Annotated in this window: 64 protein-coding genes, 1 other RNA gene and 1 pseudogene (2 of these 66 running past the window's edge); 42 read left to right on the forward strand and 24 right to left on the reverse strand. The window is 33.2% G+C overall.

Translation table 11 applies throughout. The features are described from left to right. The 4 genes from creD to HNQ90_RS15875 all read left to right on the forward strand — a co-directional run. Positions 1-133, forward strand: the 3' portion of a protein-coding gene (gene creD, locus HNQ90_RS15860; protein ID WP_144116651.1) for a cell envelope integrity protein CreD. It extends 1,238 nt beyond the left edge of the window; 133 of the gene's 1,371 nt are visible here — the last part of the coding sequence; its start codon lies beyond the left edge, outside the window; it ends in the stop codon at positions 131-133. A gap of 183 nt (positions 134-316) precedes the next feature. Then, positions 317-604, forward strand: a complete 288-nt coding sequence (locus tag HNQ90_RS15865; protein ID WP_144116652.1) for a hypothetical protein — start codon at positions 317-319, stop codon at positions 602-604. After that, positions 601-978, forward strand: a complete 378-nt coding sequence (locus HNQ90_RS15870) for a ribosomal maturation YjgA family protein (RefSeq protein WP_144116653.1) — start codon at positions 601-603, stop codon at positions 976-978. Before HNQ90_RS15865 ends, HNQ90_RS15870 begins: the two co-directional genes overlap by 4 nt. 83 nt (positions 979-1,061) lie before the next feature. After that, positions 1,062-1,631 carry a DUF1361 domain-containing protein gene (locus HNQ90_RS15875; RefSeq protein WP_172625881.1) on the forward strand — a complete coding sequence of 190 codons (570 nt, stop codon included), beginning with the start codon at positions 1,062-1,064 and terminating at the stop codon, positions 1,629-1,631. Here the strand turns inward: HNQ90_RS15875 and HNQ90_RS15880 are convergent. Continuing rightward, positions 1,610-2,815, reverse strand: a complete 1,206-nt coding sequence (locus tag HNQ90_RS15880; protein WP_144116794.1) for an NAD(P)-dependent oxidoreductase — start codon at positions 2,813-2,815, stop codon at positions 1,610-1,612. The two genes, HNQ90_RS15875 and HNQ90_RS15880, sit on opposite strands and share 22 nt — an antisense overlap. 277 nt (positions 2,816-3,092) lie before the next feature. On the opposite strand from HNQ90_RS15880, the gene ssrA reads away from it, so the two are divergent. Next, positions 3,093-3,487, forward strand: a transfer-messenger RNA (tmRNA) gene (gene ssrA / locus HNQ90_RS15885). A 75-nt stretch (positions 3,488-3,562) separates the two neighbouring features. On the opposite strand, the gene HNQ90_RS15890 is transcribed toward ssrA, so the two are convergent. Next, complete coding sequence (locus tag HNQ90_RS15890; RefSeq protein WP_241678369.1) at positions 3,563-3,781, reverse strand: hypothetical protein; 219 nt, start codon at positions 3,779-3,781, stop codon at positions 3,563-3,565. Between the two features lie 241 nt (positions 3,782-4,022). On the opposite strand from HNQ90_RS15890, the gene HNQ90_RS15895 reads away from it, so the two are divergent. Genes HNQ90_RS15895 through HNQ90_RS15910 form a run of 4 tightly spaced genes read left to right on the forward strand, consistent with a single transcriptional unit; the run spans position 4,023 to position 7,213 of the window. Then, positions 4,023-4,385 carry a fructose 1,6-bisphosphatase gene (locus HNQ90_RS15895; RefSeq protein WP_144116655.1) on the forward strand — a complete coding sequence of 121 codons (363 nt, stop codon included), beginning with the start codon at positions 4,023-4,025 and terminating at the stop codon, positions 4,383-4,385. A 14-nt stretch (positions 4,386-4,399) separates the two neighbouring features. Next, complete coding sequence (locus HNQ90_RS15900) at positions 4,400-5,218, forward strand: cell envelope biogenesis protein OmpA (RefSeq protein ID WP_144116656.1); 819 nt, start codon at positions 4,400-4,402, stop codon at positions 5,216-5,218. Beyond that, complete coding sequence (locus HNQ90_RS15905; RefSeq protein WP_144116657.1) at positions 5,205-5,693, forward strand: Rab family GTPase; 489 nt, start codon at positions 5,205-5,207, stop codon at positions 5,691-5,693. The genes HNQ90_RS15900 and HNQ90_RS15905 overlap by 14 nt, the downstream gene beginning before the upstream one ends. 5 nt (positions 5,694-5,698) lie before the next feature. Continuing rightward, entirely contained in the window at positions 5,699-7,213 is a 1,515-nt protein-coding gene (locus tag HNQ90_RS15910) for an ATP-binding response regulator (protein ID WP_144116658.1), read from the forward strand. A 20-nt stretch (positions 7,214-7,233) separates the two neighbouring features. On the opposite strand, the gene HNQ90_RS15915 is transcribed toward HNQ90_RS15910, so the two are convergent. From HNQ90_RS15915 to HNQ90_RS15945, 7 genes are all read right to left on the reverse strand, one after another. Further along, positions 7,234-7,824: a nucleotidyltransferase family protein gene (locus HNQ90_RS15915; protein WP_144116659.1), complete on the reverse strand. Its 591-nt coding sequence runs from the start codon at positions 7,822-7,824 to the stop codon at positions 7,234-7,236. Continuing rightward, positions 7,824-8,852 carry an XdhC family protein gene (locus HNQ90_RS15920; RefSeq protein ID WP_144116660.1) on the reverse strand — a complete coding sequence of 343 codons (1,029 nt, stop codon included), beginning with the start codon at positions 8,850-8,852 and terminating at the stop codon, positions 7,824-7,826. The genes HNQ90_RS15915 and HNQ90_RS15920 overlap by 1 nt, the downstream gene beginning before the upstream one ends. 124 nt (positions 8,853-8,976) lie before the next feature. After that, positions 8,977-9,246: a hypothetical protein gene (locus HNQ90_RS15925; protein WP_144116661.1), complete on the reverse strand. Its 270-nt coding sequence runs from the start codon at positions 9,244-9,246 to the stop codon at positions 8,977-8,979. A gap of 169 nt (positions 9,247-9,415) precedes the next feature. Next, on the reverse strand, positions 9,416-9,808 hold the full coding sequence (locus HNQ90_RS15930; RefSeq protein ID WP_144116662.1) for a rhodanese-like domain-containing protein: 393 nt from the start codon (positions 9,806-9,808) through the stop codon (positions 9,416-9,418). A 15-nt stretch (positions 9,809-9,823) separates the two neighbouring features. Continuing rightward, entirely contained in the window at positions 9,824-10,138 is a 315-nt protein-coding gene (locus tag HNQ90_RS15935; RefSeq protein ID WP_144116663.1) for a rhodanese-like domain-containing protein, read from the reverse strand. 105 nt (positions 10,139-10,243) lie between these two features. Next, complete coding sequence (locus HNQ90_RS15940; protein WP_144116664.1) at positions 10,244-10,861, reverse strand: thioredoxin family protein; 618 nt, start codon at positions 10,859-10,861, stop codon at positions 10,244-10,246. An 8-nt stretch (positions 10,862-10,869) separates the two neighbouring features. Then, the gene (locus tag HNQ90_RS15945) at positions 10,870-11,415 is read right to left on the reverse strand and encodes a TlpA disulfide reductase family protein (RefSeq protein ID WP_144116665.1); all 546 of its coding nucleotides are present in this window, start codon (positions 11,413-11,415) and stop codon (positions 10,870-10,872) included. 264 nt (positions 11,416-11,679) lie between these two features. Between HNQ90_RS15945 and HNQ90_RS15950 the strand changes: the two genes are divergently transcribed. The 12 genes and pseudogenes from HNQ90_RS15950 to HNQ90_RS16000 all read left to right on the forward strand — a co-directional run bounded on the left by HNQ90_RS15950 (position 11,680) and on the right by HNQ90_RS16000 (position 22,169). Beyond that, complete coding sequence (locus HNQ90_RS15950) at positions 11,680-13,086, forward strand: anthranilate synthase component I family protein (protein WP_144116666.1); 1,407 nt, start codon at positions 11,680-11,682, stop codon at positions 13,084-13,086. A 427-nt stretch (positions 13,087-13,513) separates the two neighbouring features. Next, the gene (locus HNQ90_RS15955) at positions 13,514-14,080 is read left to right on the forward strand and encodes an anthranilate synthase component II (protein WP_144116667.1); all 567 of its coding nucleotides are present in this window, start codon (positions 13,514-13,516) and stop codon (positions 14,078-14,080) included. Between the two features lie 91 nt (positions 14,081-14,171). Then, positions 14,172-15,164: an anthranilate phosphoribosyltransferase gene (gene trpD / locus HNQ90_RS15960; protein WP_144116668.1), complete on the forward strand. Its 993-nt coding sequence runs from the start codon at positions 14,172-14,174 to the stop codon at positions 15,162-15,164. A gap of 274 nt (positions 15,165-15,438) precedes the next feature. Next, positions 15,439-16,224 carry an indole-3-glycerol phosphate synthase TrpC gene (trpC, locus tag HNQ90_RS15965; protein ID WP_144116669.1) on the forward strand — a complete coding sequence of 262 codons (786 nt, stop codon included), beginning with the start codon at positions 15,439-15,441 and terminating at the stop codon, positions 16,222-16,224. A gap of 17 nt (positions 16,225-16,241) precedes the next feature. After that, positions 16,242-16,817 (forward strand): annotated as a pseudogene (locus HNQ90_RS18110) (phosphoribosylanthranilate isomerase); the annotation flags it as partial. 51 nt (positions 16,818-16,868) lie between these two features. Next, positions 16,869-18,050, forward strand: coding sequence for a tryptophan synthase subunit beta (gene trpB / locus HNQ90_RS18115; protein WP_338081405.1), 1,182 nt, complete (start codon positions 16,869-16,871; stop codon positions 18,048-18,050). A 119-nt stretch (positions 18,051-18,169) separates the two neighbouring features. Further along, the gene (gene trpA / locus HNQ90_RS15975; RefSeq protein ID WP_144116670.1) at positions 18,170-18,934 is read left to right on the forward strand and encodes a tryptophan synthase subunit alpha; all 765 of its coding nucleotides are present in this window, start codon (positions 18,170-18,172) and stop codon (positions 18,932-18,934) included. A 6-nt stretch (positions 18,935-18,940) separates the two neighbouring features. Further along, the gene (locus tag HNQ90_RS15980) at positions 18,941-19,162 is read left to right on the forward strand and encodes a hypothetical protein (protein ID WP_144116671.1); all 222 of its coding nucleotides are present in this window, start codon (positions 18,941-18,943) and stop codon (positions 19,160-19,162) included. Between the two features lie 96 nt (positions 19,163-19,258). Then, a complete protein-coding gene (locus tag HNQ90_RS15985; RefSeq protein ID WP_144116672.1) occupies positions 19,259-20,545 on the forward strand; it encodes an NAD(P)/FAD-dependent oxidoreductase in 1,287 nt (428 codons plus the stop codon). Further along, the gene (locus HNQ90_RS15990) at positions 20,545-20,994 is read left to right on the forward strand and encodes a tRNA (cytidine(34)-2'-O)-methyltransferase (protein WP_144116673.1); all 450 of its coding nucleotides are present in this window, start codon (positions 20,545-20,547) and stop codon (positions 20,992-20,994) included. Before HNQ90_RS15985 ends, HNQ90_RS15990 begins: the two co-directional genes overlap by 1 nt. A 78-nt stretch (positions 20,995-21,072) precedes the next feature. Further along, positions 21,073-21,393 (forward strand): EF-hand domain-containing protein, encoded by a 321-nt coding sequence (locus HNQ90_RS15995; protein ID WP_144116674.1) that lies wholly within the window; start codon positions 21,073-21,075, stop codon positions 21,391-21,393. A gap of 113 nt (positions 21,394-21,506) precedes the next feature. Further along, the gene (locus HNQ90_RS16000) at positions 21,507-22,169 is read left to right on the forward strand and encodes a hypothetical protein (protein WP_144116675.1); all 663 of its coding nucleotides are present in this window, start codon (positions 21,507-21,509) and stop codon (positions 22,167-22,169) included. A gap of 1 nt (position 22,170) precedes the next feature. Here the strand turns inward: HNQ90_RS16000 and HNQ90_RS16005 are convergent, their stop codons facing one another. Genes HNQ90_RS16005 through HNQ90_RS16015 form a run of 3 tightly spaced genes read right to left on the reverse strand, consistent with a single transcriptional unit; the run spans position 22,171 to position 23,887 of the window. Continuing rightward, positions 22,171-22,395 (reverse strand): VF530 family protein, encoded by a 225-nt coding sequence (locus HNQ90_RS16005; protein WP_144116676.1) that lies wholly within the window; start codon positions 22,393-22,395, stop codon positions 22,171-22,173. Beyond that, a complete protein-coding gene (locus HNQ90_RS16010) occupies positions 22,395-22,610 on the reverse strand; it encodes a DUF6500 family protein (RefSeq protein ID WP_144116677.1) in 216 nt (71 codons plus the stop codon). Before HNQ90_RS16010 ends, HNQ90_RS16005 begins: the two co-directional genes overlap by 1 nt. A gap of 5 nt (positions 22,611-22,615) precedes the next feature. After that, on the reverse strand, positions 22,616-23,887 hold the full coding sequence (locus tag HNQ90_RS16015; RefSeq protein WP_144116678.1) for a DEAD/DEAH box helicase: 1,272 nt from the start codon (positions 23,885-23,887) through the stop codon (positions 22,616-22,618). A gap of 216 nt (positions 23,888-24,103) precedes the next feature. Here HNQ90_RS16015 and HNQ90_RS16020 point away from each other — a divergent pair, with 216 nt between their 5' ends. Then, complete coding sequence (locus HNQ90_RS16020) at positions 24,104-24,772, forward strand: hypothetical protein (protein ID WP_144116679.1); 669 nt, start codon at positions 24,104-24,106, stop codon at positions 24,770-24,772. Positions 24,773-24,924: 152 nt separating this feature from the next. Here the strand turns inward: HNQ90_RS16020 and HNQ90_RS16025 are convergent, their stop codons facing one another. Continuing rightward, a complete protein-coding gene (locus HNQ90_RS16025) occupies positions 24,925-25,605 on the reverse strand; it encodes a uracil-DNA glycosylase family protein (protein ID WP_144116680.1) in 681 nt (226 codons plus the stop codon). Positions 25,606-25,707: 102 nt separating this feature from the next. Here HNQ90_RS16025 and HNQ90_RS16030 point away from each other — a divergent pair, with 102 nt between their 5' ends. Together HNQ90_RS16030 and HNQ90_RS16035 are read left to right on the forward strand one after the other, a co-directional pair. Then, a complete protein-coding gene (locus HNQ90_RS16030) occupies positions 25,708-25,842 on the forward strand; it encodes a 30S ribosomal protein THX (RefSeq protein WP_144116681.1) in 135 nt (44 codons plus the stop codon). A gap of 136 nt (positions 25,843-25,978) precedes the next feature. Further along, on the forward strand, positions 25,979-28,690 hold the full coding sequence (locus tag HNQ90_RS16035; protein ID WP_144116682.1) for a chondroitinase-B domain-containing protein: 2,712 nt from the start codon (positions 25,979-25,981) through the stop codon (positions 28,688-28,690). A gap of 103 nt (positions 28,691-28,793) precedes the next feature. Here the strand turns inward: HNQ90_RS16035 and HNQ90_RS16040 are convergent, their stop codons facing one another. Both HNQ90_RS16040 and yaaA read right to left on the reverse strand, forming a co-directional pair. Further along, on the reverse strand, positions 28,794-29,519 hold the full coding sequence (locus tag HNQ90_RS16040) for a hypothetical protein (RefSeq protein WP_144116683.1): 726 nt from the start codon (positions 29,517-29,519) through the stop codon (positions 28,794-28,796). A 51-nt stretch (positions 29,520-29,570) separates the two neighbouring features. After that, positions 29,571-30,329 (reverse strand): peroxide stress protein YaaA, encoded by a 759-nt coding sequence (yaaA, locus tag HNQ90_RS16045; RefSeq protein WP_144116684.1) that lies wholly within the window; start codon positions 30,327-30,329, stop codon positions 29,571-29,573. Between the two features lie 167 nt (positions 30,330-30,496). Here yaaA and HNQ90_RS16050 point away from each other — a divergent pair, with 167 nt between their 5' ends. From HNQ90_RS16050 to HNQ90_RS16060, 3 genes are read left to right on the forward strand one after another with little or no spacing between them, the layout of a single operon-like run. After that, entirely contained in the window at positions 30,497-31,213 is a 717-nt protein-coding gene (locus HNQ90_RS16050) for a 3-ketoacyl-ACP reductase (protein WP_144116685.1), read from the forward strand. A 59-nt stretch (positions 31,214-31,272) separates the two neighbouring features. Further along, positions 31,273-31,707: an RbsD/FucU domain-containing protein gene (locus tag HNQ90_RS16055; protein WP_144116686.1), complete on the forward strand. Its 435-nt coding sequence runs from the start codon at positions 31,273-31,275 to the stop codon at positions 31,705-31,707. Between the two features lie 33 nt (positions 31,708-31,740). Then, the gene (locus tag HNQ90_RS16060; RefSeq protein ID WP_144116687.1) at positions 31,741-32,919 is read left to right on the forward strand and encodes a serine hydrolase domain-containing protein; all 1,179 of its coding nucleotides are present in this window, start codon (positions 31,741-31,743) and stop codon (positions 32,917-32,919) included. Between the two features lie 358 nt (positions 32,920-33,277). Here the strand turns inward: HNQ90_RS16060 and HNQ90_RS16065 are convergent, their stop codons facing one another. Continuing rightward, positions 33,278-34,312: an RluA family pseudouridine synthase gene (locus HNQ90_RS16065; RefSeq protein WP_144116688.1), complete on the reverse strand. Its 1,035-nt coding sequence runs from the start codon at positions 34,310-34,312 to the stop codon at positions 33,278-33,280. A gap of 2 nt (positions 34,313-34,314) precedes the next feature. Then, positions 34,315-34,872, reverse strand: coding sequence for a PASTA domain-containing protein (locus tag HNQ90_RS16070; RefSeq protein ID WP_144116689.1), 558 nt, complete (start codon positions 34,870-34,872; stop codon positions 34,315-34,317). 432 nt (positions 34,873-35,304) lie between these two features. On the opposite strand from HNQ90_RS16070, the gene HNQ90_RS16075 reads away from it, so the two are divergent. The 5 genes from HNQ90_RS16075 (at position 35,305) to HNQ90_RS16095 (ending at position 39,629) form a co-directional block, all read left to right on the forward strand. Next, positions 35,305-36,285 carry a D-alanine--D-alanine ligase gene (locus HNQ90_RS16075; RefSeq protein ID WP_144116690.1) on the forward strand — a complete coding sequence of 327 codons (981 nt, stop codon included), beginning with the start codon at positions 35,305-35,307 and terminating at the stop codon, positions 36,283-36,285. Positions 36,286-36,343: 58 nt separating this feature from the next. Beyond that, positions 36,344-36,949 carry a zinc-ribbon domain-containing protein gene (locus HNQ90_RS16080; protein ID WP_144116691.1) on the forward strand — a complete coding sequence of 202 codons (606 nt, stop codon included), beginning with the start codon at positions 36,344-36,346 and terminating at the stop codon, positions 36,947-36,949. A 40-nt stretch (positions 36,950-36,989) separates the two neighbouring features. Further along, on the forward strand, positions 36,990-37,448 hold the full coding sequence (gene coaD, locus HNQ90_RS16085; protein ID WP_144116692.1) for a pantetheine-phosphate adenylyltransferase: 459 nt from the start codon (positions 36,990-36,992) through the stop codon (positions 37,446-37,448). 8 nt (positions 37,449-37,456) lie between these two features. After that, positions 37,457-38,995, forward strand: a complete 1,539-nt coding sequence (locus HNQ90_RS16090) for a phospholipase D family protein (RefSeq protein WP_144116693.1) — start codon at positions 37,457-37,459, stop codon at positions 38,993-38,995. 187 nt (positions 38,996-39,182) lie between these two features. Then, complete coding sequence (locus HNQ90_RS16095) at positions 39,183-39,629, forward strand: HEAT repeat domain-containing protein (RefSeq protein ID WP_144116694.1); 447 nt, start codon at positions 39,183-39,185, stop codon at positions 39,627-39,629. A 79-nt stretch (positions 39,630-39,708) separates the two neighbouring features. Here the strand turns inward: HNQ90_RS16095 and HNQ90_RS16100 are convergent, their stop codons facing one another. The 4 genes from HNQ90_RS16100 to HNQ90_RS16115 form a co-directional block, all read right to left on the reverse strand. Then, entirely contained in the window at positions 39,709-40,335 is a 627-nt protein-coding gene (locus tag HNQ90_RS16100; RefSeq protein WP_144116695.1) for a LysE family translocator, read from the reverse strand. A gap of 313 nt (positions 40,336-40,648) precedes the next feature. Further along, positions 40,649-42,313: a SulP family inorganic anion transporter gene (locus HNQ90_RS16105; protein ID WP_144116696.1), complete on the reverse strand. Its 1,665-nt coding sequence runs from the start codon at positions 42,311-42,313 to the stop codon at positions 40,649-40,651. A gap of 99 nt (positions 42,314-42,412) precedes the next feature. Beyond that, complete coding sequence (locus HNQ90_RS16110; RefSeq protein ID WP_144116697.1) at positions 42,413-42,784, reverse strand: hypothetical protein; 372 nt, start codon at positions 42,782-42,784, stop codon at positions 42,413-42,415. A 124-nt stretch (positions 42,785-42,908) separates the two neighbouring features. Further along, positions 42,909-43,490: an NUDIX hydrolase gene (locus HNQ90_RS16115; protein ID WP_144116698.1), complete on the reverse strand. Its 582-nt coding sequence runs from the start codon at positions 43,488-43,490 to the stop codon at positions 42,909-42,911. 132 nt (positions 43,491-43,622) lie between these two features. Here HNQ90_RS16115 and pyrE point away from each other — a divergent pair, with 132 nt between their 5' ends. Continuing rightward, a complete protein-coding gene (gene pyrE / locus HNQ90_RS16120; protein ID WP_144116699.1) occupies positions 43,623-44,267 on the forward strand; it encodes an orotate phosphoribosyltransferase in 645 nt (214 codons plus the stop codon). An 80-nt stretch (positions 44,268-44,347) separates the two neighbouring features. Continuing rightward, the gene (locus HNQ90_RS16125) at positions 44,348-44,743 is read left to right on the forward strand and encodes an SRPBCC domain-containing protein (protein WP_144116700.1); all 396 of its coding nucleotides are present in this window, start codon (positions 44,348-44,350) and stop codon (positions 44,741-44,743) included. On the opposite strand, the gene HNQ90_RS16130 is transcribed toward HNQ90_RS16125, so the two are convergent. Then, positions 44,740-45,471 (reverse strand): biotin--[acetyl-CoA-carboxylase] ligase, encoded by a 732-nt coding sequence (locus HNQ90_RS16130; protein ID WP_144116701.1) that lies wholly within the window; start codon positions 45,469-45,471, stop codon positions 44,740-44,742. The genes HNQ90_RS16125 and HNQ90_RS16130 overlap by 4 nt on opposite strands. A 94-nt stretch (positions 45,472-45,565) precedes the next feature. On the opposite strand from HNQ90_RS16130, the gene rsfS reads away from it, so the two are divergent. From rsfS to HNQ90_RS16165, 7 genes are all read left to right on the forward strand, one after another. After that, positions 45,566-45,937 (forward strand): ribosome silencing factor, encoded by a 372-nt coding sequence (gene rsfS / locus HNQ90_RS16135; protein WP_144116702.1) that lies wholly within the window; start codon positions 45,566-45,568, stop codon positions 45,935-45,937. Between the two features lie 9 nt (positions 45,938-45,946). Then, the gene (ftsH, locus tag HNQ90_RS16140) at positions 45,947-47,911 is read left to right on the forward strand and encodes an ATP-dependent zinc metalloprotease FtsH (RefSeq protein ID WP_144116703.1); all 1,965 of its coding nucleotides are present in this window, start codon (positions 45,947-45,949) and stop codon (positions 47,909-47,911) included. Positions 47,912-48,032: 121 nt separating this feature from the next. Then, positions 48,033-48,641 carry an LUD domain-containing protein gene (locus tag HNQ90_RS16145; RefSeq protein ID WP_144116704.1) on the forward strand — a complete coding sequence of 203 codons (609 nt, stop codon included), beginning with the start codon at positions 48,033-48,035 and terminating at the stop codon, positions 48,639-48,641. Position 48,642: 1 nt separating this feature from the next. Next, positions 48,643-49,464 carry a phosphatidate cytidylyltransferase gene (locus tag HNQ90_RS16150; RefSeq protein ID WP_144116705.1) on the forward strand — a complete coding sequence of 274 codons (822 nt, stop codon included), beginning with the start codon at positions 48,643-48,645 and terminating at the stop codon, positions 49,462-49,464. Then, positions 49,454-50,110 carry a phosphatidylserine decarboxylase family protein gene (locus HNQ90_RS16155; protein WP_144116706.1) on the forward strand — a complete coding sequence of 219 codons (657 nt, stop codon included), beginning with the start codon at positions 49,454-49,456 and terminating at the stop codon, positions 50,108-50,110. Before HNQ90_RS16150 ends, HNQ90_RS16155 begins: the two co-directional genes overlap by 11 nt. Then, positions 50,103-50,369 carry an acyl-CoA-binding protein gene (locus HNQ90_RS16160; RefSeq protein ID WP_144116707.1) on the forward strand — a complete coding sequence of 89 codons (267 nt, stop codon included), beginning with the start codon at positions 50,103-50,105 and terminating at the stop codon, positions 50,367-50,369. The genes HNQ90_RS16155 and HNQ90_RS16160 overlap by 8 nt, the downstream gene beginning before the upstream one ends. Positions 50,370-50,439: 70 nt before the next feature. Next, positions 50,440-51,537, forward strand: a complete 1,098-nt coding sequence (locus tag HNQ90_RS16165; RefSeq protein ID WP_144116708.1) for a hypothetical protein — start codon at positions 50,440-50,442, stop codon at positions 51,535-51,537. A 75-nt stretch (positions 51,538-51,612) separates the two neighbouring features. Here the strand turns inward: HNQ90_RS16165 and HNQ90_RS16170 are convergent, their stop codons facing one another. Then, on the reverse strand, positions 51,613-54,246 hold the full coding sequence (locus HNQ90_RS16170) for a valine--tRNA ligase (RefSeq protein ID WP_144116709.1): 2,634 nt from the start codon (positions 54,244-54,246) through the stop codon (positions 51,613-51,615). A 305-nt stretch (positions 54,247-54,551) separates the two neighbouring features. Between HNQ90_RS16170 and HNQ90_RS16175 the strand changes: the two genes are divergently transcribed. After that, entirely contained in the window at positions 54,552-54,968 is a 417-nt protein-coding gene (locus HNQ90_RS16175; RefSeq protein ID WP_144116710.1) for a DUF1573 domain-containing protein, read from the forward strand. A 56-nt stretch (positions 54,969-55,024) separates the two neighbouring features. On the opposite strand, the gene HNQ90_RS16180 is transcribed toward HNQ90_RS16175, so the two are convergent. Further along, positions 55,025-56,277, reverse strand: partial view of an aspartyl protease family protein gene (locus HNQ90_RS16180; RefSeq protein ID WP_241678371.1) — the 3' portion only. Its footprint extends 76 nt past the window's final position; 1,253 of the gene's 1,329 nt are visible here — the last part of the coding sequence; its start codon lies beyond the right edge, outside the window; the stop codon is at positions 55,025-55,027.

Below are 56,277 nucleotides of genomic sequence, written 5' to 3' on the forward strand. Positions count from 1 at the left end.
AGGATTATACGCCTTTATTTACGTTATTATTCAGTTAGAAAACTACGCCTTATTAGTTGGCAGCATTGGCTTATTCCTAATACTTGCCATCGTTATGTTTGTATCTCGAAAAATAGATTGGCACAACGGTTAATTGATATAATTTAGTATGTGGGCGTTACCCCGATCCCGATAGCTATCGGGAGGGGTCGCGCTTTATTCGTCATTTTCTATTTTAAATTAATGAACATATGAATATAAATATTTCACTACTCGCTCCCTCCTACGTCGGGGAGCTCAGACAGACCGTTCAATCGCTAACGCAAAACCCAACAACATGAAAAACTTGATAACAACCAGTAAAACCATTGCAGTTTTAAGCTTTGCCATAGGCACGATTTTGTTTGCTTTACAACTCTACTTTTCAAATTCATACAAGCTAATTTATCCTGGTATTATATTTATTATTGTTGCTGTAATAATCAATACAATAGCTCTACTTGGCTTATTATTTGGACTAATTGACAATAAAAACAGAAGCGAGTTATTACAAGCCACAGGCCTAGTATTAACCAACATTCCAATAGCATTTTTGTATTTCTATATTTTAATTGAAACCTTATGAAACTCAACAAAACATATTTACTACTAACTATACTCCTGTTTACAATAGAAACGCTTATAGCCATTTACCTAAAAACGGGTTTTATTAGGCATACTTTTGGCGATTTTTTATGCGTCATCTTACTTTACTGTTTTTTTAAAACCTTTATAGAAGGCCATCATTTTAAAATTGCAGTAATAGTTTTAGCTATAGCATTTACCGTCGAGTTTTTGCAACTCACCAATTTTCTCGAACTATTTAATTTGCATAACAACCAACTAGCAAAACTCATTTTAGGCAGTACGTTTCAAATTTCAGATTTAGTGGCTTATTCACTTGGTATTATAAGCGTAATAATTTTAGAATATAAAGTTTACAAACTATGGATTACATAAAACAGCTCTTTTTGTCCCGATTTAAAACATTTGCTTTAGTTAGCATTTCCATACTATTTAGCATTTTTCTACTCATGATTAGAATGAAGTTAACCTACTCTTTTTTCTACTTGTTTTTAGTATGGAATTTATTTTTAGCCGTTATACCATTTGCCATAACCACATATTTAGTAAGCCTTCCCAAGCTTAATAAATATGTGTTTATACTTTGGTTTTGTATATGGCTGCTTTTTTTACCCAACGCGCCATACATAATAACAGATTTATTACATTTAAAAGTAAGTACCACCCATTTGCTATGGTTGGATATTTTGGTAATTATGGCCTTTGCATTAACCGGTATCATGCTTTTCTATTTGTCTATTAACGACATGAAAACCATGCTACTAAACCTAACAAATAAAAAGACGGCAAAATACATAAGCTCAACTACCATTTTCCTCTCAGGATTTGGTGTGTATTTAGGTCGGTTTTTACGCTATAATTCTTGGGAAATTTTAAGTAACCCTAAAGTTTTATTTATAGATATTTTAAATATTGCCATAAAACCATTTGACCACCAAGAAGCCTGGTTATTTACAATACTTTTTGGTGCTTTTTTATGGCTCGGGAATTGGGCTTTTAAAACGTTTTACTCCAACCCATCAACATAATCTTGTAAATATGAAAAACGCTCGGTTAATTTTCCATTTTCGGTAATTTTGGCACGTTTAAGAATGCCATCGGCATCGTTATTATAAAAGGCTGGAATAACGTGTTTTAAAAACATCTCGCCAAAACCTTCGCTGGCATCTTGCGGAAGTTCGCATGGTAAATTATCGACTGCCATTACGGTTATGGCGTTGTCATTTTTAAAATCTATTTCGATTTCGGTGTCTGGATCGTAGCCATAAATAGGATCTGCAATGGTTGATGCTTTTAGTGTTGTTGCTACTGGTCCATCGACATCGCAACTTATATCGGCTACTACTTTTATGTTAAAATCTGATGACTTTACATCGCTTCTAGTATACAAATATGGTGCACCGTCGCCATAAAAATGTCCGGCTATGTAATAATCGGTTACTTTAGCAAATCGCATAAAATCTGAAACGTACTCCTGTGGATTATCGAAAAAATCTTGGTTATCAATTAATTGTCCGTCTTTACGTTTATTATAGTCTAAGACATCGATTTTACAATATACTGGCTCGTTAAAGGTGTTATTTAAATAGTCTTGCACAGAAACACTTTTAATGTGCATGGCATCTAGCATTTCTTGAGCGCCGTTTGCTACTTTTCCGCTTCCAGTTAATAGTATTTTTATGTTTGGTATTTGTAAATTATTGAGCTCGTTTATTAATGCAGCTTGATTTGGTAATGGGCCTGCTTTAGGTAAATTCCAGGTATTATATTTTAAACCCCAAGCTCTAAAACCATTATAAGCACCAACAATGCCTGCATATCGCCCAAAACCTATTAAGCGAAAGCCTTTATTGCTAACTATAGTTTCGTGGTCGTAGAGTTCTATATTTTTTTCTAATACGGCTTTTAATAGCTTACGGTTATAGGGTTGCTTTTTTATGGTATGCGAGAAGAAAAAGTATTTTTTGTTTGGTATTAAGGCATCGATTGGGACTTCTTTTACGCCTAGCATGACATTGCAATCTGACACATTAGTGCTTACCTCGAACCCCGCATTTTTATATTCTTGATCTGAAAACACACGAATATCTGAGCTTTCCACCTTAAAAGTAGCATTGGGAAATTGGGTTTTAGCTTGTTCTAATTTGGTTGGTGAAAACACCACACGACGATCTGGTGGATTTTTACGCTCTTTTATAATGGCAAATGTGATACTCATATATTGATTTTTTACTGACAGGGATTGCTTTGGTATAAATTTTGAACTAAATGTACTAGTTTTGGAGTGGTATACAAAGTTTTTTGATAACTTTGCTGCCCGCGTTAGGGATGGAGGCTTTGTTGAAGCTCTTTTTGTGTTGTTGCACATATGCAACACAAAAAAGCGACTGCCGAGAGCCCGACCCTTTTGGGTAACGCCCACTTCTAGATACATCCCGAAATAAATTCGGGCCACTCGAAGTGACAACTTTTACTATTTTATTTAAATTGGGGTCGACTGGTTTTGACAGCGAGATTAATTGAACGGTAAGCACGTCGTGTAATGGCATTGAAACACGTTAAAGGCTAGACCAAATTTTAAACGGCGAGAATAACTACGCTTTAGCAGCATAATTCGAATTATAGTAGAATTGGCCTAGGTACACAAGGTGTACATGCTTTATGTCTCCGGAAAGCCTTGATTGACGGCGTTCCATTTTGAGGCATCGTAAATGTCAATATAGTTTAAGTAGTGCTTTGATACTTTTACGAAACTAAAGAAGCTAAGTTATAAGTGGGTTGTCTTTAACCAGCTTATAATCGAAAACCCAAGAAAAGAATAAACGTGTAGAAAGCTCTTTGGTTACTTGTTTGGACGAGAGTTCGATTCTCTCCGACTCCACTTAAAAAACCCCGAAAACGTAATGTTTTTTTTGGGGTTTTTATTTTAAGCCAACATTTTTAAAGGACTAACTTCAAATTACAAAATGTTAGACAAAATATCTTCTGTTTTCTTACTGGAGATTTTATAAACATACAAGCCATACCAAGCTATAAATAGAAAACATAAAAGGGGCAGTTTAAACGAGATATTAACTTCGGGCATTCCCATAATTTTAATATCTGCAACGCCATTACCGCCTTGGTCAATAACTATACCTTGTAGCTTTGGCATTAGTGCACCTCCTACAATGGCCATAATTAACCTGCAGATCCTACTTTAGAATGCTCCTCGGTTAAATCCCTAAGGCAATACCATATATGGTTGGGAACATTAAAGACATAACTATTTTAATGCTTCATTTTCTTTTTTCCTTAACTTACAATACTAAAACAATATTTAGAGTTAAAGGTTTATAGACTTAAAAAAACAAAAAACATATCAAATTTTGTGTTTTTTAGACTACTTTTGTGTATCATAGCTTAATACTACTGCGAAAATGAAAGAACAAGTAAAAGATGAGACTCCGGAAAATTTGAATGGTAAATTTAATTCTGCTAATTCAAAAATTGACGCCATTAAAGAACTTATTTTTGGTGAAAATATTCAGGCATACAATTCGGAATTTGAAGCTTTAAAAGCTGATATTATTGCTAAAAAAGAGGAACTACAAAACTTAATGAGTGCTGTAGAATCTGAAATTTTACAGAATATAGATACCTTAAGTACAGATATTAATATTAGAATTTCTGATCTAGAAAAATCTGTTGAAGATAAGCTAGATAATCTTGATGATAAAAAAGTTAACCGAAAATTACTAAGTGAGCTTTTTATTAAATTGGGAGAGAAAATTAGTGACTAAACACTACTGCACTAATGAATCAAGATGAAAAACTAAGTATCATTAAAGATATTCTGCTTACAGACGAGCGGGAGTTTACTTCATCTATTGAAAAAAAAATTAAAAGTCTTGAAAAAACTATTAATGAAAAGGAAAAACTTTCTAATAAAGTAGATCCAATCATTGATGACAAGCTAAACAATTTTATAAAGGAAATTCCTAAAACCTTAGGACCAACCATAACCAAAACTTTAAAGGAAGAAATTAAAAACTCGCAAGATGCCGTTGTAGAAGCTCTTTTCCCTATTATAGGAAAAATGATAAAGCGCTACATACAGCATGAAATGAAGTTATTATCCGATAAAATTAATACACAGGTTAATAACACATTTTCTTTTAAAGGTATTTTTAGAAAAGCGAAATCTAAAGCATCTGGTGTTAATGAATCCGATTTAATACTACAAGAACTAAGCAACACTAAAATAGAGCAAGTTATTATTATTGAGAAAGGGTCTGGTATTGTTTTAGCAGAATTTTCTAAAAACAAAACAACAGATGAAGATATGGTTGCCGGTATGCTAACCGCCATTAAAAGTTTTGTTGAAGATGCCTTTAAAAAAGAAAGCCAGAACTTACAACATATAGATTACGACCTTTACCATATTCATCTCCAAAATTTTTCTTCTTTTTATATTGCAGTGGTTATATCCGGAGCATATAACATTATTTACCAAGACAAATTAGAAGATAAAATACTAGATTTTACAAGTAAACAAAAAGTGTCAGATATTTTGAATAACAAAGAATTAATAACCCAAAAACTAGAAGATTTCTTTAACAATGATAACATCTAAAAAAATTGTTTTAATAGGTCATTTTGGGGTAGGAAAAACATCTTTAATTAGACGTTTTGTTGAAAACACATTCTCCGAAGATTATAAAGTTACTATAGGTGTTCATATTTCTAAAAAAACTATAGAAATAGCTGAAGACGAATCTGTTTCCTTTATTATCTGGGATTTAGAAGGGCAAGATGATATTAAAAAAACTAGAGTATCATACCTACTTGGTACACATGCCTTTATTTATGTTTTTGACCTGTCTAGACCATCGACCTTTGAAAACTTAAAAAATGAAGTTAATTACCTGCATGAAAATTACTCAAAGACTCCCCTAAAAGTTGTAGGAAATAAAGTAGATTTAGTTAATAAAGAATATTTAGCGCAATACAACGATAAATTTGATGATTTGGTCGATTTGTTTGTAAGTGCTAAAAATGGTAGTAGGGTTGAATCTCTTTTTTCTAAATTAGCTAAAGAGTTAATTTAAGGGCCATGCTAGAAGGGTATAAAAAAAAATATCACCAGAACAATTTTCAATACATTTTAGTAGATGATTTTGGCGCTGTCCTAGAAACGGATAATAATCTTTTTACGGTGCAACCCAAATCGCTTTTACAAGAGTGCCACCCGTTTTTTGAAATATTAAGCGGTTTACTTCAAGTGAATGATGAAACTTTTGAGTTTTCATGTATTAATCTCGATTTCGAGAATGAAATTCTTATTGCTGATATTACTATTATTTCTCAAAACAAAAACGAAAACCTTGTTATTTTAGAGAATTTAACAAAACACTATAACAATTACCAACTTACTGCCCAAACTAGAAACGAATCCATTATAAACTCTCAGGTTTTAGAGTTAAAAAACGAGTATTTGCTAGAAAAAGAGACCTTTAAAAACAACTTTATAGCAAACTTTAGCCATCAACTAAGAAATCCTATAACGGCGTCCATTATTTTTAGCGATTTACTTATTAATAGTAATTTGAGTGCCGATCAAAAAAACTACTTGGATATCATTCAATCTGCAAATAAAGATTTAAAAACTAGAATTGAAGATATTCTAGATATTTCGAAAATTGAATCTGGTAAATTAAGCTTAAACGAGAAAGTTTTCGACTTTAGTAAACTGTTAAATGATATTATTGCAGGCTATAAAATTTTGGCTAATAATAAAGGATTAGAATTTAATTTCAACCTAGAAGAAGGGCTTCCAGAATACGTTAAAGCAGACCAATATAGATTAAAACAAATTATTGCTAATTTAATTACCAATGCTATTAATAACACGCATGCAGGAAGCATCACTTTAAATGTGTCGTTAAATTATGTTCGTGCTAAAAAGGCTAATATTCACTTTGAAGTTATAGATACTGGTATTGGTATTGAGGCCTCAAAAATCGACACTATTTTTGAAAGATTTACCAAATTAGATGCTGCAGCTCGTAACGATAAGCGTATTGGTTTAGGCCTATCTATTGTAAAGTATTTAATTTCTGAAATGCAAGGCAACATTAATGTTGAGAGTGAAGTTAATGCAGGATCAAAATTTATATTCAACCTTAGTTTTAAGCTTTCAAATCACAACGAAAGCATAAAAGAAGAATTAATAAAATACCAAGTACCTAAATTAAACAAGAAGTATCATATTTTACTTGTAGAAGATTCAGAATTAATACAACTTACTATTTTAAAAATACTAGCTGCAACTGGTCATTTTTACATTAATATTATTTCTAAAGGTGAAGAATTGGTATCAAATATTATTAATAAAGATGTCGATTTAATTTTATTAGCTAATACCATTCAAGATTTTTCTGCAATAGACTTAGCTGCTTCGGTTAGAAATCTTTCAAGGGAATATAAAAAGACACCTATTATTGTTTTATCTACACAAGCCTTTAAAGAAGATTTAAAAAGCTTTAAACGGGCCAAAATAAATGATGTTGTTACTAAACCTTTTGACGAAACCATTTTATTAGAAAAAATCTACAATAACCTTAAATAACCCAAATATTATTTTGGCGTTTAAAGGCGTAACTTTTTGTAATCTTCAGGCGTATCAACATCAAACAATATAGTTTTAGAATTCGGTGTTAAACCAATTACGCTTTTATAATTTTTAATTAAAAATAATTTAGCTCCCTTATCGCCTTTCAACGCTATAAGCTCATCGTAATACAAAGCTGGAAATAATGCAGGAACGCCTTTTCCATTCTCATAATTTGATGCCACTATTTTTCCTTTGTTATTTTTAAAACAGTCAATAATTTCATTAATATAGTTTGATTCTACCTGCGGTTGGTCCGCCAGTAAAAACAAAACACCTTCCGGCAAACGCTTTAGCGTTTTAAGATAACTAACAGCTACAGATATACTAGAACTTAAACCGAGTTCCCATTTTGGGTTATTAATAATTGTAACATTACTACACGTCAATGCCTTTTTTAAAACTTGTGCATGAGCTCCAAGCACACAGCTTACATGACTAGCATCTGAAGCTAAAGTTTGCTTAATAACATACTGTAATAAGGTTGAGTTTTTATAAGGGAGTAATTGCTTTATACCACCCATTCTAGAACCTTGTCCTGCTGCCAATATTACCACTGCAATATCCATTACAACTGGGTATGTATTTTACCAGATATGGTTTTAAGGCTAGTTGCCTTTTTATTTCTAATGGTAGCTAAAATTTCAGATAAAATAGATATTGAAATTTCCTCTGGAGTAATAGCACCAATATTTAATCCTGCAGGACTATAAATACTATTTACAAACGTTTCTTTTAATTCTGGGATATATTCGAATAAATCATTTTGAAGTTGATTACGTCTTTTGGCAGATCCTAAAACACCAATATATGGCAACTTGCAATGTTGCAGTTTCATTAAATAACTTAAATCTTGAGCAAAATTATGAGTCATTAAAACAACAGCACTATTTGTATCTAGAGTACTCGTATCAAAATTTTCAGGAGTATTGGAGGTTACCGCAACAGCTCCTGGAAAATCGCTAAGCGTCTTTGGGTCTTTAATTGAAGATATAACATGTATATCCCAACCCAAAAGCGCTGCTGCTTTACACAGCTTAACAGCATCGTGTTCGCCACCAATAATTAGCAACTTAAAACAGGGTAATAGAGTTTGCTTAAATACTTTTAATGCATGGTTAACCATTGAAACACGCTTAACAGATGAAAACCTAAATTTTGTATGTTCACTAAAAGCAAGTACCGAGTAAAAATCACCCTCAACATCATCTTTTTTTTCGTAAAAAGAAGATAGAGTCATAGATTCTCGCGCTTCTAATTTACTTCTAAATATTGTGTAAAATTCATCTGAAATTTTAAAAGTTTCTAAAAGGATATATAGCACACCTTCGCAACCTAAGCGGTAACGACCATCGTAGGTCATCATTTTAGAAACTCCTGTTTTAAAAACAGATTGAGCACCACGCTGTACTTCCTTTTCTACACAACCGCCGCTAACTGCGCCAACCATGGCACCGTTGCTTGACACCAACATTCTAACACCAGGCCGCCTATAAGAAGAACCATCCAAATCCACCACCGTAGCAAGAACATTTTTAATGCCTAATACCTGATTTTTTCTAGCTTCTTGGACTATAAGTTTTAATTCGTGCGTCATTCAACTAAGATAGAAAAAGAATTTTAATATTAAATAGCTATTTATACCACAGCAACCTAAATCCTTGTTAAAAAAAAAGCTCCAATGTTTAAAACATTGGAGCTTTTCTAGATGATAGAAATACTTAACTTACTTTTTGCTTTTCTTTCATCTTTTTTAACAACATTAACTCATGTTGAATCTCTTCTTTTCTTTCATTAAATTTTCTTACGCGCTCGTCGATTAACTCTTGATTTTTAATTCGAGCTTGACGCCTAAGCTGTGCTTTTTCTAACTCTTTCTGTTGTTGTTTTTTCTGGTTCATTTTCTCTCTGGCTACAGAAAGATATGAAAAACCATAAATACTTAAAAACAGTAGTGCTATCAGTCCTAATATGATATAACCGTTTTCCATCACTTGAATATTTTAAATTGCTATTAATACTAAAAAGGTAAACTTTATTTAAAATTACACAATTATATATTTTTGTGAAAATTAAAAAGATAAAGTACTCAAAAAATAGTTGAAAGAGCAAAACACCGACGAAATACACCTTGTTTACACGCTATTAAGGCTTGGTTTACTATTTATTTACCGTGTTATTTATCTTACTCCAATGACTAATTCCGCCTTCCAATTCGTAAATATTTTTAAAACCTAAGGCTTTAAAAGCAGCAACACTTTTTGCACTTCGTTTACCAGAACGACAATAAATAAAAACGGACTTACTAGTATCTAATACCGCAATAGATTTTTTAAATTCATCCGATTTAAAATCAAAATTTAAAGCGTTATCAATATGTCCTGTATTAAACTCGTTTGCAGTTCTAACATCTATTAATTGAACTGGTTTTTGATTTAAAGAATCTTGAAATACTTGTGGTGTTAATTTAATAGAATTGGCACCTGGTTGCGATTGGCAACAAGTAAAAATTAGACTTAAAACAAAAAGTTTAAGTATTAAAAATTGCTTCATAAAACCAACAATATATTACAAATCAACTACATCGCCAGTCCATTCCAACATACCACCTTCAAGGTTATATGCATTTTCAAAACCTAGTTGCTCCATAATTTGACATGCTTGTCCGCTTCTATTTCCAGAACGACAGTACACGTAGTAATTTTTGCTTTTATCAAGGTCTTCGATTTCGTTAATAAATTCCTGACCTTTATAAATATCTATATGAATGGCGTTTTCAATAATTCCATCAGCCACTTCGGCGTCCGTTCTTACATCCAGCACAACAGCATTATCATCTTTTGCTAATTGCTCTACCCATTCTTCTTGTGTTAAATCTTCCATGTTTTATTTAAATATTGATGTTATACAAAATTAATATAACTAAACGTATAGACGAAAAAAAATCCGAAGTATTACACTTCGGATTCCTTTTAAAATTAGTATTCATTATACTTTAATTCCACAACCAATAGCTTTCGTTACTTTTTGCTCAACGTCTTTACCATCTAACAAGGCATCAACTGCGTTTTCAACAAACTTTACTTTTACTGCCGATGCATCACTATGGTTATCATCAATAGCGCCAATATACTTTACTACATTACCTTTATTAGTTTTCTCGAGCACATAAATATGTGGTGTTTTAGTAGCTCCAAATTTTGGATATACATGTTGACCTTCATCCATTAAATAAGGAAACGTAAAGCCCTTCTCTTCTGCACTTTTTTTCATTGCTGGTAAAGCATCTCCGGGTTTTGTCTTTGGGTTATTTGGCATAATAGCTATTACAGGATAGCCTTTAGGTGCATATTTTTCATTTAAGGCTTGTATCCTGTCTTCATACATCACTGCAAATGGGCAAGTGTTACAAGTAAAAGTTACTATAAAGCCTTTAGCATCTTTATAATCTGCCAAAGACACCATATTTCCATCAATATTTTTCAACGAAAAATCTTTGGCTACATCACCAATACCATAACCATTACTAGTTGTATTGTTTAAAGTAAATGCACTTATAAAAAGCACAAGAATTGCTGCCGGAACTAATTTTATTAACTTTTTCATATTATATCTTAATTTAAAAATTGATTAACTTCTTTATCTAATTCTTCGTAGTTAAACGATTGCTCATAAAACTTACTAGTTTCATTCTTATAAATAACCGTTGCAGGAATGGAACCAGACCAACTTTCATCCACCTTAGGAATCCAAGTATTCATGTCGGGATCATCCAAAACAATAACTTTCGATTTTAAAGCTTTCTCTTTAATAAAAGGCTTCAGTTTTTTATCATACATATGCGGAAAATCTAAACTCACCAAAATCACCTCAACATTTTTATTCTTGTATTCCGTATTTAACTTTTCAAAATAAGGCAACTCCTTAACACATGGTGCGCACCAAGTGGCCCAAAAATTAACGACATAAATTTTATTGTCTTTTTTATTTAAAAATTTTTCAAAACCTGCAAAATCATAAATTTCAAGTTCAACATCGGCAGTGTTTACTGTATGGCTTGCAACGTCCTTGGTAATTTCTTCATTTACCGGAGTTGTTTTACTATTTTCCTTGCAACCTGTCATTAAAAGAATGACAATAATTAATACGTTTAGCTTCATAAGTATAAAATTAATTAATACTTCTTTGCATTTCTTCTAGTTTAACAAACTTTTATGTAAAAAACGATTCAAAGTTTTGTGTAAAACTATTTTCATCTTTATATTTGAACCAATTAAAACAAAAAAATGAACTCAATTTTAAATAATACTTGGTGGTGGTGCTTTCGAAACTAATCTTCGTGAAGTAAATCCCTAGTATATTTAAAAATTAAAATATTCAAAAGGCTTGTCATTCACGACAAGCCTTTTTTTATATAAAAACAAATGAAAAAATTCAGTCTTTATACCCATCACAAACGCATTTTAACAGATACCATTACACCAGTAACGGTATATTATAAAATACGCGATAAATACCCAAATAGTATTTTATTAGAAAGTGGCGATTACCATAGAAGTCATAAAAACTTCTCATACATTTGTTTTAATCCTATTGCTACAATTAAGGTGGAAAACGAAGTGATTTCAGAAACATTTCCAGACGGCAGCACCACAACTTTAAACATTACTAAGGATGTTAATGTAGCGGACGAAATCCATAAGTTCACTAAAAAATTCGATACCAAAACCGACGAGGATTTCAAGTTTATAAACAACGGTATTTTTGGTTACACCGCTTACGATGCTGTTCGGTATTTCGAAGATGTTCAAATTAGTAAAAAAGACGACTCGGTGGTTATTCCAGACATGTACTATGCCGTTTACAAAAACATCATAGCCATAAACCACTTTAAAAACGAAGCCTATATTTTTGCGCATTGTTATGAAGACACCGAAAATAATATCGATGAAATAGATAAGCTTATCAACATTCAAAATTTTGCATCCTATAATTTTAATGTAAAAGGCGATATAAAATCTAATTTAACCGACGATGAATTTAGAAACCAAGTTGAAATAGCAAGAAAACACTGCCAACGCGGAGATGTGTTTCAATTGGTATTATCAAGACGTTTTTCTCAAGAATTTACGGGCGACGATTTTAATATTTACCGCGCCTTACGAAGCATAAACCCATCGCCTTACCTATTCTATTTCGATTATGGCGATTTTAAAATATTTGGCAGCTCGCCAGAAGCACAACTCATTGTCGATGATGGTTTAGCAGAAATCCACCCCATTGCCGGAACCTTTAAACGCACAGGCGATGAGCATGAAGACGAAATTTTAGCCGAAAAACTTAAAAACGACGACAAAGAAAACGCAGAACACGTTATGCTAGTCGATTTAGCACGAAACGATTTAAGTCGCCACGGTAGCGGAGTAAAAGTGGTAACCTATCGCGAAGTTCAGTTTTTCTCCCACGTCATTCATTTGGTAAGTAAAGTAACAGGACAAAAACATAAGGAAACATCAACCATGCAAGTCGTGGCCGATACCTTTCCAGCAGGAACCCTAAGCGGCGCGCCAAAACACCGTGCTATGCAACTCATAGAAGATTACGAAAAAACAAGCCGAGGCTACTACGGTGGCGCCATTGGTTTTATGGATTTCGATGGTAATTTTAACCACGCCATAATGATTCGTACCTTTTTAAGTAAAGACTATAAATTAAACTGGCAAGCCGGCGCAGGATTGGTATCAAAATCCAATCAAGAAAACGAGCTGCAAGAAGTATATAATAAATTAGGCGCATTAACTAAAGCTATTAAATTAGCCGAAGATATTTAAAGTATGGGCGTTACCACAAGGGTCGGGCTTTACGCTATATCTTTTTTTGCCATTTATGGCAGCAAAAAAAGGATGCCGCTGCAATCCCTAACGCAAGTTAGAAGTTAGAAGTTAGAAGTTAGAAGTTAGAAGTTAGAAGTTAGAAAGGTTTTAAAACAAGTTGAAGAATAAAAATAATTTAATAGAAAATCAAGTCCTAATTCAATTCAGAGAATTGATCGTCAAGACGCAGAATAGATGAAGAAAAGCTGCGAAAACAGGAGAACGGAGTTCGACGCGGAGTTTTCAAATCGGTTTTCAGTTTTTACTGAAAAATTCCTTGGCTTGATCTTGATTTTTTGGTTCGTTTTGTATCAAGACAAAATGAACAGAAGTATAAAAAGATTAACTAAAAATAGATTCCTGCCTACGCAGGAATGATAAACAGATGAAAAAAGTATTAGTTATAGACAATTACGACAGTTTCACATACAATCTGGTACATTACCTAGAAGATTTAAACTGTAATGTAACCGTAGTAAGAAACGACAAATTAGCTTTAGAAGATGTAGAAGCTTTCAATAAAATTGTATTGTCGCCAGGTCCTGGAATTCCAGACGAAGCCGGTTTACTAAAAGCTATCATAGAAAAATATGCACCAACAAAAAGTATTTTAGGTGTATGTTTAGGTCAGCAAGCCATTGGCGAAGTCTTTGGCGGTTCACTTATAAATCTAGACGATGTGTATCATGGTGTAGCCACCAATGTTACCATTAGTGTAGACGACGAATATATTTTTAAAGGCTTAGATAAAAACATCGAAGTAGGCCGTTACCATTCATGGGTGGTAAATCCCGAATTACCAGAAAGCTTAGAAGCCACCTCATTCGATGCAAACGGACAAGTCATGTCTTTAAGACATAAAATTTATGATGTAAGAGGCGTGCAATACCATCCAGAATCTGTTTTAACACCAGATGGTAAAAAGATATTAGAGAATTGGGTACAAAACTAGTCGCAGTATGCAGTGGCAGTAAACAATGCTTACTCGATTGAAAAAAGTATAATTAAATAATAGATTCCTGCCTTCGCAGGAATGAAGGAAAATGAAAGATATACTCAAAAGATTAATAAATCACGAAACCATCTCAAGCGAAGAAGCTAAACAAGTTATCGTTAACATATCCAATGATATGTATAACCCTAGCCAAATAACATGCTTTCTATCGGTTTTTATGATGCGAAGTATTACTATACAAGAGTTAAAAGGTTTTAGAGACGCCCTACTAGAACTATGTTTACCAATAAATCTTTCCGATTTTAATGCCATAGATATAGTAGGAACCGGTGGCGATGGCAAAAACACCTTTAACATCTCTACCCTATCTTCTTTTATTACGGCAGGTGCAGGTGTTCATGTATCTAAACACGGTAATTATGGTGTATCATCAACATCGGGATCATCCAATGTTATGGAGCATTTAGGTGTAAAATTCTCTAATAATGAAGATTTCCTAAAACGCTGTTTAGACCAAGCAGGAATATGCATATTACACGCCCCTTTATTTCATCCAGCCATGAAAAACGTAGCACCCATAAGAAGAGAATTAGGTGTAAAAACATTTTTCAATATTCTAGGGCCTTTGGTTAATCCATCGTTTCCTAAAAACCACGTACTAGGTGTTTTTAACTTAGAGGTTTTAAGGCTATATAGTTTTTTATATCAAAACACAGATAGTAACTATAATATCGTTTATGCCTTAGATGGTTACGACGAGATTTCATTAACAGGAAAAGCAAAAATTATTTCAAATCATACCGAAAAGCTTTTCTCTCCCGAAGATTTAGGGGTTGCAAAAATAAAACAAGAAGCCATTTTTGGTGGCGATACTATAACAGATGCAGCAAATATATTTGTTGATATCATTAGCGGAAAAGGAACCGAAGCACAAAACAACGTCGTTTGTGCCAATGCAGGATTAGCCATTGCTACATCAAAGCAAATTTCGCATCAAGCAGGTTTTGAAATTGCAAAAGAATCTCTGTTTTCTGGCAAAGCTAAAACGAGTTTAGATAAATTGATTGAATTAAGTAAATAGTTAGAAGTTAGAAGTTAGAAGTTAGAAGTTAGAAGTTAGAAAGATTAAAATATAGACTGAAAATAAAAAGAACATAGCAGAAATTAAACACCCAAGTTCGGACACCGTCCGAATCATCAATCTGCAGAAATAATGAACGAAGGAATGGAGTCGCAAAGCGCAGCTTTAAGCGCGCAATTCCGAAAGTGAATGGTGCTTTAGCAATTTCCTCAGATTGATATGATTTTTTGGTTCGTTTTGTATCAAGACAAAATGAACATAAAGAAAAGAAAGAATGAATATACTAGATAAAATAACACTTGATAAACGCAAAGAAGTTGAGCTTCGCAAAAGCCTAATTCCAACCTCTCAATTAGAACAATCTGTTTTATTTGAAAGACAAACTGTATCGTTAGCAAACAACCTACGCCACAGTAAATCTGGAATTATAGCAGAACATAAACGCCGTTCGCCATCAAAATCTGTAATTAACAACAGTTTAAATGTGCAAGATGTAGCAAAAGGGTATCAAGATGCAGGTGTTTGCGGTATGTCTGTTTTAACCGACGGCAAGTATTTTGGCGGTTCGCTAGACGATTTACTAACAGCAAGAGCAAGTTGTAACTTACCTTTACTAAGAAAGGAATTTATAATAGACGAGTACCAAATGCTAGAAGCTAAAGCTTACGGCGCAGATGTTATTCTACTTATTGCAGCAATTTTATCTAGAGATGAAATAAAACAATTCTCTGAGTTTGCTAAAAGTTTACATCTAGATGTACTTTTGGAAGTGCATAACGAAGAAGAGTTACATAAATCTATTATGCCAAGTTTAGACATGCTTGGTGTTAATAACAGAAACTTAAAAACCTTCGATGTTAGTTTAGACACGAGTAAAAGTTTAAGCAGCCTTATACCAGACGATTTTGTAAAAGTATCGGAAAGTGGCATAAGTAATATTGAGGCTATAAAGGAATTACAACCTTATGGGTATCAAGGTTTTTTAATTGGAGAAAACTTTATGAAAACAGATAACCCTGGAGCAAGTGCAACCGAATTCATTAAATCTTTAGAACAATGAAATTAAAGATTTGTGGCATGAAATATCAGGATAATATCAAACACGTTGCAACATTGCAACCAGATTATCTTGGATTTATATTTTATGAAAAATCTGCGCGAAACTTTGATTCTGAAAGCATTCCTGACATAGACGAAGCTATCAAAAAAACAGGGGTTTTTGTTGATGCCACATTGGAATTTGTAATAGATAAAATAAACAAGCACAACTTACAAGCTGTTCAATTACACGGCAACGAATCTCCTGAATATTGTAGTACACTTAAATCTGAAAAGGTCGAAATAATAAAAGTGTTTTCGGTAAAAGACGAATTCAACTTTGAAAGACTAAAACCTTATGAAGCGGTTTGCGATTTCTTTTTATTCGATACAAAAGGAAAACATCCAGGAGGAAACGGTTATACCTTTGATTGGAATTTACTAAGCGATTACCCATCAACAAAACCCTTCTTTTTAAGCGGTGGTATTGGTTTAGAAGAAATAGAGGATATTAAACAGTTTACAAATAGCAAAGCATCAAAATACTGTTATGCTTTGGATGTAAACAGTAAGTTTGAAATTGAACCCGGATTAAAAAACATTGAAGCATTAAAAGCTTTTAAAAAGAACCTCAGCGAGGTATTAGATTATAAAAAAGAACATGTTATGAATTATAACGTAAACGAAAAAGGCTATTACGGCGAATTTGGAGGTGCATTTATACCAGAAATGCTATACCCAAATGTAGAAGAGTTACGCCAAAACTATTTAAAAGTTATGGCAGAACCCGATTTTATTAAGGAGTTCGATCAACTTTTGAAAGATTATGTTGGTCGCCCATCGCCACTCTATTTTGCTAAACGTCTTTCGGAAAAATATAACACCAAAATATATTTAAAACGCGAAGACTTAAACCACACTGGTGCTCATAAAATTAATAATACTATTGGTCAAATTTTAATGGCCAAACGCTTAGGCAAACACCGTATTATTGCCGAAACTGGAGCTGGACAACATGGTGTTGCAACAGCTACTGTTTGTGCTTTAATGGGCTTAGAGTGTATTGTTTACATGGGCGAAATAGATATTGCTAGACAAGCACCAAATGTGGCTAGAATGAAAATGTTAGGCGCAAAAGTAGTACCAGCATTATCGGGAAGCCGCACGTTAAAAGATGCTACCAACGAAGCTATTCGCGATTGGATTAACAATCCTGTGGATACACATTATATTATTGGTTCGGCTATTGGTCCGCACCCATATCCTGATATGGTTACTAGGTTTCAGTCGGTAATTTCAGAAGAAATTAAATGGCAATTAAAAGAACAAACAGGTAATGAAAATCCTGATTATTTAGTGGCTTGTATTGGTGGTGGTAGCAATGCTGCAGGAACCTATTACCATTATTTACACGAACCAGAAGTTGGTATTATAGCCGTTGAAGCTGCAGGTTTAGGTGTAGATTCTGGCGAAAGTGCTGCAACATCGGTTTTAGGTAAAGAAGGTATTATTCATGGTTGTAAAACCTTGTTAATGCAAACTAAAGATGGACAAATTACAGAACCGTATTCTATTTCGGCAGGATTAGATTATCCTGGTGTTGGCCCAATGCATGCGCATTTAGCAAAAACAGGACGTGCAGAATTTATGGCTATTACAGATGATGATGCTATGAATGCTGGTTTAGAACTTTGCAAATTAGAAGGTATTATTCCGGCTATTGAAAGTTCGCATGCTTTAGCCATTTTTGAACAGAGAAAATTTAAACCAAACGATGTTGTTGTAGTTAGTTTATCTGGTCGTGGTGATAAAGATTTAAACAACTATATAGAATATTTTAAAATATAAATAGATGACGTTATTACCGCGTTAGGGATTGAACGGCATGTTTGAGCTCCCCGACTTTTTAGGAGGGAGCGAGTAGTGAAAGCCCGACCCTTGTGGTAACGCCCAAAAAATTAATTAAAATGAATCGTATTCAAACCAAATTAGCCGAAGACAAGAAGTTACTGTCTATATATTTTACAGCTGGATATCCGAACATTGACGATACCGCAACTATTATCGAGAATTTAGAAAAAAACGGTGTCGATATGATTGAAATTGGCCTACCGTTTAGCGACCCGTTGGCCGATGGACCAACTATTCAAGCAAGTTCTACAGCTGCTTTAAAAAACGGCATGACCACCGAAGTGCTTTTTGAACAGCTAAAAGACATTAGAAAAACAGTAAATATTCCCTTAATTATTATGGGATACTTTAACCCAATGTTTCAATATGGGGTTGAAGCTTTTTGCAAAAAATGCCAAGAAATTGGTATTGATGGTTTAATTATTCCGGATTTACCTGTTGATGTTTACCATGAAGAATATCAAGCCATTTTTGAAAAATACGGCCTTATAAATGTATTTTTAATTACACCGCAAACTAGCGATGAGCGTATTCATTATATCGATTCTATTTCTAACGGATTTATTTATATGGTGAGTAGTGCGAGTACTACCGGAGCGCAATCTGGTTTTGGAACCGTGCAAACGGAATATTTTGAGCGTATAGGTAAAATGAACCTAAAAAACCCACAGGTTATTGGTTTTGGGATTAGTAATAATGAAACGTTTACACAGGCCACGCAATATGCCAAAGGGGCTATTATTGGTAGTGCTTTTGTAAAACATGTTACTAATAATGGGGTAAATAGTATTGATACATTTGTAAATTCAATTTTAAATTAAACCTATTTGAAACCACTTAAGGATCTTAGAATTGCCATACTACTTTGCCTTACTTTAGGACTAGCCCCTTTTTATCCAGAACCGCATGTTTGGGGAAAGTTAAAATGGGTTTTTGGAGGAGCACATGGTATGGAGATTAAAGATTGGTTTGATTTACTAATGCATGGATTTCCTTTTTTACTCTTATTGTGGGTAATTGCTTTAAAACTATTAAATAATGCATCCTAGAGCTAAGGTCTTACTAGCATTAGAAATACGTAATAACATCTTAAAGAGAAGACTTGGTATATTAAATAACTTTGTTGAATCTATATTAAAATAAAAATGATACAACCGGAAAAAATAGTAATAATTGGAGCTGGATTTGCAGGCTTAAGACTTGCTCAAGATTTAATGAACCACCCCAATTACGAGGTGTGGTTAATTGATAAGCAAAACTACCACCAGTTTCAGCCTTTAATGTATCAAGTGGCTACCGCGAGATTGGAACCCGCTAGTATTTCGTTTCCGCTGAGAAAGGTATTTCAGAAGGCCAAAAATGTACGTATTAGAATTACAAAGGTTACTGAAATTAATTTTGAAGACCAATTTGTAAACACACCAATAGGTGATTTTAATTACGATCATTTAGTAATTTCCATAGGTTGTACTACAAACTATTTTGGCAATAAGAGTATTAAAAAATTTGCCTACCCAATGAAAACTATTCCTGAAGCCATACAGCTTAGAAATAGAATTCTTCAAACTTTTGAAGATGCTTTAAACACCACAGACCCAAACAAACTTCAAACTTTATTGAATTTTGTAATTGTTGGTGGTGGCGCAACTGGAGTCGAATTGGCAGGTGCTTTAGCCGAAATGAAACATAACATTTTACCTAAGGATTATCCGGATAAAGATTTCTCTAAACTTAAAATTTATCTGCTGGAAGGTAGTCCAAATACCTTAAGCCCTATGAGCGAAGGCTCACAGAAAATGTCGCAAGAATATCTTGAAGAATTAGGTGTTAACGTAAAAACAAACACGTTTGTAAGCGATTATGATGGCTCTGTAGTGACTCTGAATTCTGGTGAAACCATTAACTCTAAAAATGTTATTTGGGCAGCAGGTGTTACCGGTAATATTATAAAAGGTTTCCCGGAACAATGTATAACTCGTGGTAATAGATTAATTGTTAATCGACATAACCAAGTTAAAGGTTTAAAGCAGGTTTACGCCTTAGGCGACATTGCCTATATGAGTACACCAAATTACGAGCACGGGCATCCGCAAGTTGCTGGTGTAGCGTTACAACAGGCGGAGGTTTTAGCTAAAAACCTATCTAAACTAAGCGAAGGTAAACCCATGAAAGACTTTGAGTATAAAGACAAAGGCTCCATGGCAACTATAGGTAAACGGAAGGCTGTAGTAGATTTACCTAAATTTAGTTTTCAAGGTAGAATGGCTTGGTTTACATGGATGTTTATTCACTTAATGCTAATTTTAAGTATTAAGAATAAACTCCTTATTTTCATGAATTGGATGATTAGTTATTTTAATAACGACAGTACTTTAAGAATTATAATGAAACCTGCTGCTACCAAAGTAAAGGTTAAAACCAAAACAGAATAATGCCACTAAATATTGTTTTAATAGAACCAGAAATACCTAATAACACAGGTAATATTGGCCGTTTAGCATTAGCTTCCGGATCACATTTGCATTTGGTTAAACCATTTGGTTTTGAAATTACTGATGCGCGTTTAAAACGTGCTGGATTAGATTATTGGCAACATTTATCGGTTACTTATTATGATAATATTGATGAATTCTTTAACATCAATAAAGATAAAACCATGGCATTTCTTTCAAGCCACGGCTCTAAAAACCACTGGGATATTCCTTTTGAAGATGATATGTTTTTAATATTTGGAAAAGAGTCTGTTGGCTTACCTAAACCACTTATAGAAAAGCACAAAGAACAGCTTTTTAAAATTCCTTTATTTAGTGAACATATAAGGAGCTTAAACTTAGCCAATGCTGTTAGTATTACTGTTTACGAAGCTTTGAAAAATATTTAAACGGCTCATTAAACCTTTTTTATTTTTTTTAGTCTAATTTGACAGTACTATTACTAAACAAATTAAAAAATTAAAAAAATGAAATTAAATACAGTAAAATTAGGTATGTTAGCATTAGGGTTATTTGGTTTTTCTATAACTATGTCTGCTCAAGAGAAAAAGGAACCTAACTTTGAAAAAATGCTTAAAAGGTTTGATGCTGATGAAAATGGATCGGTATCTCTAGAGGAATTTAAAAATGTAAAAAGAAAAAACGAAATTCCTGCTGAAAAATTAGAAAAACAATATGCCAAATTAGATGCCGATAAAGATGGGGCGGTAACTTTAGTAGAACTAAAAGAGAACTGGGGTAAAAGCAAAGGAAAAGGCAAAGGAAAGAATAAGAAAAAACAAGACTAGTTTTTAAAATTTAAAATTACAAAAAGGCTCAAGTTATAACTTGAGCCTTTTTATTTTTAGTACATTAAGGTATTACTAATTAAACTACATTTACAAAAACCAAATTAGAAATTATGAAATACCATATCGTTATTAATAGTGTAAAAACTGTAGATGAGTTAAAAGATGCTTGGAGTAATCATGATATTATTCAGTTACTGAACCGCTTAGATTTTCCGGATGCTGCAAATTCGAAACCTGAAGAATTAAATGATTTATTAGCCATGGCTATTTCAGATTTTGAGCCTAACAAAGCTGCGGCTATCCTACTAAACTATAAATTTCATGAACGTTTAAGCGACAATCAAATTGAACAAATTTCTCATGAAATGTTACTAGACAAAATTTCTGAAGAATACGCAGATATTTCATTTCATCATGAATTATTTAACGTAAACCAACTACTTCACAAGGCGTATAATGGAACATTTCCGAATGCTAAAGCAACTATTATAGAGTTTGAAATTACACCTAACAAAGAAGTTTCTAAAGAGGTTGCTTTAAAAGCTCTTAGTGTTTCACTCGCAAAAAGTAACGTCATTAAACGTTTGTTTGAAGACCAGCTTGCAGGTAAAGAAGCATTTGATGAAGCTGAACACATCGCTTGGGATTTAAAACCTACCACTGAAAATGGCTATATTTTAATAACCTCAGAATATTGGATAAGTAGAGATGAGTTTATTGAAGCTGAATTTGATGCTAAAATCATCGATTTTGAACCTGAAGAAGATGAGTAGATTACCTCCTGTTCTTAAGCATTTTTAAATACATATTCTCAACCTTAGTTCTTGCCCAAGGCATTCTGCGTAAAAATTTTAAGCTAGATTTTACAGTAGGATTATCTGTAAAACATTTAATTTTTACAACAGTTCCCATATATTCCCATCCGTAATGCTCGACCAAATCATTCATAATTTGTTCTAGCTTTATACCATGAAGTGGATTATTTGGTTGCGATTCCATTATAAATTTTCAACTAATTTTTTAATTTTAACAGCCTTTTCAAAATGGTCTAATTTATGGGTTTTAATCCACCATGTTGCAGCTTCCATTAATAGTTCTGGGTTATCATTTTTATTCTTGAAAAAAGCATAGAAGGATACGCCAACACCGTCTCCTTTCGAGGCAATTTTTTTGTCGCAAACTTCTATGATTTTATCTTTAAGAATCTTGTTCATGTATACTATTTGCGTCTTGCGCTATTGCTGCTTCTAGACTTATTACTTCTACCTGAGTTTTTACTAGAACCACCAGAATTGTTATTTCTAGGTTTTCTGTTTTGACGTCCTTGACCTTGTTTTATAGGCTGCGTTGATGCATTTGGGTCGGGTTCGAAACCTTCTACAATTTGCACTGGCAATTTCATATCAATAAGCTTTTCAATATCTCTTAAAAAACTAGTTTCATCGGCACTTACTAAGGATATAGCTTCACCTTTAGCTCCTGCTCTACCCGTTCTTCCAATACGGTGTACATAATCTTCAGAAATATTAGGCAATTCAAAATTAATAACATGCGGTAATAATGGAATATCTAACCCACGTGCTGCGATATCTGTAGCCACTAAAACACGTACTCGACCACTTTTAAAACCCGCCAAAGCTTTTGTTCTTGCGCCTTGACTTTTATTTCCATGAATAGCTGCTGCTGTTATTCCTGATTTAATCATCTTTTCACAAAGCTTATTGGCACCATGTTTTGTTCGGTTAAAAACCAAAACTTGTTTCCAATTTCCATCGGAAATTAACTTAATAATTAAACCTGTTTTTAAGCCTTTAGCAACACGATATACTTTTTGTGAAATCGCTTCAACAGTTGTATTCTCTGGAGTAGCTTCAACTTGCACAGGATGGTTTAAAATACCATGTGCTAATTTCTTAATATCCTTGGAAAATGTAGCCGAAAACATCAAATTCTGACGCTTTTCTGGCATAGATTTTATAACCTTTTCAATATCTCTTAAAAATCCCATGTCTAGCATTCTATCTGCTTCATCTAAAACAAATATTTCTACGCGTTTAAGCGATATAATACCTTGACTTTGTAAATCTAATAAACGTCCTGGAGTAGCAACTAAAACATCGACACCTTGACGAATAGTTGCTGCTTGTGGTTTTTGGTTTACGCCACCAAAAATTACAGCACTACGTAAGTTTAAAAACTCACTATATTCTCTAACATTAGCATAAACTTGTGCCGCCAACTCTCTTGTTGGTGTTAATATTAAAGCACGAATGGGTCTATATTTTTCTTTCGGATTTTCAGAAAGTATATGTAACAATGGTAATGTAAAACCAGCTGTTTTTCCGGTTCCTGTTTGTGCAGATGCTAGTACATCGTGCCCTTCTAAAACTGGAGGAATTGCTTTTTGTTGAATTGGACTTGGGGTTGTGTATCCTTTTTTGCTAATTGCTTTTAGCAAGGCTTCGGATAAGCCTAAAGATTGAAATGACATATAGTGTATTTATGAAGACCCTTTATTGGGCATTTGAGATAACAAAACATAAATGCATTTTACCTCCTTCTTATTATTAAGGTACAAAGGTACAGCTAATTTTATCATTATTCTTTTTCGTAGCTTGACATTGTTATAAAAAATGTCGAACTTCGTTTAACATAGGATATATATCATTAAAACGATTTCATATCAAGTCGTTAGCAATAATAAAAAATGAGATATAATAATCATATCGAATTACAAAAAACTGAATTTGAATTCAAGGAATTTGTTATGTTGAATCTAATTTATCCCGAAATTGAAGGCTTAAATGGATTGAATGAGGAAATGCTAATAGAAGTAGATATTGAATTTGAAATTGATTCAAATAATGTTCCCAAAAGCATTCTAAAAGCAAAACATTTTAATGGAATACCAAGAATGGTATCTTTCAAGAAAGAATTACTTAAAATACAATATGATTTATTTTTCGAGGAATGTATTAGAATAATTGATGCCTTTAAAAATTGGAAACAACATAAAAATGATAACCAATATAAAAATATCAAATTCTATAAAACAATTTATTTCGCTTATCATTCTGAATATTTTAGCAATAAAAAGAGCTTTGTTATAAATCCAGACATTAAACCATATTTCAAGGTTAAAAATGAAAAATATGAAAGAATTATCAATTGTAAATTTGGTTGTGATGGAGTTGCGAATTTATTATGTATAGTGGAAAAAAACGGAGAATTATCAAATATTGAAATAATCGGAGTTAGTGGAAAAATATCAAGTGATTTTGCAATAAAAGAATTGAAATCATTAGGCAATCTTGAACCTGCTTCAAAAAACGGAAAAAAAATAAGAACACAAATTGATTTATTAATTTATATTTAAAAATTATTATTGCCATCAACATGTCGTAAAAATTACTAAATTAGTGCTTAACAAGCACTAGTAGCATCTTTGTAAACGTCCATTTTACTAAGAAAAATAGCGGTTCACTTAAAACGGCATTTTCAATACAGAACAACCTTAAACGAACCCTCTCAAAAAAACTCACTATACTGCATCACTCGAAAATCGAAGGTATTAAACTCAGGATTTTTAGCCTTTAACTGTTTATAAAGTGCTATTCTACTTATTGAAATATTTGCTGCTCCAGAACTTGAGGTTAACGATACCGTTTTAATAATACGTTTACCATTACCACCATCCTGTTGGTTATTCGGCATGACAAATTCATGAATTCGTGGTACTTCATTTTCAACTACATCTAACTTTAAATTATAAGTCTTTAAATGCCTTCGGAAAAAATATTCGGGTCCGTTTTTACTATTTCCACCTGTAAACAACAGTGTATTAATATTTGGATATTTTTTTAAGTAACCAACAATATCGCGAAGTTTAATATTTGTCATACCTAAATCTGAAGAATCTATTTTTTCGCGTTCAGCACTAGCCACAATATCACAAACTCCAATTTTATGCTTTTTTAAAAATGCTTTTCGTTGTTCAATAGCTTCACTCGAACTATCGTATCGCAAACCTAGATTATGGATTTTATCGATAAATAGCCAAAGGGAATTATAATAACTTCCGTAGCAAAAATCGACATCCTTTTCTAAAAGATCTCCGGTTGAAAATCTTGGAGGTGGTAAGGTACCAACTATCAATTTTGTAGTGTCTTTTTCAATAAAAGGTTTGTAGGGGTGCTTATGAATGAACATCTATTTAACTTGTATTTCTGCTTTAAAATGGCTATATTAAAATAGTTAGATAAAGATAATGAGATTCCCTGTTTTATGGGAATAAATAAAAATTAAATTATTATGGGAAAAGGAGATAAAAAAACAAAACGAGGTAAAATAAACAGAGGTACTTTTGGAGCAAGACGACCACGAATTAAAAAGAAACAATCTGTTGAAAACAAAATTAGCATTGGTGCTAAAGCCGAAGCTAAATAATTAATTACAACACTAAACGCCGTTTAAACAAAAAATAAGTCATTTATCGGTAATATTTTCTAGTTCAGTTTTTTATTATATTTTTGGTAAACCAAATTGGTTTACCAATTAAACATAACATCTAAAACCAAACTAAATGAAAACTATTCAAAACCAAAACACTTTGTTTAAGACGTATGTCTTCAAAACTTGCATTTTTACATTGTTACTTCTCTGTACCAATGTATTTTCTCAAACTACTTATAATATTGAAGATCCAGAGGATCTTAGGAATGTAATTTACCAACCCGGAGATGTTATTATATTAAAAAACGGTGTTTACACTACCGATGAGCGTATGAGATTTCTTGGTTCTGGTACAGCAGAAAACCCCGTTACATTTAGAGCAGAAACACCAGGTGGTGTAATATTTACAGGTGGGCCACGATTAACTATTGGTGGCGAATCTGATAATACAACAGGTGAAAAAATAGCCACGGGAGAATATCTAATCGTAGATGGTTTTCACTGGAAAGGTGGTTATGGTGCTAGCAACTTTATTGAATTTAGAAATGGTAATGATTATGCACACCATAGTACTATACAAAATTGTGCTATTGATGGATTAGGCATTGAACCAAGTGAGTTAGCAGAAGATTTAGCAGACGAACAAATTACAAAACACAGATGGATTGTTTTATATGGCACCTACAACACTGTAATTAACTGTTCTTTTATGAATAAAGTGAGTGCAGGAGCCATAGTACTTGGTGAGTATTCATATAATGCATTTCCCGTAGTACCTGATGGCGAGCCAGAAATTAACAACAGTTGTGCTGTAGTTGGTCATACTATAATGAATAATTACTTCTATAATTTCGAAAAAATGACAGAAAAATATGGAAGAAAAGCTAATGGCGACGAGCTGTCTAATGCTGGAGATAGCGAAACCATACGTATAGGAACCAGTTCATATCAAATGGTTAATAGTGATGCCGTTGTAAGCAACAACTATTTTGTTCAATCTGATGGTGAAAACGAAATTATCACTAATAAAAGTAAAGGAAATACTTATACAAACAACACATTTAGAAGATGTAGAGGATCTTTAGTGCTTCGACATGGTTCTAATGCTACTGTTGATGGGAACTACTTTTTAGGAGAAGATGTTGACGGTACTGGAGGCATTCGAATTTCTGATAGCAACCATACGATAACCAATAATTACATTCAAGATTGTATTACAGTTGTTGATTTTGCTAAATGGAATAATGGTGTAACGTTTATAGGTGGTGGTGCTAATGCTGATGCTGACTGTGCTTCTGATAATGTTTCGAACGGTTATCAAAAAACAGAAAATATTATACTTTCTAATAACACGATTATGAACACGAATTCCCCATTGTTTTATAATGTTAATACAGATAACAATAATGATGTAAAGGGAACAGTAGCAAATAATTTAATTTATTTTGCAGCGGGTAACCCTAATGTATCACCTGTAATTTCTGGTGACGAACCTACTTCTTATTCAAACATTGGTTCAACATTAACTTATACAGGAAACGTTTATAACGGCACAACATTAGGAGAAACAAACTCTGGTTTCTCTGAAGAAACGGGAATTATGGCAAATGTAAATAATGAAACTTTTACGTTTTCAGGAAGTGGGTCCGAAGGAAAAGGAGCAAATATGGGCGCCTATGAACCAACAACAGATGATATGGTTGGTTACGGCATTGGAGCTTGTTTTATAGATTATACTGGCGCTAGTATAATTGATGGTAATTGTACTATTGAAGTCGTAGAGTCGTTAACTGTTAGTAGTTTAGAACCACTAAGTCCAGATGCTGCTAGTTACGATGTTACTGTAAACGCTAATGTAAGCTGGACAGCATCCGCTAACGATGACTGGATAACAATAGATACTAATTCAGGAACCGGTAATGCTACAGTGTCTGTTTCAGTAACAGAAAATGCCGACACAACAAGTAGAACTGGAACGGTAACTTTTACTCAAGATCCAGGAGGAGATGATATTGAAAGAACGTTAACAGTTACCCAAGAAGGTGCTGAATTAACAGATTTGTACGATCTAATTAATACCGGAACTGGTTCTGTTGGGGATAAAGTAACGGTTCACTCTTTTTCTAAAGAACAAGGTCCTAACCATCCAAGCCCGAAAACAAATTACGCAGCTAACACTTTAGATAAAGATAATGGAAGCGTTTGGGCTGCAGATGATGGCGCTGTTTTACCAGATGATTATAAAGGTGTCGGCGAATATATAATTTATGATTTAAGTACTATTCACAGCCTTGATTTGATTCAATTTACTACGACTAATAAATCTGATTCATTTGGGTATCAAATTTGGGTATCGACAACAGGAACTGAAGATGCGGATTTCTCAATGATATTACCAACTTCTGGCGATTTATTATTAACGGCAACGGGTACTACAGATTTTAATACTTATGAAGTTGATACTGAAGCTCAATATATTAAACTAATAGGCTTTGGAAGATTTAATAGCACAGGCGATACACGAAAAAGTCAATGGAACGCTATTGGAGAAATAGAATTTTATGGCTCAGAGAGTTTATCTGTAAATGATAACCAAATGAGCAATCTAAATATATATCCTAATCCTGCTAAAAACAGCATTAGCATAGAGCATTTAAACGCTACAATAACATCGCTAAGTATTTACAATATACAAGGTAGAAAAGTTTTAGAACAACCTTTAAAAAATTCTGATTCTAAAATAGAAATTAATATTTCATCATTGGTAAATGGACTTTACCTATTAACTATTAAAGATGAAAACGGTGCACAGGCTTCAAGAAAAATAGTAGTTTCAAAATAACACATATTGTATTACCAATTCCTCGTAATACATTATACTAAACATAAAACCCCTTAATTAATAGTAAAACTATTTTTAAGGGGTTTATTTATTTTTAAGATCGTTATTGCAATTCTTTTAACAGCTTCCCAACCTCTAGAATCGTTGCTCTGTAAAGTCTTTGGTTTTGTTTTGTCATGTGGCTAGACTCGGTAGAAATAGCATTCAAAATATCTTTAGCATCCTCCGTTTTCTTATTACTTATCAAAAATTTAGCTAATATTAGGCGCTCTTCATAAAAAGAATATCTAATATCAATAGTTCTTAAATTAGCTTCGGCAGCGTCCAATTTGCCTAATCGCTCTAAGGCTAATCCGTATAAAAACTGTGTTCTAGATTTTTTAAATTCGGTATGATTTTTAATGGTTTCAGCATAAAAAACAACCTGATTAAAATCCTGAATATTAAAATACGCTTCAATAAGTTGCTTGGTAACGTAAGAATTATTTTGAGATGTATCCTTTAAAGCTTCTTGGTATTGCGCAATTGCCTTATCAAAATCTTTAATTTCCAAATACGCATCGGCCAGATTTACACGGTTTTGGTAAGAGTCCGAAAATTCTAATCGGTTTTCTAAATCCTTAATCTTTTTTGAAGGATTAATTACATGAGTCAGATTTTCCGTTATTTTTTCGGCATCACGCTTATTATAAACTTGGGTTAGTAAATAGATCGCACATCCAATAGGTCCTAAAAACAGAATAATAAACCACCAATAAAAGGCATTTCTATTGGTATAGAGATGGTATAAACAATACGCTTGAAGTGCAATTATTAAGTAGAAATACATTAAATTTTTAAAGTTATAAAATTGGAATGCTGTGGCAAGGTCTCACTAAAACTACCTTGTAAAAACTAAATCGTTAGCTTTAGATAGCTCATCGCTAAAACCGTAATCCATATAATTAAAGCCTTTTAAATCGTCCATAGTTTGTGCATTAGTATCTACAATATAACGCGCCATGGCACCACGAGCTTCCTTTGCAAAAAATGAAATAATTTTATACTTACCATTTTTAAAATCTTTAAAATTGGCAGTTACAACTGGTACTTTTAATGTTTTGGTATCTATGGCTTTAAAATATTCGTTACTCGCTAAGTTTAAGAACAGCTCATCGTCCTCAAGCTCTTCATTTAAGGCTTTTGTAATGTCTTTTTTCCAAAACTCATAAAGATTCTTATTTTGACCCACTTTTAATTTTGTACCCATTTCTAATCTATATGGTTGCATTAAATCTGTAGGTTTTAAAACGCCATATAAACCTGATAATATACGCACTGTACTTTGTAGGGTTTCTAATTTTTCTTCCGGAATGGTGTAGGCATCTAAACCTCGGTACACATCGCCGTTAAAAGCATACACTGCTGGTCGCGCATTTTCTGAAGTAAAAGGGGTTTCCCAATCTTGATTACGCTCGTAATTTAATTGCCCTAAAGCATCAGAAATACTCATAAGCTTAGACAAACTTTTAGCCGATTTGGTTTTAAGTAGTTTATTTAAACGTTCGGACTGCTCCAAAAATTCTGGCGTTGTATGTTTTGCCGTTGGTAACGGACTCTCAAAATTTAAAGACTTTGCTGGTGATAATACTAATTTCATAATTAATGCTATTTTTTATTTCTGCTAAAAGCAGAACTCTCAATTTTTCTTCCTTTTCAAATTTACAACTACTAATTCACTTAAAAGTTTTAGTCTTAAAATTATTTATGATACGACTATAAATAGAATTGATGTTTTTATCTTTACTTAAAACTTAAGAAAATATTATGGAAGTTATAAAAGGAAAAAAAGCAATTATTACAGGTGGCAGCAGAGGACTAGGAAAAGCAACAGCTATTGCGTTAGCTAAAGAAGGCGTAGATGTCGCTATTACAGGCCGAAATGAAAACACCTTAAAAGAAACAGTAACAGAATTAAAAGCTTTAGGTATTAATGCGACTTACGCAGTTTTTGATGTTAGTAATTACCAAGATGTACAAAAAGGAATTAAGAAACTTATAGCAGACTTAGGCACTGTTGATATTTTAGTAAACAACGCTGGTATTGCTGCTTTTGGAACTTTTAACGACATGAAAGTTGAAGATTGGACTCAAATCATTCAAGTAAATGTTATGGGTATGTATTATGTTACCAAAGAAGTATTGCCACATTTAATAGAAAAAAATGAAGGTGATATATTAAATGTATCCTCAACAGCTGGTTTAACCGGTAATGCGCAAACCTCGGCATATTCAGCTTCTAAATTTGCTGTAATTGGTATGTCTGAATCTTTAATGAAAGAAGTTCGTAAAAACAATATTCGCGTGTGTACTTTAACACCAAGCACCATTGCAACAGATATGGCCCTAGATTTAGGAATAACCGATGGTAACGAAGAAAAGGTTTTGCAACCTGAAGATTTTGCCGAATTAATTGTGGCTGGTTTAAAATTACCTAGAAGAGCCATGTTAAAAGGGGCTTCTTTATGGTCTACTAACCCTTAATATAAGGAGGTATTTCAATTATCAAAACAGATTAAAAACCAATATTTTAAAATAAAATTATGCTAAAAACACCAGTAATACATCCAACCATTATGGAAGCGTTGGCACGATCAGGTCATTTTGCTCAAGTAGTAATTGCAGACGGTAATTTACCTGTTGGCGCTATGGCTGGTCCCAACTCAACAACCGTACACCTTAATTTTAAACCTGGTTTATTAGATGCCCTTACCGTTCTTGAGGGCATATTAGAAGTTTGCCCAGTGCAAGGTGCCATTGTTATGGAAAAACCAGCCGAAGCTAGCGCAGAAATACATGAAGTCTATAAACAACTTTTAGGAGACGTAACTTGGGACGAAATGGAACGTTGGGCATTTTACGATAAAATTAGAGATGTTAATACCACTTTAATTATTCAAACAGGCGAACAGCGTCGTTTTGCTAATTTAATATTAACTGTTGGTGTTGTAAAAATGGCAGAAGAGAGTAACTTTTAATATATAACTTTATAACCAACTAACACAAAAACTATGAAAGCAATACTAACTGCAACTAGAAAACGATTGTTTTTAATATTGCTTATAGCTACGTTAATTGGTTGTAATTCAAAAAACAAAAATTCTATATTAGACATACAAAAAACAACTTCCCAAAAGGTCTTTTCTGCTGTTATTGATTCTATCAATTTAGAAATAAACAACGGCGATTATGGATTAGTTGACCGCTTTATGATTATTCAAAATGACTCGGTATTGGCAGATTTTAAATATAAGCAAGACTATGAAACCATAGTTAAAAAATACGACACAACAAATCATCAATACAATTTCAATAATACAGATTGGCATCCTTACTACAAAAACAGTGAATTGCACACGCTTCAATCTGTAACCAAAAGTATTACCTCTATCCTTTTAGGTATTGCGTTGGATTTAAACAAGGAATATAATGTTAGTAGCAAAGCTATGCCTTTGATAATTGGCAATAATATTACCCTTAAAGATGAACACAAACAAAATATATCGATAGAAGATTTATTGACGATGAGAAGCGGATTACAATGGAATGAAGAGACCGACCATAATGATACAACAAACGACTGTTTTAGGCTAGAATCGAGCGATAATTGGATTGATTATGTTTTAAGCAAGCCCATGGAGGCCACACCAGGAACAAAATTTGTTTATAATGGTGGAGCAACAGTGCTTTTAGGTAAAATAGTTAGAACTATTACAAACAAGCGCATAGACCTATGGGCAGAGGAAAAACTATTTAAACCACTTGGTATTACCGACTACTATTGGAAAGAAACACCTGACGGAGAAATTGACACGGAAGGAGGTTTATATTTAAAAGCAGAAGATTTAGCTAAAATTGGTTCGTTGCTTTTAAATAAGGGAAAATGGAATGACACACAAATTGTATCTGAAAGTTGGGTTACTACATCGACAAGCCCTATACTTAAAGATGTAAAACCTAAATGGCGACGAGACATGGGATATGGCTATCAGTGGTGGATTCCAGAATATTCTGTTGATGGTAAAACACGTATTTATGCAGGCAATGGATATGGAGGTCAATATTTAATGATGGCACCAGTACACAACCTAATAATTGTTTTTAATGGTTGGAATATTAATAGTGAACCTAAAAAATCAACTTGGAGCGTTTTACAAGACAGAATACTTCCGGCTCTTAAGATTAAATAATGGGGTTTAACAAAGTCTATAAGCAAGTGTTTTTCTAGACTATTACTAGTTTGAAACAATTCCCTATTAAAAAGCGCTGAAATACAAACGGCCTATAGCCCAACATAATTAGAACAATAAACACACCCGCGTTAGGGATTGTAACGGCATCCTTTTTTTTTGCCATATATGGCAAAAAAAGACCTACCTGCCGGCAGGCAGGTATAGTGTAAAGCCCGACCGCTTCCCTGATCGAAGTTGAAGGGTGCGGTAACGTCCTAATCTCGAAACATCCGGATAAAAAAATGGGGACACTCGAAGTTACAACTATATAAAATAATTTGATAAGATTCCTACCTTAACAGGAATTACAGATCTATTATAAATCTTGATTTTTCGTATAATTACGCCATTTCTCTATACACTGCTGCATATCCTCTGGTACAGGAGTTTCAAACTGCATAAACTTACCCGTAGTTGGGTGCTCGAAACCTAATGTTTTGGCATGTAATGCTTGTCTTGGTAATATCTTAAAACAATTATCTACAAACTGTTTGTATTTGGTGAATGTGGTGCCTTTTAATATTTTTTCGCCACCATAACGCGCATCGTTAAACAGCGTATGCCCAATGTGTTTCATGTGTACACGTATTTGGTGCGTACGGCCAGTTTCTAGTTTACAGGATACCAAGGTTACGTAGCCTAAACGCTCTATAACTTTGTAGTGGGTAACAGCTGGTTTGCCTTTATCGGCCTCATCATCAAAAAACACAGTGTTCTGTAATCTGTTTTTTGGATGGCGACCAATATTGCCCTCTATAGTGCCTTCATCTTCCTTCATATTACCCCAAACAATGGCAACATATTCGCGCTCGCTAGTTTTATTAGCAAACTGCGCCGATAAATGTGCCATGGCTTTTTCTGTTTTAGCAACCACTAAAAGTCCACTTGTATCCTTATCAATACGGTGCACTAATCCTGGGCGTTCGCTAGAGTTGTTTGGTAAATTATCGAACCTATAAATTAAAGCATTTATAAGCGTCCCCGAGTAATTACCGTGTCCTGGATGCACAACAATACCGGCTTCTTTATTAACCACCAACAGGTCGTCGTCTTCGTAAACCACATCTATATCAATATCCTCACCTACCAATAAATTCTCAAATGGTGGGTGCGATAACAATACTCTAATTTTATCTAGGGGTTTTACTTTGTAGTTTGCTTTAACAGCCACATCGTTAACAAAAATGCTTCCTTCTTTGGCAGCAGCTTGTATTTTATTTCGAGTAGCGTTTTCAACAAAATTCATTAAATATTTATCAATACGAAGGGGCGTTTGCCCTTTATCTACAGTAAATGCATGATGTTCGTAAAGATCGTTTTCGTCTGGTAATTGCGGTGTATAGTCGTCCATAGTTACGGTCGGTTTCCATTACCAAGCACTAAATCTATAACCGAAGTTTTGGCTAATTTATCGCCAGCATTAAGTGTTTTTCCTTTGTGACTAAGCTTTAAAACCATGTCTTTTCCAATATTATCAACATAAGTTATTTTACCAATTTTAAACCCTAAGGCCTCTAAATTTGGTTTAACCTGTCTAAATGTTTTATCTATTAATCCCTCTGGTATGTTCATTTTTCTGTAGCCAGATGGGTTAAGCGTAATGTAAATTTTTCTATCTTTTTTTACTTGTGTTCCTACTTGCGGATCTTGCTCTATTACCGAAAACTTAGGGTAATCCGGGTTGTAATTTGCCGAATCCTGAATTTTCATTACCAAGTTATTATCCTTCAATTCCATTTCTGCCACACTAATGGATTTACCAGTAAGCTGAGGCACGGTTTCAAAATCACCATGATTAGTAGTAATATTTAACCATTTTAACATGATAAAACACAAGACTACTACAGCTACTACGGCGAGTAAAATTTGTTTCAAAAAAGTTTTACTGGTTATAAATTTTATAATGCTCATGTATAGAATTTTCGATTAGGCAAATATATAAAAACAGAACTGTTTTTTCTTTTGCAATATATATGATATTTTAGCTTAACTAATAGTAACTCAAAATAAGTACGTTTTATTATTAGTTTTTGGTTGTAAGTTCACAAAATTAGTTTTTTTAATGTTATGCAGCTTCAATAGATTTCGATATTTTATCTTAATGCTATCAATAAGTTGAGCGTTACCGCAAGGGTCGGGCTTGAAGCCTGTCTTGAGCGAAGTCGAAAGGTTGCAAGTCCTCGCACCTCCTACCGTCGGGCTATGGGCTTTCCGCTGCAACCCCTAACGCGAGCGTGGTGTATAAATTAGATATTAAAGCTAAAGATTGTGTTATCAACAAATAAAATAAGAAAGACATAAAAAAGAGACTCCCTTCTACAAGGGAATAACAAAATACTAAATATGAAAAACATCGCCATAATTATGGGTGGGTATTCTAGCGAATACAAAATCTCTTTAACCAGCGGAAATGTAGTTTACGAAACGCTAGACAAATCAAAATACAAAGCCTATCGCATACATATTTTTAAAAACAAATGGGTTTACGTTAACGACGAAAACGAAGAATTCCCAATAGACAAAAACGATTTTTCTATAAATGTCGGTGCCTTTAAAATAAAATTCGATTGTGTTTTTAATGCCATTCATGGCTCACCAGGAGAAGATGGGTTTATGCAAGGCTATTTCAAACTACTAAACATTCCACATACCAGCTGCGATATGTATCAAGCAGGTATTACCTTTAATAAACGCGATTGTTTAAGCGTTTTAAAACCTTACGGTATAAAAACAGCCGAATCGTTTTATGTAAACCTTGGCGATACTATTAACCCAGATGCTATTGTTGCAAAAGTAGGACTACCTTGTTTTGTAAAAGCCAATAAAGCTGGGAGTAGCTTTGGAGTATCAAAAGTGCATAAAAAGGAAGATTTACAAATCGCCATAGATGTAGCTTTTAAAGAAGACAACGAAATCATTATTGAGTCTTTTCTTGAAGGTACAGAGGTTTCAGTTGGTGTTATTACATATAAAGGCGAAACCAAAGTATTGCCTATTACAGAAATTGTTTCGGAAAATGATTTTTTCGACTACGAAGCTAAGTACCTTGGTAAATCTCAAGAAATTACACCAGCTCGTTTAACACCCGAGGAAGAAGAGAAAGTAACCAAAGAGGCTAAAAAAGTTTACGAAGTTTTAAAAATGAAAGGCTTTAGCCGAAGCGAATTTATATTTAAAAACGGCGAGCCTCACTTATTAGAAATGAATACCATTCCTGGATTAACTAGAGAAAGTATTTTACCCCAACAAGCAGCCGCAGCAAACATATCGCTAGCCGATTTGTTTGATAGCGCCATAGAGGAAGCCCTAAAAAGCCATTCTTAAACCCTTTGTAACAGGAGGAAAACAACAATAAATAATTAATTTAATATAACTAAAACTCATGATTTTTTACGGCACAAATTCCTCCAGATTAAAAGATGGTCAATTACCAAATGTTACTTGTCCTAATTGTCAAACTCAAACATCTATGACATATAGTGTGTTTGGTAAATACGCTTACATATATTGGATACCAATTTTTCCAATGGGTAAAGTAAACGTATTAGAGTGTAATTCGTGTAAACGTACGTTTAAATTAAAAGAGCTTCCAGAGCAAATACAACGCAAATTCGAAACCGAAAAACATACTGGTATTCCAATTTTACATTTTAGTGGTTTAGCTATTATTTTATTAATTATAGCTTATTTTACATATTCGACCTCTAAACACAAAGATGACGAAGCAAATTACGTTAAAGATCCAGCAATTGGCGATGTCTATTCTGTATTATCAGAAACAAAAGGGCAATATACTACCATGAAAGTAACTGGTGTAACTAACGATAGTGTTTATGTTATATTTAATAATTACGAAATTGATAAACGAAGTGGAATTAATAAAATTGATAAGGCTGAAAATTACGGCGATTTAATTGATGGCTACACAAAAGAAGAAATAGTATCTTTATATACAGAGAAAACTATTTATAACATAGATAGAGATTAAAAAGAATCCCGCCTTTGCGGGAATGACTAAAAGCAATTTTATGAAACGAGCTTTATTTCCGGGGTCTTTTGATCCTTTAACCTTAGGACACGTAGATATTATTACACGCGGTGTCACACTTTTTGATGAAGTTATTGTAGCCATTGGTGTAAATGCCGATAAAAAATATATGTTCTCTTTAGACGATAGAAAAAGCTTTATTGAGGAAACTTTTAAAGACGAACCTAAAGTTAAAGTTGTTACATACAAAGGTTTAACAGTAGATTTTTGCCACGAAATAGGTGCAGAATTTATTTTAAGAGGATTACGAAATCCTGCCGATTTTGAGTTCGAGAAAGCTATTGCTCACACAAACAGACATTTATCTACCATTGAAACAGTATTTCTTTTAACCGCAGCAAGAACTTCGTTTATAGCATCGTCTATTGTTCGTGACGTTATTAGAAATAACGGCGATTATACCAAGTTGGTCCCCGATAGTGTTCGTGTAAAGCCATAACCCGTTACATGAATGTCTTTTTAAAATTAAAATACTATTTATTAGTCGTTGTAATTGTTTTAACGTCTTGTAACAACAAGAAAACCGATACAACAAAAACCGATTTTTGTTCTAAACTCCAACGGAACGATAGCCTATCGCTGTCCAAAGCATTAGCAGAATTTGCACCTATAATGCAAGACAAAACGGGCGCTTATGTGCTTGAAGATGGCAGTGGATCCATGGTAGCTAGAGCGTGGTTAACCGAATATGCCGAAAAAACTATCGATATTCAATACTTTATATTCTCGACAGATAATGTAGGTTTAATTGCTTGCGACTATTTAATTAAAGCTGCCGACAGAGGCATTCAAGTCCGCATTCTGGTTGATGATATTATGGTTGAAGCCGATGCTCAAGACATTTTAACCTTTAATTCTCACCCAAACATATCGGTTAAAATATATAACCCTGGTGTAAACTTAGGTAAAAACATTTTTCAGAAAATAGGAAAATTTGCAACAGATTTTAAGGCCGCCAACCAACGCATGCATAACAAAACATTTATTGTTGATGATAAGGTGGTTATTACTGGAGGCAGAAATATAGCTGATGAGTATTTTGATTACGACCACGAATATAATTTTAGAGATAGAGACATCCTGTTAATAGGAAAAGAAACGAAAACAGTAAAAACATCTTTTGAAACCTTTTGGAATAGCGAATTAAGTATAGATGTTACACATGTAATTAAGGACATTCCTGAAAACATACTTGAAAAAAACAGGTTTGACAATCTTCATGAATATGCCTGCAACCCAGAAAATTTTTGGCCACAAGTTAGAACACGTATTGAAAATTTACCCGAAACTTTTAATACCATTAAAAACTCTGGCGATTTAGTTTGGCTAGATCAGGTTCGTTTTATTTCTGATATGCCCGGAAAAAATGATGGCGAAAACGGTTTAAGTGGTGGCGGCATTTCTACATCGGCACTTATAAATTTGGTTAAAAATGCTAAATCTTCCATAGATATTCAAACACCGTATTTAATTACCTCGAAAACCTCCAGAGCGTTATTTAAAGCTGCCGTAAATCGAGGGGTAAACATTAGAATACTTACCAACAGTTTATCTAGCACCGATAATGTAGAAGCTTTTAGTGGCTACCAATCCAGCAGAAAAGATTTGCTAAAAACTGGTGTTAGAATATTTGAATTTAAACCAGATGCCGAAGAACGTAACAAAATCATGACTGGAGAACTGCAAGCCACATTAGAGTATGCGCCTATTTTTGGACTACATGCCAAATCGATGGTTATTGATGGTGAAACTACAGTTATTGGCACTTTTAATTTAGACCCCAGAAGTGCTAATTTAAATACGGAATGTATAGTAGTTGTAGAATCTAAAAAAATATCGGAAGGTGTTTTAAAAGGCATGAACATAGAATTTAAGCCTGAAAACTCTTGGGAAACGACTATAGATTTTAATCCGGATTCTGAGGTTAGTAATTATAAGCGTTTAAAAACTTGGACGCGAAAAGTGATTCCTAATTCTATATTGTAAACCTCTGTTTACAATCACAGTTTTCAGTTTTAGCTGTTTTTTGGAAATATTATAAATATCCCATTTAACTTAATTTCTCTATATTCTATTTTTTTCCATCAACTGCTCCACTTCTTGCTTGCAACTCCAAAATGTAACATTTCTCAGATATTGTTTACTAATAAGTAAACAAACCATCTAAGAAACCATGCTACACAACTTTACATATGTTCTTTTTAAGCTGAAACTGATACAACCATCTCAAAAAGCAATACGCTTTTGGATGGATTGTGAGGATACAGATAAATTGGAGTTTGCTTTAAAGCATGGCAACTACAAAACAAGAAAATTAGCTGCTGAAGCTTTAGAGCAAATAGCAAAACCTTGTTCTATTCCGGCCCTATTAAATTGCATTAATGATAAAGTACAAAATGTTTCGGTGGCTTGTTTAAATGCTTTAGAGCGCATTTCCCCTAACGATGAGCTTATAAAAACCATTGTTAGAAAGCGTTTTAATTGGGTAAATGAAATTCGAGAAAAACGGGCTAAATACGAAGCAAACAAGCATGTAAAACACACCATTTACCGTTGGAGGCGTACTAGTAAAGAATCGTATGATCGGGTTAAGGAACAACTGAAAAAGCCTATAAGATGATGTATTAGGTAATTAATGTTAAGCTCTTACATGTTACTGTAGGTTCTTGGTAGTACTTGTTGAGTTTTATGAATGTATTTTATTTAAAATATATGAGATAAATAAGATTTCCAATACCTACAACACCCGTTAAACATCCTAATATAAAATCCATTTTAGTGGCTATAAAAGTAAGCTTATGTTCAATTTTACTTGCTACAGTAGCGTACAACGCATACAAAGTAAATGAGCCTATGGTAGAACCTATGGAAAAGTAAAAGCTATTTTGCAACGAATACTCAAAATACCCCAACCCTATTAATAAAGAAATGGATGTAAAATAAAATGGAATAGCAAACGTATTTAATAGCGACATACCTATACCGTGCATGTATGCTTTAGACTTTTCTATTTTTACTTTTTTAACCTGTTTGTTAGACGTAAAATACAACCTAAAAAAATTAATTGACAATAGTATAAGTATAGCTGTTCCTATTTTTTGAATAAGAGTTATGTATTGGGAATTTTTCATTAAAATACTTGAAAAATAAGCTCCTATATTAGCCTGAAAAAATAAAACTGTAGCAAAACCGCCTATTAAATAAAAAGCCGATTTCCTGCCGCTTTTTAAGCTAAACTTAACTACTGTTAGATTTAAAAAACTAGGTGTAATACTGCCCGAAGAGGCAATTATAAATCCAAAAAATAAGCACGTAAAAAAAACCATAATTTATATCTTAAAGCAAAGTAACTACTTAAGAGTATAAAAAATTGACTCGTTTAAGGTTAAGTTTAACCCGATAGGTTTAGATTTAAGTTAGGCTATTTTTTGAATTGGCGTTATGTAACACTTTCTAGACACAAAAATGACTGGTTACTGAAAACTGACAACTGCGGACTAGTTGCGTTAGGGATTGAACGACCTGTTTGAGCTCCCCGACTTTTTGGGAGGGAGCGAGTAGTGAAAGCCCGACCCTTGCGGTAACGCCCCAATTATTGTCATCATTAAAAGATAGAAATTACCTGTAGCGCAACGTCCATTAAAACTTATATTCCGAAAGTCCTTTTGGGAATGCTTCTGGGTTAGCGGCTAAGTGGTAGCGAGGATCATCGACATCTTCGATAATAACTTCTCTAAACTTAGGGCTTGATTTGTAAAGCAATATTTTACAGTCTTCGCTTAGGTGTTTTAACTTGATGGTTTTGCCTGCGGCTTCGTATTTGTTAACGATATTGAAAATGGCTTCGAGGGCAGAATGATCACTTACTCGAGACTCTACAAAATCTATTTCGATATGATCTGGATCATTTTTAACATCGAATTTTTCGTTAAAAGCCTGAATTGAACCAAAGAATAATGGCCCCCAGATTTCGTACGTTTTTGTTTTACCATCTTCTGACAGACGCTTTCTTGCTCTAATTTTTTTAGCGTTTTCCCAAGAAAATACTAATGCTGAAATGATAACACCAACGAATACAGCGATGGCTAAATCGACAAATACAGTTACTAGAGATACGGTTATAAGCACAACAGCATCGGACATTGGGATTTTCTTTAAAATCCTGAAACTTGACCATGCAAAGGTTTCGATAACCATCATGAACATAACACCTATTAAGGCTGCAATAGGTACCATTTCGATTAATTTATCGGCAAAAAGGATAAAAGATAATAAGGTTACTGCCATCATGATTCCTGATAAACGACCACGACCACCAGCGTTAATGTTAATTACAGTTTGCCCAATCATACCACAACCACCGGTTCCACCAAATAATCCAGAAACTATATTTCCTGCACCTTGCGCTACACATTCTTTATTTCCGTTTCCTCTTGTTTCGGTAATATCATCGACTAAATTCATAGTCATTAATGTTTCAATTAATCCAACCGAAGCCGCCAAAAATGCAGGCAAAGCGATAAATTTTAAGGTATCTAAATTAAATGGTAAGTTTTGCCATAGCTCGATATTAGGCGTTGGAAACTCGCCTTTTAAGCCAGTTCCGCCACCTTCAATAATATAAGACCCTACCGTTGAAACATCCATATTAAAACCTATAACTATAAGGCTGGTTACTAATATAGCTGTTAATGCAGCTGGTAACTTTTTTGTGATTTTTGGTAAGCCCCACATTATCCCCATGGTTAAAAGCACTAAACCAATCATGGTGTATAACTCTGCTCCTTGCATGTATGTACTTACATATTCTTTAACTCCTTCGGGAGATACTTGTAAAGATTTATGCGAAAACATTTTTACCTGTGCCATGAAAATAACAATAGATAAACCGTTAACAAACCCCATCATTACTGGATGTGGTATTAAACGAACAAAACGCCCTAGCTTAAAAACACCTGCTAAAATTTGTATGATACCCATTAAAATAACACAGGCCATAAGGTAGAAAAAACCCATATTTTCGATAGGTGTATCTAATAACATACCTTTGGTATGCCCTTCTGCAATCATGCTAACAAAAATAACCGCTACTGCACCAGCTGCTCCAGAAATTAAACCTGGTCTACCTCCAAAAATAGCTGTAATTAAACCAATAATAAATGCTCCAGACAAAGCCATTAATGGGTCTATTTGAGCTACAAAGGCAAAGGCAACCACCTCTGGGATCATAGCTAAAGAAACGGTGATACCACTTAAAATATCGTTTTTTGCGTTAGCAGAGCGTTTTCTGAAAAATTCGGTCATGATTCTTTTTTTGAAGCTGCAAATTTACGCTTAATATAATGGTAGGCAAGTGAGAGGGATTATAATTTAGTTTTATGAAATTATAACGTTTTCGTAAGTTTAGGCTAATTTCTTTTTAAGCCAAATAAGCGCTTCTTCTCGATCTTCAAACAGCTTAGTTGTTTTGTGAATGGAACCACTAACATTTAACAGGGTTTGGGTAGACATAACACCTCCACTAGTTTGCGTTACTACTGCCATGTGCTCTATTTCTTTTAAATTACAAATCCTTTTTTGAGCACTAAAAGTATATGTGTAAGAATTCTTTTTATTTACCAGCAGGCCACAAGGTGCCATTAAATGGTTAAGCACAAATTTATGATATTCATCTACCAAAGTATCGTCCATTACCACGCCTTGATTAACGATAACCTCTGCTAAATTATTTTGAATAATTATAATCGAGCCAAATGATAATTTAAAAATGCTCATCGCTTCATAGTATAAGCGTATTAAAATAAAGACATAGCTTTACAAGCTAATAAGAAATTTACTAAGATAATCATTTTACTTAACAAGTCCATCAACAATAATCTGCTGGTAAAATAATGCCCCATTAAACTAGTAATTTAATATTTGCATAAGAATTTTTTAGAGCTTCTCTTCTTAGCTCTTCATTTAACCAAGCCACTTTTGTAATCCCTTCGTTTTGTTGCGCTTTTAACTTACCCTCGTAGGTGGTTTTCATTTCAAACCAATAGGTAACCTTAATTTTATAACTGCCGTTACGCTTGAAAATATGATATGTGGTATCTAGTTGTTTTACAATCTCTAAATCTTTAACACCTGTTTCTTCCTCTACTTCGCGTATGGATGTTTGCTCAATACTCTCCTTTTTTTCTGTTTTTCCTTTAGGTAAATCCCACTTATCATTTCTATAGATAAAAAGAATGTCTCCATTAGCGTTATAAACTTTACCGCCACCAGCAACAACGTTAGGAAGTTTTTTTAAAAACTTTTTTAATAGTTTTTTCGGATTTTTATGAATGAGCCTCACCTCACTTAATTCCGTTTTATTAAGCTTCTTAATCACCTTATCCATATTTACTGTTTTTAGTAAATAATTTTTAAAGTTAGTTTCCTCTTCAGCTACGGTGGTTAATATTATTGGTTTATCACCAACAAAAATTTTATACATGGTTTGCAATATCTAATAATTTGGTATTGTAAAAATATCATTTTTAGTTACATATAAACCATTGTTGAAAAAAATAATTTTATTAATATCCTACAGTTGATATAAATTTAAATTTATCCGTAATTTTGTATTATGATTTTTGACAAAGACACAGCTAAAAAAACCGCCGAAGTTTTATTGCAAATTAATGCCATAAAACTCAGTCCTCAAGAGCCTTTTACATGGGCATCTGGATGGAAATCGCCAATTTACTGCGATAATCGCATTGTTCTATCTTTCCCTACCATTCGAAATTATATTCGCGAAACTATGGGTAAATATATTGAAAGAGAGTATGGCAAACCCGATGTTATTGCCGGTGTAGCCACAGGCGCTATTGGTATAGGCATGCTAGTTGCAGAATATTTAGGTCTACCCTTTATATATGTAAGACCAGATGCAAAAGGACATGGTAGAAAAAACCAAATTGAAGGATTTGTAGAAAGCGGACAAAACGTAGTAGTTGTTGAAGATTTAATAAGCACAGGAAAGAGCAGTTTAAATGCTGTTAAAGCCTTAAAAGAAGCAAACATTAATGTAAAAGGAATGGTTGCTATTTTTACTTATGGTTTTGCCATAGCTGAAGCAAATTTTAAAGAAGAAAACATACGTTTAAATACGTTAAGTAATTATGATAATTTACTTGAAGAAGCTTTAGAAACCAATTATATTTCTGAAAAACAACTAAAAACGTTGTCTGAATGGAATACCAACCCTAGTGAATGGAACGCTATTTGATATAAAACGAACGTTGTTAAGTTATGAAGTCGTTTAGATTATCAACGAAGCAACGTTACAAATAACAACTTTACAACATTATGAAATTAGAATCCCCGAAAATTAGCGTTAAAAAATCTCCAGAAGATGTTTTTAACTTTTTAACAGATATAAAAAACTTTGAAACGTTAATGCCTGAAAACATCAGCAAATTTGAAGTTTTAAGTGAAGACAAGTTTTTATTTGCCTTAAAAGGTATGCCAGAAATTGTTTTAAAAAAGAAAGAAGTTATACCTCCAAATAAAATTGTTTTAGGAGCTGCTGGTGGAAAAATAGATTTTTCACTAATAGCTAATATTGTGCAAATAGATGCCGAAACAAGCGAGGTTAAACTCGATTTTAATGGCGATTTTAATCCCATGATGGCAATGATGATTAAAAGCCCAATCACAAAATTTATTGAAACGCTGGTAACAAGTATCCCAAAATCTATTTAATACAAAAGGGTAATTTCTTTTAAATCGAATGCCTTCAATACATCATCTTCTAACAGAACTTGAAGGTAGCCAGCATCAGAAACACTTTTTATAAAACCAGAAAACATAAGGCCTTCAGCATTTTTAAATGTTGAAGGTTTATTTTTTCTAAACAATTGTGCTTCATATTCCTCCTTAATACTTTCATATTTTTCATCTTTTAAAATCAAAAAGTAAGATTTAAGATTACTAATCATAACCTTAAGAATCTCGTCAACATCAAAAGTTTTGTCTGTAATTCTTTTTAATGAGGACGCTTTAGGTAAATTTTCGAAGGTTGTTTGATTAACATTTAGTCCAATTCCTATAATTGAAGCATTAATTTTATTCTTTTTTATGACATTTTCAATTAAAACGCCACATATTTTTTTGTCTGCTGACAAAATGTCGTTAGGCCATTTCACACTTAATTTAGGGATTTCAAACGATTTTAGAGTTTTTAAAAGTGCCAATGAAGTTATCATACTAACATAAAACGGATGCTCTAATGGCATATCAGATAAATCTTTAAACACACTAAACATCAGATTCTTACTAGCTTCAGAACTCCAAACCGAACCTCTTTGCCCTTTTCCTTCTGTTTGATTTTTTGCGGTAACTACCGTGTAATCATCAATAAATTCTGTGCCACCTAACGCTTTTAAATAGTTATTAGTTGAATCGATGGCATTAAGTTTGACTATACGCATATAAAGGTTATTAACAGTACTCTAAAATCTTATGAAAATTTTAAAGTATAAAGAACTAAAAAAATAATAACTTTGCACAAATTAATTATATTTAATGGCGAAAGAAAAAATAAGCGCAGACCAATTAATATCTGTAATAATCAGTGGGATTGAAGATGTTAAAGGAAAAGAAATTAATATTCTAGATTTAAGGGAAATTGAAAACACGGTTTGCGATTACTTTATTATTTGCGAGGGAACTTCAAATACGCAGGTAAACGCTATTGTAAATTCTATCCAAAAGAAAGTAAGTAAAACTCTTAAAGATAATCCTTGGCATACCGAAGGTGCAGATAATGCAGAATGGGTATTAATTGATTATGTAGACGTTGTGGTGCACGTATTTCAAAAACATATTAGAGAATATTATGATATTGAAAGCCTTTGGGGTGATGCAAAAACAACTGTTATAGAAACGAGTTACTAAAAAGAACAAATGGCAAACGAAAATAAAAATTTAAAAGATAAAAAGCCTAAATTTAGTCCGTATTGGATTTATGGTATACTAATAGCCCTTTTCTTAGGGTATCAATTATTTAGTGGTGCAAGTTATCAAGACGCAAATAAAACAACGCCTTCAGACTTTTTTAAGTATTTAGAAGATGGCGATGTGTCGCGTATTGATATTATTAAAAACACACGAGTTGCAAAGGTATACTTAACTAAAGATGCTTTGGAAAAGGAGATTCACAAAAATTCTAAACCTCAAACATTTATTCCATCGGCTACCATATTACCAAACTACAGATTTGAATTTGGTGATCTTCAAAATTTCGAAAATCAGTTAAATGAAAAAACAGCAGATTTAGCTACTAAACCTGTAGTAACGTTTGATACCGAAACAAACGACTGGGGCAATTTACTAATGGGTATCCTTCCTTTTATACTATTAATAGGTGTTTGGATATTTATTATGCGTAGAATGTCTGGTGGTGCTGGCGGAGGTGCTGGCGGACAGATTTTCAACATTGGAAAATCTAAGGCTAAACTTTTTGACCAAAACACAGAAGTTAAAACAAGCTTTAAAGATGTTGCTGGTTTAGAAGGTGCTAAAGAAGAAGTTCAAGAAATTGTAGACTTCCTTAAATTTCCAGAAAAATACACAACTCTTGGTGGTAAAATTCCAAAAGGAGCCTTACTGGTAGGACCTCCAGGAACCGGTAAAACCTTATTAGCTAAAGCTGTTGCGGGTGAAGCTAAAGTACCTTTCTTCTCATTATCTGGTTCAGATTTTGTTGAAATGTTTGTTGGTGTTGGTGCATCTCGTGTTAGAGATTTATTTAAACAAGCTAAGGAAAAATCGCCTTCAATCATTTTTATTGATGAAATTGATGCTATTGGTCGTGCAAGAGGTAAAAACGCCATGTCTGGAAGTAATGACGAGCGCGAAAACACATTAAACCAATTATTAACCGAAATGGATGGTTTTGGTACCAATACAAATGTTATTGTAATTGCTGCTACCAACAGAGCCGATATTTTAGATAAAGCACTTATGCGTGCTGGTCGTTTTGACAGACAAATTTTTGTTGATTTACCAGATGTTCGCGAACGTGAAGAAATTTTTGAAGTGCATTTACGTCCTTTAAAAAAGGCTAAAAACTTAGATTTAGATTTCTTATCTAAACAAACTCCTGGTTTCTCTGGAGCAGATATAGCAAATGTTTGTAATGAGGCTGCCTTAATTGCTGCCAGAAACGGAAAAAAAGCTGTTGATAAACAAGATTTCCTAGACGCTGTAGATAGAATTATTGGAGGTTTAGAAAAGAAAAATAAAATAATAACACCAAGTGAAAAACGCGCAGTGGCATTCCACGAAGCTGGACACGCCGTTACAAGTTGGATGTTAGAGCATGCTGCACCACTAGTTAAGGTAACTATTGTACCTCGTGGTCGCTCTTTAGGAGCTGCATGGTATTTACCAGAAGAACGTTTAATAGTGCGCCCAGAGCAAATGCTAGACGAAATGTGTGCTGCTTTAGGTGGTCGTGCTGCCGAAAAGGTGATTTTTAATAAAATTTCTACAGGTGCATTAAGCGATTTAGAAAAAGTAACAAAACAAGCTAGAGCTATGGTTACCATTTATGGTCTTAGCGAAAAGGTTGGAAACCTTACTTATTATGATTCTTCAGGGCAAAGTGAATATGGATTTTCAAAACCATATAGCGAACAAACTGCAGAATTAATTGATAGAGAAATTTCAGATATCATTGAAAAACAGTATCAACGTGCTATAGAGTTGCTTGAAGCTAATAAAGATAAGCTTACACAACTTGCCGAAGTACTTTTAGAAAAAGAAGTTATTTTTAAAGATAACCTTGAAAAAATATTTGGAAAGCGACCTTTTGAAAAAGAAGTAGCTTTAAATACAAAAGAAACCATAAAAGACGAAGAGGAATAAAACTCAAACATCTTAAATTGTTAAGCATTTGGTAAAAATCTTAAATTAATCGCAGGGTTAATTTAAGATTTTTTATATTTGATGAACCTCATCGAATTTTCAGTTAATAGCAACACATTAAATGAGTCTTTTTAGAAAAATTTTTGGTTCTAAATCTGCACGATCAGAAGAAGAATTAAAATCTGACAATAGAGGCAAATACATGCCTGAGATTAAGCTACCAATAGACGAAAGGTTTACTATAAACTTTAAAGCTAATGGCGGCAAGTTTCTGTATTGCGAAAATTTAAATGAAATTTATAAAACTTTAGAGTACATTATTGAAGAAAATGACTGGCAAGAAGAGCAAGTCCTTTTATTAGATTCTGAATTATCAGCTAAGTTTAAAAATTCTAATTTACTCCCTACCAAAAAGATAAGTGACGCCACTTTTTTCTTAACAACTTGCGAAAACTTAATAGCTAACGATGGATCTTTACTAATTTCATCGAAACAAATTTTCGAAAAGAAACTTCCCGAACTACCTTTTAACTTTATTGTGTTCGCTACAACAAGTCAGATTGTAGATAATATTGGCGAAGGCTTACGAGGTATAAAGTCTAAAAACAAACAAAAGATTCCAACAAACATTACAACAATAAAGCATTTTAAATCTGGAGATAAAAAAGATTTTTTAAGCTATGGAAGTAGCGCGAAAAACTTATACCTACTACTTTTAGAAGACTTATAGGATGAAAGAAACTCTGACACGATCAATTTCTGGAATAATCTATGTTTCGTTGTTACTTATTTGTTTATGTTTCGAACAAGCTTTAATTGGTCTTTTCTTTGTGTTCGGCATTATTTGCTTAGGCGAATTTAAAAAGCTTATTCAATTAAAAAGCTACATCCCGTATATCATATTTATTTTACTCTATGGTGTTTTCGCGTATTGGGAACCCGTGTTAAATACTCACGAAGGTTTAACTGAAGCGGTACAAATCTTAATGGTACTTTCCATATTTGTAAACCTATTTTTAATAAAAGATTTATTTTCAACACGAAGTATTCCTTTATTTGCTACTAAGCGCTATTTATTAACCACATTTTATGTGTCTAGTGCTTTTGTTTTTTTAATTTTAATTGCAAACCATTACGAAAACTACAACCCCAATATTGTTTTAGGAACATTTTTACTCGTTTGGGTTAACGATTCCTTTGCTTACCTAGTTGGTAAAAATTTTGGCAAACAAAAACTTTTTGAAGTCATATCTCCAAAGAAAACTGTCGAAGGATTTCTTGGAGGATTATTCTTTTCGTGCGTAGCAAGTTATTTTATTGCTACCTTTACACACACATTAGGAACTACAAGTTGGTTAATACTAAGTATAATTATTAGTGTATTTGGTACTTTAGGCGATTTAATAGAATCTAAATTTAAAAGACAAGCAAACGTTAAAGATAGTGGTGTTATAATGCCTGGTCATGGTGGATTATTAGATAGACTAGACAGCATATTTTTTGCAGCGCCATTTATATATTTATTTTTAAGAATTTTGAATTATGTTTCATAAAGAAGGTCATAAAATTATAGTCATTACTCTACTTATAGTTGTAGGCGGTTATTTATTAGCTGATAGTTTTATAGAGACTACTTGGCTAAGAACCATTATTATGCTTGTTTTATTAGTGTTTTTAATACTAATTCTTCAGTTTTTTAGAAACCCAAAAAGGCTAACACAACTTAATGACGAACAGGTTATTTCGCCTGTAGATGGTAAAGTAGTTGTTATTGAAGAAGTTTTTGAAAAAGAATATTTTAAAGAAAAACGATTACAAGTTAGCGTATTTATGTCTCCAATAAATGTTCATGTTACGCGTTACCCTATTGGAGGAAACGTAATTTTTAGCAAATATCACCCTGGTAAATATCTAGTAGCGTGGCATCCTAAAGCAAGTGAAGAAAATGAGCGTACCACAGTGGTTGTTGAAAACAAAACATATGGTAAAGTGCTACACAGACAAATAGCAGGCGCTTTAGCTAAACGTATAGTTAATTACTCGAAGGTTGGTGACACTGCGGTTCAAGGTGGTGAATCTGGATTTATAAAATTTGGGTCGCGTGTAGATTTATATTTACCTTTAGACACTAAAATTAAGGTAGCGTTAAACCAAAAAGTTAAAGGAGGCGAAAGTATCATTGCAGAAATTAATGAGTAGTAATAAATTAGACATAGAATTTCAAGAAGCTGTAGCAAGAGTAAATGCGCACAAAGAGCCTTTTCCTGCAGATACGCTTTTAAAGCTATATGCTTACTACAAAAAAGCAACTAACGACTATGGACGTCCAAAAAGCAAAAAAGAAATAATTAATGCGTTTAAAACAAACGCTTTATTTCAGGCCAAGGGACTTGCTGAAGATGAAGCTAAACAAGCTTACATTGATTTGGTAACAAATTACTTTTTATACAGAGAATAGTAGTTTTTACTAGCTCTTAAACTAGATTTTAAATTTAGTAAACCCTGTACTCCTTTATTACAACTTGATTATGAAAAACATTCTATTCATACTCTTCCCTATTTTATGCTTTCAAATATCGTGTAAAAACAAAATAAGTCTACCCGAAAAGCAATGGACTAACCACAACTTACATGAGTTGAATCCAAAAGTAGTTGAACAACAAAACTTTTCGGAAATAGAAATTGAAACCAAAATAAACACAAGTATCCAAACCCAAATAAATAAAGGCATCTTAGTATCTAACATGAAGGTTCCTTTTAATGAAAAGACATTATATTATTTAGGATTAATACATCCTAACACCTTAAATCTATTTTCTAAAAACCAAATTACTGACCAAAAAGCTCCGGAACTAAACAAAAAGCTTCACGTTTATAAGTATGATTACTTTTATATTTCAACTGAAACAAATGAAACCGTTAGTCAACAAAATGTGTACTACGCTTTGCGGGCCATTAACATTCTAAAATACAGATATCCCCAAGCCTATAACCGATTAATTAAAAATACTATGTTTGGCCCAAAGCCAATGCCAAGTGCTGGTTTTAATTACTTAAATACCAACCAAGCTATTTGGATAGGTTTTAACAAAAACCCTTCAGCTATTGCATCAAACAGATTGTATTTGATTTTAGATGGCTATGCAGACACCAATAAAACTATAGATTTATACAGAAATATTGCTATAGTAAATATTGATAGCGAAAACATTTTAGGGCATTTAAACTTAGGGAGCAAACCTATTTATGGCAATAGTACTGCCAATAAAAACAGAATGGACTATTTAAAAGAAGGTTTAGTGGAAAGTATTTTACATGAAATGCTGCATAACTATATTGATTATGCCCACTCTGCACTACCAGAATACAATGTGCTATATAAGATGCGTAGTAAGACTAACTTTAATAATTTTGAAGAGATTATGGTCCTAAACACTTCGCTTTCTTACCTGTACAGAAAAGGAGGTTTTACTAATAAAATTAGGGATTATTACTACCCAAATACTTTTGATGCCAACGTAACTAATTTAAAACACAGCGGACTATTTGAAATTTATTTTAAAAGTGTATTTAATAAGCAACCTTATAATTTAAGAGAAGATTTAAAACTAAGCCTTTTAAATTAAAACAGCCATGATATTTAAAACACCATGGCTGTTTGCAATGTATATAAAATTACGTTTTTACGTATAAGCTTATTACTAACCTAAACTAGCCAAACTCGTTTTTAAAGTTTCTATTTTAGCTAAAGCATCTGCTTCTTTCTTCTTTTCGCTTGCTACGACTTGCTCTGGTGCTCCGGCAACAAAACGCTCGTTAGAAAGTTTCTTTTGTACCGATTTTAAGAATCCTTCAGTATAATTAAGCTCTTCGGTTAATTTCTTGATTTCTGCTTCAACATCAATAGCACCAACCATTGGAATAAAGTACTCATTTGATTTTACTCTAAAGGTTAATGCACCTTCAATAGCTTCAGAAACCGTTTCAATACCCTCTAGATTTCCTAGTTTAGCAATAACGCCATTAAATGTTGTATTTGATTTTTCATTATTTATTACTGAAAAAGAAATAGCATCTTTAAAGGCTATATTTTTTTGTTTACGAATGTTTCTGATGCCCGAAATAACTTCAGATGCAAATTCAAACTCGTTAATTAAGGCCTCGTTAATTGGTTTAGCTTCTGGCCATCTAGAAACAATTAAAGCTTCTTCTGGTGTACGTTCTGAAATATACTGCCAAATTTCTTCCGAAAGGAATGGCATAAACGGATGCAATACTTTCAAATTATTTTCGAAAGCTTCAATAACCGATGCATACGTTTTTGCATCAATTGGTTTTTGATAAGCTGGCTTAATAATTTCTAATAACCATGAAGAAAAATCGTCCATGATTAATTTATAAATAGACATTAAAGCATCGCTAAGTCTGTATTTACTAAAATGATCTTCAATTTCAACTAAAGCTTTTTGAAACTTAGCTTCATACCACTCCAACCCTACTTTTGCAGTTTCTGGTTGCGGTATAGTTTCATCAATTTCCCAACCTTGAATTAATCGAAAGGCATTCCAAATTTTATTTCCGAAACCTTTTCCTTGTTGGCAAAGGGCTTCATCGAACATTAAATCATTTCCTGCTGCTGAACTTAATAACAAACCAACACGAACACCATCGGCACCATATTCTTCTATAAGTTTTAAAGCATCAGGGGAATTCCCTAAAGATTTACTCATTTTACGGCGTTGCTTATCGCGAACTAAACCTGTTAAGTAAACATTTTGAAAAGGCTTTTCATCTTTATATTCATATCCAGCAATAATCATACGTGCCACCCAGAAAAACAAAATATCTGGACCTGTTACCAAATCGTTAGTTGGATAATAATATTTAATTTCTTCGTTTTCAGGATTACGAATACCGTCAAAAACACTCATTGGCCATAACCAAGATGAGAACCAAGTATCTAAGGCATCTTTATCTTGAGTAAGGTTACTGGCTGTTAGTTTTTGGTTATTGGTTTTTTGTTTTGCTTTTTCTAGAGCGACTTCAATACTTTCGGCTACTACAAAATCTTCTTTTCCGTCTCCATAGAAATATGCAGGAATTTGTTGCCCCCACATTAACTGACGCGAAATGTTCCAGTCGCGAATATTTTCCATCCAATGGCGGTACGTATTCTCGAACTTTTTTGGGAACAATTTAATATCATGATCTACTAAAACCGACTTAATGGCAGGTTTTACTAGCTCTTCCATTTTTAAAAACCATTGGTCGCTTAAGCGTGGCTCAATAACAGCCTTAGTTCTTTCGGATGTTCCTACTTTATTTATATGTGTTTCCGTTTTAACTAAAAGACCGCTGTCTTCTAATTCTTTAGCTATTTCCTTTCTTACTACAAAACGATCTTTACCTTCATAATGCAACCCAAAGCTATTTAAAGAAGCATCTTCATTAAAAATATCTATAACTTCTAACTTATGCTTATCTCCAAGGTTCTTATCGTTTTCATCGTGTGCAGGTGTTACTTTTAAACAGCCTGTACCAAACTCTACATCTACATATTCGTCTTCAATAATAGGAATAACGCGATTACAAATAGGCACAATGGCTTTCTTTCCACGTAAGTGAGAAAAACGTTCGTCTTCTGGGTTAATACATATTGCTGTATCTCCAAAAATCGTTTCAGGACGTGTAGTTGCAATGGTTAGCGTATCTTTACTTCCTTCAATTTTATACTCTAAATAGTAAAGGTTACCCTGACGCTCTTCATGGATTACTTCCTCGTCGGACAAAGTTGTTTTAGCCTCAGGATCCCAGTTAACCATACGGTAACCACGATAAATCATGCCTTTTTCGTATAAATCAACAAAAACCTTTATGACAGCTTCACTCATGTCATCGTCCATGGTGAATTTTGTTCTATCCCAATCACAAGAACACCCTAATTTTTTAAGCTGTTCTAGAATTACACCACCATACTCGTCGGTCCAATCCCAGGCGTGTTTTAAAAACTCATCGCGAGACAAATCATTTTTATCAATACCTTGCTCTTTTAACTTAGCAACTACCTTGGCTTCTGTAGCAATAGATGCGTGATCTGTACCCGGTACCCAACATGCATTTTTACCTAATAAACGCGCACGACGTATAAGTACATCCTGAATGGTATTATTAAGCATGTGCCCCATGTGTAACACGCCTGTAACGTTTGGTGGCGGAATTACTATGGTATAAGGCTCTCTTTCATCTGGTGTTGAATGAAAATAATTGTGTTTCATCCAGTAGTCGTACCATTTACTTTCTACCTGATTTGCATCATATTTTGATGGGATTTGCATGCTTTGGAATAGTTTTTGAATATTGATGTGCAAAAGTACTCATATTTCTTTTTCTATAAAAACTATATGTGGTAATTGAAAAGTTGAATAACAACTAATTTTAACACCTATTAAACATTGATATAAAAATGTTATATGTACTTTTAACCGTGTTGAATATGTTAACACTTACGCATTACGTCTATTATTTTTGCAGATTATAGGAAAAGTGAGTATGTTTGGCAAGGTTTTAGAGCTATAAAAAAAGAATACACTCAATTAATTTTGGGTATTAAAATTAAGAACACTTTAAAAAAGATAAAATCATGAAACAATTAATTACTATTTTATTTATCGGATTAATAAGTTTTGGTATAAACGCTCAAGCAAAAATTGAGTTTAAAGCGGAAACTATCGATTATGGAACTATAGAAAAAGGAGCGGACGGCGTTCGTGTATTTGAATTTACAAATACAGGAAATGAGCCGCTAATAATATCTAACGTTAAATCATCTTGTGGTTGTACTGTACCTTCTAAACCAGATGGTCCAATTATGCCAGGAAAAACAGGAGAGATAAAAGTTAAGTATGACACCAATAGAGTAAATCCTATTAGAAAAACAATTACTGTAATGTCTAACGCAGATACACCAACTGTTGCCTTAAAAATTAAAGGTTTAGTTGTAGATACTAGTAAAGCAAGTGTACTTGACAAAACAGAAAAAAGTATTGTAGAAAACTAATAGTTGCTATAAAGTATATAAGAGGCTTGATCCAAATGGTTCAAGCCTCTTTTTTTTTACAATAAATTTTTAAGTTTAAAATTAAAACTGAGAACCTCATCATCCCTATCTACAACCACCCTTATTTTTTTGCCTTCTTCACCATAAAACATAAGCATAATTTGTTGCAATGTAAACTGATGACTCCTTTTACCATTTATACTTAAAATAACATCTCCAATTTTTAAACCAGCTAATGCGGCTGGAGAGCCCGCTCTTAACTCCACTATAGAATACGCTGGTATTAATGAAATAGTTACTGCATTTGAATATACCAGTTGGCCTTTCTCAACCTGTGGTTTACTGGTTGATTTTGCATCGCTCCTTTTTAGTTCCTTTACTAATCTAACACCATTATGAGCTAGTTCCACTCCGCTTTTATTATAACTAAACGGCTCTTTAAACTTATTGTTTTTTTTAAGAATCATTTGTGCCTTCCTGTAATCAAAAATGATATTAAAGCGCTTTAAAATATTACCAGATATACTTCCGTTTCTATCTTTTATTTGTTTCGCATGAAAAATATTTTCGGTGTTAGGGAAAGCCACATTTGCGTTTTTAAGTACAAAACGTTTTAACGTTAAGGCTTCAATTTTAGAACGCTTACCATAAACACTACCATTTAAACCATGACCAAGAAAATCGTTAAAATAATTTTCTCCACACTTAATACCTAGCGCATCATCTTCAAACAGCCATAAAGCATCACTTCCGCCAGAATCTAATAAAAGCTTTACGGGTATATTTTTATTATCTATGGTAACCTCAACATTTACATAAGGCTTTCCGTTATAAAACTCTAAATTAAACTGTTCGCAGTTTTTACACTTTTTATTTTGATACGTTTCTGGGCTTGTTAATCTTAAATAGGTTTTGGAGTAATTTATTTCGACAATTAAATCTTTAAACAAATCAAACCCCATAATACCATGAACAGCAAAACCTAACCTAGGAGCAAGATTTAAATTAATATTATAAACGGCATATAAATCCTGATTCCATTTTACAGCATCACCTATCTTAAAAACATTATTAGTTGACTTTAAGGCTTCAACAGACTCTCCTCCTCCTAAGCCTCTTAACATAATCGTCTCGGTGTTTTTAATTTTTAAGGTATCGGAAACATTTAAAAAATTAAAAATTATAGGTTTGCTAACACCGGTATCTAATAGAAATGAAAGTGTAACGCCGTTAATTTCAACAGGTATAACAATTAAATTATTAATTAGTTTGAATTTTATTTTATCTGATTGCTTTCTATTTTGAACCA

It is taken from the genome of Algibacter amylolyticus (assembly GCF_014202225.1).
Classification (GTDB): domain Bacteria; phylum Bacteroidota; class Bacteroidia; order Flavobacteriales; family Flavobacteriaceae; genus Algibacter_B; species Algibacter_B amylolyticus.

What these genes read in the sequence shown, in the direction of transcription:
- HNQ90_RS16100 (WP_144116695.1), bottom strand. Translation starts at nt 40,335, where the DNA reads ATGGTTTTTTTTACGTGCTTATTTTTTGGATTTATAATTGCCTCTTCG.
- HNQ90_RS16030 (WP_144116681.1), top strand. Translation starts at nt 25,708, where the DNA reads ATGGGAAAAGGAGATAAAAAAACAAAACGAGGTAAAATAAACAGAGGT.
- HNQ90_RS15990 (WP_144116673.1), top strand. Translation starts at nt 20,545, where the DNA reads ATGCCACTAAATATTGTTTTAATAGAACCAGAAATACCTAATAACACA.
- HNQ90_RS16095 (WP_144116694.1), top strand. Translation starts at nt 39,183, where the DNA reads ATGCTACACAACTTTACATATGTTCTTTTTAAGCTGAAACTGATACAA.
- HNQ90_RS15890 (WP_241678369.1), bottom strand. Translation starts at nt 3,781, where the DNA reads ATGGCCATTGTAGGAGGTGCACTAATGCCAAAGCTACAAGGTATAGTT.
- trpA (WP_144116670.1), top strand. Translation starts at nt 18,170, where the DNA reads ATGAATCGTATTCAAACCAAATTAGCCGAAGACAAGAAGTTACTGTCT.
- HNQ90_RS15865 (WP_144116652.1), top strand. Translation starts at nt 317, where the DNA reads ATGAAAAACTTGATAACAACCAGTAAAACCATTGCAGTTTTAAGCTTT.
- HNQ90_RS15875 (WP_172625881.1), top strand. Translation starts at nt 1,062, where the DNA reads ATGAAGTTAACCTACTCTTTTTTCTACTTGTTTTTAGTATGGAATTTA.
- HNQ90_RS16145 (WP_144116704.1), top strand. Translation starts at nt 48,033, where the DNA reads ATGAGTCTTTTTAGAAAAATTTTTGGTTCTAAATCTGCACGATCAGAA.
- HNQ90_RS16090 (WP_144116693.1), top strand. Translation starts at nt 37,457, where the DNA reads ATGAATGTCTTTTTAAAATTAAAATACTATTTATTAGTCGTTGTAATT.
- HNQ90_RS16010 (WP_144116677.1), bottom strand. Translation starts at nt 22,610, where the DNA reads ATGAACAAGATTCTTAAAGATAAAATCATAGAAGTTTGCGACAAAAAA.
- HNQ90_RS15985 (WP_144116672.1), top strand. Translation starts at nt 19,259, where the DNA reads ATGATACAACCGGAAAAAATAGTAATAATTGGAGCTGGATTTGCAGGC.
- HNQ90_RS16115 (WP_144116698.1), bottom strand. Translation starts at nt 43,490, where the DNA reads ATGTATAAAATTTTTGTTGGTGATAAACCAATAATATTAACCACCGTA.
- HNQ90_RS15920 (WP_144116660.1), bottom strand. Translation starts at nt 8,852, where the DNA reads ATGACGCACGAATTAAAACTTATAGTCCAAGAAGCTAGAAAAAATCAG.
- coaD (WP_144116692.1), top strand. Translation starts at nt 36,990, where the DNA reads ATGAAACGAGCTTTATTTCCGGGGTCTTTTGATCCTTTAACCTTAGGA.
- HNQ90_RS15955 (WP_144116667.1), top strand. Translation starts at nt 13,514, where the DNA reads ATGAAAAAAGTATTAGTTATAGACAATTACGACAGTTTCACATACAAT.
- HNQ90_RS16170 (WP_144116709.1), bottom strand. Translation starts at nt 54,246, where the DNA reads ATGCAAATCCCATCAAAATATGATGCAAATCAGGTAGAAAGTAAATGG.
- HNQ90_RS15930 (WP_144116662.1), bottom strand. Translation starts at nt 9,808, where the DNA reads ATGAAGCAATTTTTAATACTTAAACTTTTTGTTTTAAGTCTAATTTTT.
- HNQ90_RS16160 (WP_144116707.1), top strand. Translation starts at nt 50,103, where the DNA reads ATGAGTAGTAATAAATTAGACATAGAATTTCAAGAAGCTGTAGCAAGA.
- trpC (WP_144116669.1), top strand. Translation starts at nt 15,439, where the DNA reads ATGAATATACTAGATAAAATAACACTTGATAAACGCAAAGAAGTTGAG.
- HNQ90_RS16080 (WP_144116691.1), top strand. Translation starts at nt 36,344, where the DNA reads ATGATTTTTTACGGCACAAATTCCTCCAGATTAAAAGATGGTCAATTA.
- HNQ90_RS15900 (WP_144116656.1), top strand. Translation starts at nt 4,400, where the DNA reads ATGAATCAAGATGAAAAACTAAGTATCATTAAAGATATTCTGCTTACA.
- HNQ90_RS16165 (WP_144116708.1), top strand. Translation starts at nt 50,440, where the DNA reads ATGAAAAACATTCTATTCATACTCTTCCCTATTTTATGCTTTCAAATA.
- HNQ90_RS16125 (WP_144116700.1), top strand. Translation starts at nt 44,348, where the DNA reads ATGAAATTAGAATCCCCGAAAATTAGCGTTAAAAAATCTCCAGAAGAT.
- HNQ90_RS16150 (WP_144116705.1), top strand. Translation starts at nt 48,643, where the DNA reads ATGAAAGAAACTCTGACACGATCAATTTCTGGAATAATCTATGTTTCG.
- HNQ90_RS16110 (WP_144116697.1), bottom strand. Translation starts at nt 42,784, where the DNA reads ATGAGCATTTTTAAATTATCATTTGGCTCGATTATAATTATTCAAAAT.
- yaaA (WP_144116684.1), bottom strand. Translation starts at nt 30,329, where the DNA reads ATGAAATTAGTATTATCACCAGCAAAGTCTTTAAATTTTGAGAGTCCG.
- HNQ90_RS16070 (WP_144116689.1), bottom strand. Translation starts at nt 34,872, where the DNA reads ATGAGCATTATAAAATTTATAACCAGTAAAACTTTTTTGAAACAAATT.
- trpB (WP_338081405.1), top strand. Translation starts at nt 16,869, where the DNA reads ATGAATTATAACGTAAACGAAAAAGGCTATTACGGCGAATTTGGAGGT.
- HNQ90_RS16015 (WP_144116678.1), bottom strand. Translation starts at nt 23,887, where the DNA reads ATGTCATTTCAATCTTTAGGCTTATCCGAAGCCTTGCTAAAAGCAATT.
- HNQ90_RS15895 (WP_144116655.1), top strand. Translation starts at nt 4,023, where the DNA reads ATGAAAGAACAAGTAAAAGATGAGACTCCGGAAAATTTGAATGGTAAA.
- HNQ90_RS15915 (WP_144116659.1), bottom strand. Translation starts at nt 7,824, where the DNA reads ATGGATATTGCAGTGGTAATATTGGCAGCAGGACAAGGTTCTAGAATG.
- HNQ90_RS15940 (WP_144116664.1), bottom strand. Translation starts at nt 10,861, where the DNA reads ATGAAAAAGTTAATAAAATTAGTTCCGGCAGCAATTCTTGTGCTTTTT.
- trpD (WP_144116668.1), top strand. Translation starts at nt 14,172, where the DNA reads ATGAAAGATATACTCAAAAGATTAATAAATCACGAAACCATCTCAAGC.
- HNQ90_RS16175 (WP_144116710.1), top strand. Translation starts at nt 54,552, where the DNA reads ATGAAACAATTAATTACTATTTTATTTATCGGATTAATAAGTTTTGGT.
- HNQ90_RS16060 (WP_144116687.1), top strand. Translation starts at nt 31,741, where the DNA reads ATGAAAGCAATACTAACTGCAACTAGAAAACGATTGTTTTTAATATTG.
- HNQ90_RS16105 (WP_144116696.1), bottom strand. Translation starts at nt 42,313, where the DNA reads ATGACCGAATTTTTCAGAAAACGCTCTGCTAACGCAAAAAACGATATT.
- HNQ90_RS16040 (WP_144116683.1), bottom strand. Translation starts at nt 29,519, where the DNA reads ATGTATTTCTACTTAATAATTGCACTTCAAGCGTATTGTTTATACCAT.
- HNQ90_RS16050 (WP_144116685.1), top strand. Translation starts at nt 30,497, where the DNA reads ATGGAAGTTATAAAAGGAAAAAAAGCAATTATTACAGGTGGCAGCAGA.
- HNQ90_RS16055 (WP_144116686.1), top strand. Translation starts at nt 31,273, where the DNA reads ATGCTAAAAACACCAGTAATACATCCAACCATTATGGAAGCGTTGGCA.
- HNQ90_RS15910 (WP_144116658.1), top strand. Translation starts at nt 5,699, where the DNA reads ATGCTAGAAGGGTATAAAAAAAAATATCACCAGAACAATTTTCAATAC.
- HNQ90_RS16020 (WP_144116679.1), top strand. Translation starts at nt 24,104, where the DNA reads ATGAGATATAATAATCATATCGAATTACAAAAAACTGAATTTGAATTC.
- HNQ90_RS16155 (WP_144116706.1), top strand. Translation starts at nt 49,454, where the DNA reads ATGTTTCATAAAGAAGGTCATAAAATTATAGTCATTACTCTACTTATA.
- HNQ90_RS16130 (WP_144116701.1), bottom strand. Translation starts at nt 45,471, where the DNA reads ATGCGTATAGTCAAACTTAATGCCATCGATTCAACTAATAACTATTTA.
- HNQ90_RS16005 (WP_144116676.1), bottom strand. Translation starts at nt 22,395, where the DNA reads ATGGAATCGCAACCAAATAATCCACTTCATGGTATAAAGCTAGAACAA.
- HNQ90_RS16035 (WP_144116682.1), top strand. Translation starts at nt 25,979, where the DNA reads ATGAAAACTATTCAAAACCAAAACACTTTGTTTAAGACGTATGTCTTC.
- HNQ90_RS16000 (WP_144116675.1), top strand. Translation starts at nt 21,507, where the DNA reads ATGAAATACCATATCGTTATTAATAGTGTAAAAACTGTAGATGAGTTA.
- HNQ90_RS15870 (WP_144116653.1), top strand. Translation starts at nt 601, where the DNA reads ATGAAACTCAACAAAACATATTTACTACTAACTATACTCCTGTTTACA.
- HNQ90_RS16065 (WP_144116688.1), bottom strand. Translation starts at nt 34,312, where the DNA reads ATGGACGACTATACACCGCAATTACCAGACGAAAACGATCTTTACGAA.
- HNQ90_RS15950 (WP_144116666.1), top strand. Translation starts at nt 11,680, where the DNA reads ATGAAAAAATTCAGTCTTTATACCCATCACAAACGCATTTTAACAGAT.
- rsfS (WP_144116702.1), top strand. Translation starts at nt 45,566, where the DNA reads ATGGCGAAAGAAAAAATAAGCGCAGACCAATTAATATCTGTAATAATC.
- HNQ90_RS15905 (WP_144116657.1), top strand. Translation starts at nt 5,205, where the DNA reads ATGATAACATCTAAAAAAATTGTTTTAATAGGTCATTTTGGGGTAGGA.
- HNQ90_RS15935 (WP_144116663.1), bottom strand. Translation starts at nt 10,138, where the DNA reads ATGGAAGATTTAACACAAGAAGAATGGGTAGAGCAATTAGCAAAAGAT.
- HNQ90_RS15995 (WP_144116674.1), top strand. Translation starts at nt 21,073, where the DNA reads ATGAAATTAAATACAGTAAAATTAGGTATGTTAGCATTAGGGTTATTT.
- pyrE (WP_144116699.1), top strand. Translation starts at nt 43,623, where the DNA reads ATGATTTTTGACAAAGACACAGCTAAAAAAACCGCCGAAGTTTTATTG.
- HNQ90_RS15925 (WP_144116661.1), bottom strand. Translation starts at nt 9,246, where the DNA reads ATGGAAAACGGTTATATCATATTAGGACTGATAGCACTACTGTTTTTA.
- ftsH (WP_144116703.1), top strand. Translation starts at nt 45,947, where the DNA reads ATGGCAAACGAAAATAAAAATTTAAAAGATAAAAAGCCTAAATTTAGT.
- HNQ90_RS16075 (WP_144116690.1), top strand. Translation starts at nt 35,305, where the DNA reads ATGAAAAACATCGCCATAATTATGGGTGGGTATTCTAGCGAATACAAA.
- HNQ90_RS16025 (WP_144116680.1), bottom strand. Translation starts at nt 25,605, where the DNA reads ATGTTCATTCATAAGCACCCCTACAAACCTTTTATTGAAAAAGACACT.
- HNQ90_RS15945 (WP_144116665.1), bottom strand. Translation starts at nt 11,415, where the DNA reads ATGAAGCTAAACGTATTAATTATTGTCATTCTTTTAATGACAGGTTGC.